The 53,824-nt window shown below is 66.6% G+C and carries 42 protein-coding genes and 3 pseudogenes; 31 read left to right on the top strand and 14 right to left on the bottom strand.

Annotation, left to right across the window (positions count from 1 at the left end; all coding sequences use genetic code 11):
• Positions 1 to 312: 312 nt before the first annotated feature.
• Positions 313 to 2,487, top strand: coding sequence for a tail fiber domain-containing protein (locus tag Q5H91_RS16395; protein ID WP_305174527.1), 2,175 nt, complete (start codon positions 313 to 315; stop codon positions 2,485 to 2,487).
• Between the two features lie 721 nt (positions 2,488 to 3,208).
• Here the strand turns inward: Q5H91_RS16395 and Q5H91_RS16390 are convergent.
• On the bottom strand, positions 3,209 to 4,228 hold the full coding sequence (locus tag Q5H91_RS16390; protein ID WP_305174524.1) for an NAD-dependent epimerase: 1,020 nt from the start codon (positions 4,226 to 4,228) through the stop codon (positions 3,209 to 3,211).
• 270 nt (positions 4,229 to 4,498) lie between these two features.
• Between Q5H91_RS16390 and Q5H91_RS16385 the strand changes: the two are divergent.
• A pseudogene (locus Q5H91_RS16385) lies at positions 4,499 to 4,814 on the top strand (transposase); the annotation flags it as partial.
• Here Q5H91_RS16385 and Q5H91_RS16380 read toward each other — a convergent pair.
• Positions 4,796 to 4,936, bottom strand: a pseudogene (locus tag Q5H91_RS16380) (IS481 family transposase); the annotation flags it as partial. The pseudogenes Q5H91_RS16385 and Q5H91_RS16380 overlap by 19 nt on opposite strands.
• Before the next feature lie 476 nt (positions 4,937 to 5,412).
• Here Q5H91_RS16380 and rfbF point away from each other — a divergent pair.
• The 7 genes from rfbF to Q5H91_RS16345 are packed head-to-tail and all read left to right on the top strand — an operon-like array spanning position 5,413 to position 12,093.
• Positions 5,413 to 6,183, top strand: coding sequence for a glucose-1-phosphate cytidylyltransferase (gene rfbF / locus Q5H91_RS16375; protein WP_305174521.1), 771 nt, complete (start codon positions 5,413 to 5,415; stop codon positions 6,181 to 6,183).
• Positions 6,184 to 6,191: 8 nt separating this feature from the next.
• Complete coding sequence (gene rfbG, locus Q5H91_RS16370; protein WP_305174518.1) at positions 6,192 to 7,268, top strand: CDP-glucose 4,6-dehydratase; 1,077 nt, start codon at positions 6,192 to 6,194, stop codon at positions 7,266 to 7,268.
• Positions 7,261 to 7,827: a dTDP-4-dehydrorhamnose 3,5-epimerase family protein gene (locus Q5H91_RS16365; RefSeq protein ID WP_305174516.1), complete on the top strand. Its 567-nt coding sequence runs from the start codon at positions 7,261 to 7,263 to the stop codon at positions 7,825 to 7,827. The genes rfbG and Q5H91_RS16365 overlap by 8 nt, the downstream gene beginning before the upstream one ends.
• A complete protein-coding gene (locus Q5H91_RS16360; RefSeq protein WP_305174514.1) occupies positions 7,824 to 9,050 on the top strand; it encodes a class I SAM-dependent methyltransferase in 1,227 nt (408 codons plus the stop codon). Before Q5H91_RS16365 ends, Q5H91_RS16360 begins: the two co-directional genes overlap by 4 nt.
• Complete coding sequence (locus tag Q5H91_RS16355; RefSeq protein ID WP_305174511.1) at positions 9,047 to 9,892, top strand: NAD-dependent epimerase/dehydratase family protein; 846 nt, start codon at positions 9,047 to 9,049, stop codon at positions 9,890 to 9,892. The genes Q5H91_RS16360 and Q5H91_RS16355 overlap by 4 nt, the downstream gene beginning before the upstream one ends.
• Before the next feature lie 2 nt (positions 9,893 to 9,894).
• Complete coding sequence (locus tag Q5H91_RS16350) at positions 9,895 to 11,415, top strand: lipopolysaccharide biosynthesis protein (RefSeq protein WP_305174508.1); 1,521 nt, start codon at positions 9,895 to 9,897, stop codon at positions 11,413 to 11,415.
• A 15-nt stretch (positions 11,416 to 11,430) separates the two neighbouring features.
• Complete coding sequence (locus tag Q5H91_RS16345) at positions 11,431 to 12,093, top strand: DapH/DapD/GlmU-related protein (RefSeq protein WP_305174505.1); 663 nt, start codon at positions 11,431 to 11,433, stop codon at positions 12,091 to 12,093.
• On the opposite strand, the gene Q5H91_RS16340 is transcribed toward Q5H91_RS16345, so the two are convergent.
• The 4 genes from Q5H91_RS16340 to Q5H91_RS16325 are packed head-to-tail and all read right to left on the bottom strand — an operon-like array spanning position 12,081 to position 15,994.
• Positions 12,081 to 12,974, bottom strand: a complete 894-nt coding sequence (locus tag Q5H91_RS16340; RefSeq protein WP_305174504.1) for a hypothetical protein — start codon at positions 12,972 to 12,974, stop codon at positions 12,081 to 12,083. The genes Q5H91_RS16345 and Q5H91_RS16340 overlap by 13 nt on opposite strands.
• Positions 12,971 to 13,942: a rhamnan synthesis F family protein gene (locus Q5H91_RS16335; RefSeq protein WP_305174502.1), complete on the bottom strand. Its 972-nt coding sequence runs from the start codon at positions 13,940 to 13,942 to the stop codon at positions 12,971 to 12,973. Before Q5H91_RS16335 ends, Q5H91_RS16340 begins: the two co-directional genes overlap by 4 nt.
• A 3-nt stretch (positions 13,943 to 13,945) precedes the next feature.
• A complete protein-coding gene (locus Q5H91_RS16330) occupies positions 13,946 to 14,941 on the bottom strand; it encodes a glycosyltransferase family 2 protein (RefSeq protein ID WP_305174501.1) in 996 nt (331 codons plus the stop codon).
• 36 nt (positions 14,942 to 14,977) lie between these two features.
• The gene (locus tag Q5H91_RS16325) at positions 14,978 to 15,994 is read right to left on the bottom strand and encodes a glycosyltransferase family 2 protein (RefSeq protein ID WP_305174500.1); all 1,017 of its coding nucleotides are present in this window, start codon (positions 15,992 to 15,994) and stop codon (positions 14,978 to 14,980) included.
• A gap of 56 nt (positions 15,995 to 16,050) precedes the next feature.
• On the opposite strand from Q5H91_RS16325, the gene Q5H91_RS16320 reads away from it, so the two are divergent.
• On the top strand, positions 16,051 to 17,256 hold the full coding sequence (locus Q5H91_RS16320) for a glycosyltransferase (protein ID WP_305174498.1): 1,206 nt from the start codon (positions 16,051 to 16,053) through the stop codon (positions 17,254 to 17,256).
• Positions 17,253 to 18,332, top strand: a complete 1,080-nt coding sequence (locus Q5H91_RS16315; RefSeq protein ID WP_305174496.1) for a glycosyltransferase family 4 protein — start codon at positions 17,253 to 17,255, stop codon at positions 18,330 to 18,332. Before Q5H91_RS16320 ends, Q5H91_RS16315 begins: the two co-directional genes overlap by 4 nt.
• Before the next feature lie 4 nt (positions 18,333 to 18,336).
• Here Q5H91_RS16315 and Q5H91_RS16310 read toward each other — a convergent pair whose 3' ends face one another.
• A complete protein-coding gene (locus Q5H91_RS16310; protein WP_305174494.1) occupies positions 18,337 to 19,743 on the bottom strand; it encodes an exopolysaccharide biosynthesis polyprenyl glycosylphosphotransferase in 1,407 nt (468 codons plus the stop codon).
• Positions 19,744 to 20,042: 299 nt separating this feature from the next.
• Here Q5H91_RS16310 and Q5H91_RS16305 point away from each other — a divergent pair, with 299 nt between their 5' ends.
• Positions 20,043 to 20,366: a hypothetical protein gene (locus tag Q5H91_RS16305; RefSeq protein WP_305174493.1), complete on the top strand. Its 324-nt coding sequence runs from the start codon at positions 20,043 to 20,045 to the stop codon at positions 20,364 to 20,366.
• 96 nt (positions 20,367 to 20,462) lie between these two features.
• A complete protein-coding gene (locus Q5H91_RS16300) occupies positions 20,463 to 21,425 on the top strand; it encodes a tyrosine-type recombinase/integrase (protein WP_305174492.1) in 963 nt (320 codons plus the stop codon).
• Positions 21,426 to 21,501: 76 nt separating this feature from the next.
• Here Q5H91_RS16300 and Q5H91_RS16295 read toward each other — a convergent pair whose 3' ends face one another.
• On the bottom strand, positions 21,502 to 24,519 hold the full coding sequence (locus Q5H91_RS16295; RefSeq protein ID WP_305174490.1) for a TonB-dependent receptor plug domain-containing protein: 3,018 nt from the start codon (positions 24,517 to 24,519) through the stop codon (positions 21,502 to 21,504).
• Between the two features lie 349 nt (positions 24,520 to 24,868).
• Between Q5H91_RS16295 and Q5H91_RS16570 the strand changes: the two are divergent.
• The 8 genes and pseudogenes from Q5H91_RS16570 to Q5H91_RS16255 all read left to right on the top strand — a co-directional run.
• Positions 24,869 to 25,291 (top strand): annotated as a pseudogene (locus tag Q5H91_RS16570) (TonB-dependent receptor); the annotation flags it as partial.
• 733 nt (positions 25,292 to 26,024) lie between these two features.
• On the top strand, positions 26,025 to 27,272 hold the full coding sequence (locus tag Q5H91_RS16285) for a TonB-dependent receptor domain-containing protein (RefSeq protein WP_370655282.1): 1,248 nt from the start codon (positions 26,025 to 26,027) through the stop codon (positions 27,270 to 27,272).
• A 433-nt stretch (positions 27,273 to 27,705) separates the two neighbouring features.
• A complete protein-coding gene (locus Q5H91_RS16280) occupies positions 27,706 to 29,037 on the top strand; it encodes an alkaline phosphatase family protein (protein ID WP_305174487.1) in 1,332 nt (443 codons plus the stop codon).
• 175 nt (positions 29,038 to 29,212) lie between these two features.
• Positions 29,213 to 29,392, top strand: coding sequence for a BrnT family toxin (locus Q5H91_RS16275; protein ID WP_305174486.1), 180 nt, complete (start codon positions 29,213 to 29,215; stop codon positions 29,390 to 29,392).
• Positions 29,379 to 29,609 (top strand): BrnA antitoxin family protein, encoded by a 231-nt coding sequence (locus Q5H91_RS16270; protein ID WP_305174485.1) that lies wholly within the window; start codon positions 29,379 to 29,381, stop codon positions 29,607 to 29,609. The genes Q5H91_RS16275 and Q5H91_RS16270 overlap by 14 nt, the downstream gene beginning before the upstream one ends.
• 294 nt (positions 29,610 to 29,903) lie before the next feature.
• Positions 29,904 to 31,721 (top strand): DUF6055 domain-containing protein, encoded by a 1,818-nt coding sequence (locus Q5H91_RS16265; protein WP_305174484.1) that lies wholly within the window; start codon positions 29,904 to 29,906, stop codon positions 31,719 to 31,721.
• Positions 31,722 to 31,861: 140 nt separating this feature from the next.
• Positions 31,862 to 34,072: an alpha-galactosidase gene (locus tag Q5H91_RS16260; protein ID WP_305174483.1), complete on the top strand. Its 2,211-nt coding sequence runs from the start codon at positions 31,862 to 31,864 to the stop codon at positions 34,070 to 34,072.
• A gap of 75 nt (positions 34,073 to 34,147) precedes the next feature.
• Positions 34,148 to 35,185: an aldose epimerase family protein gene (locus Q5H91_RS16255; protein ID WP_305174482.1), complete on the top strand. Its 1,038-nt coding sequence runs from the start codon at positions 34,148 to 34,150 to the stop codon at positions 35,183 to 35,185.
• Here Q5H91_RS16255 and Q5H91_RS16250 read toward each other — a convergent pair whose 3' ends face one another.
• Entirely contained in the window at positions 35,186 to 38,842 is a 3,657-nt protein-coding gene (locus Q5H91_RS16250; protein WP_305174481.1) for a tetratricopeptide repeat protein, read from the bottom strand.
• Between the two features lie 151 nt (positions 38,843 to 38,993).
• Between Q5H91_RS16250 and Q5H91_RS16245 the strand changes: the two genes are divergently transcribed.
• The gene (locus Q5H91_RS16245; protein ID WP_305174480.1) at positions 38,994 to 39,755 is read left to right on the top strand and encodes a FadR/GntR family transcriptional regulator; all 762 of its coding nucleotides are present in this window, start codon (positions 38,994 to 38,996) and stop codon (positions 39,753 to 39,755) included.
• A gap of 41 nt (positions 39,756 to 39,796) precedes the next feature.
• Here the strand turns inward: Q5H91_RS16245 and Q5H91_RS16240 are convergent, their stop codons facing one another.
• From Q5H91_RS16240 to Q5H91_RS16230, 3 genes are all read right to left on the bottom strand, one after another.
• Positions 39,797 to 40,093, bottom strand: coding sequence for a type II toxin-antitoxin system RelE/ParE family toxin (locus Q5H91_RS16240; protein WP_305174479.1), 297 nt, complete (start codon positions 40,091 to 40,093; stop codon positions 39,797 to 39,799).
• Positions 40,090 to 40,368 carry a type II toxin-antitoxin system ParD family antitoxin gene (locus tag Q5H91_RS16235; protein ID WP_305174478.1) on the bottom strand — a complete coding sequence of 93 codons (279 nt, stop codon included), beginning with the start codon at positions 40,366 to 40,368 and terminating at the stop codon, positions 40,090 to 40,092. Before Q5H91_RS16235 ends, Q5H91_RS16240 begins: the two co-directional genes overlap by 4 nt.
• Positions 40,369 to 40,515: 147 nt before the next feature.
• The gene (locus tag Q5H91_RS16230; RefSeq protein ID WP_305174477.1) at positions 40,516 to 42,819 is read right to left on the bottom strand and encodes a penicillin acylase family protein; all 2,304 of its coding nucleotides are present in this window, start codon (positions 42,817 to 42,819) and stop codon (positions 40,516 to 40,518) included.
• A gap of 81 nt (positions 42,820 to 42,900) precedes the next feature.
• Between Q5H91_RS16230 and Q5H91_RS16225 the strand changes: the two genes are divergently transcribed.
• The 8 genes from Q5H91_RS16225 (at position 42,901) to Q5H91_RS16190 (ending at position 49,796) form a co-directional block, all read left to right on the top strand.
• Complete coding sequence (locus tag Q5H91_RS16225) at positions 42,901 to 44,277, top strand: M24 family metallopeptidase (protein WP_305174476.1); 1,377 nt, start codon at positions 42,901 to 42,903, stop codon at positions 44,275 to 44,277.
• Between the two features lie 145 nt (positions 44,278 to 44,422).
• Positions 44,423 to 44,803, top strand: coding sequence for an antitoxin Xre/MbcA/ParS toxin-binding domain-containing protein (locus Q5H91_RS16220; RefSeq protein WP_305174475.1), 381 nt, complete (start codon positions 44,423 to 44,425; stop codon positions 44,801 to 44,803).
• Positions 44,804 to 44,960: 157 nt separating this feature from the next.
• Positions 44,961 to 45,623 (top strand): RES family NAD+ phosphorylase, encoded by a 663-nt coding sequence (locus Q5H91_RS16215; protein ID WP_305174474.1) that lies wholly within the window; start codon positions 44,961 to 44,963, stop codon positions 45,621 to 45,623.
• A 116-nt stretch (positions 45,624 to 45,739) separates the two neighbouring features.
• The gene (locus tag Q5H91_RS16210) at positions 45,740 to 46,810 is read left to right on the top strand and encodes a replication initiator protein A (RefSeq protein ID WP_370655281.1); all 1,071 of its coding nucleotides are present in this window, start codon (positions 45,740 to 45,742) and stop codon (positions 46,808 to 46,810) included.
• Between the two features lie 436 nt (positions 46,811 to 47,246).
• The gene (locus Q5H91_RS16205; RefSeq protein ID WP_305174473.1) at positions 47,247 to 48,107 is read left to right on the top strand and encodes a helix-turn-helix domain-containing protein; all 861 of its coding nucleotides are present in this window, start codon (positions 47,247 to 47,249) and stop codon (positions 48,105 to 48,107) included.
• 184 nt (positions 48,108 to 48,291) lie between these two features.
• Entirely contained in the window at positions 48,292 to 48,945 is a 654-nt protein-coding gene (parA, locus tag Q5H91_RS16200) for a ParA family partition ATPase (protein WP_305174472.1), read from the top strand.
• Complete coding sequence (locus tag Q5H91_RS16195) at positions 48,942 to 49,217, top strand: ribbon-helix-helix domain-containing protein (protein WP_305174471.1); 276 nt, start codon at positions 48,942 to 48,944, stop codon at positions 49,215 to 49,217. The genes parA and Q5H91_RS16195 overlap by 4 nt, the downstream gene beginning before the upstream one ends.
• A gap of 372 nt (positions 49,218 to 49,589) precedes the next feature.
• Positions 49,590 to 49,796 carry a hypothetical protein gene (locus tag Q5H91_RS16190; protein ID WP_305174470.1) on the top strand — a complete coding sequence of 69 codons (207 nt, stop codon included), beginning with the start codon at positions 49,590 to 49,592 and terminating at the stop codon, positions 49,794 to 49,796.
• 208 nt (positions 49,797 to 50,004) lie between these two features.
• On the opposite strand, the gene Q5H91_RS16185 is transcribed toward Q5H91_RS16190, so the two are convergent.
• Positions 50,005 to 50,325: a hypothetical protein gene (locus Q5H91_RS16185; protein ID WP_305174469.1), complete on the bottom strand. Its 321-nt coding sequence runs from the start codon at positions 50,323 to 50,325 to the stop codon at positions 50,005 to 50,007.
• 531 nt (positions 50,326 to 50,856) lie between these two features.
• Positions 50,857 to 52,173: a sugar transferase gene (locus Q5H91_RS16180; RefSeq protein ID WP_305174468.1), complete on the bottom strand. Its 1,317-nt coding sequence runs from the start codon at positions 52,171 to 52,173 to the stop codon at positions 50,857 to 50,859.
• A 209-nt stretch (positions 52,174 to 52,382) separates the two neighbouring features.
• On the opposite strand from Q5H91_RS16180, the gene Q5H91_RS16175 reads away from it, so the two are divergent.
• The gene (locus Q5H91_RS16175; protein ID WP_305174467.1) at positions 52,383 to 53,759 is read left to right on the top strand and encodes an O-antigen ligase family protein; all 1,377 of its coding nucleotides are present in this window, start codon (positions 52,383 to 52,385) and stop codon (positions 53,757 to 53,759) included.
• The last annotated feature ends 65 nt before the right edge of the window (positions 53,760 to 53,824 follow it).

The following is a 53,824-nucleotide window of genomic DNA, read 5'->3' as shown; positions in this document are numbered from 1 at the left end:
GAGGGATACCGACATGACTGCAATAAAGAAGCGGCGCATGCGCAGCAATACTCACGATGGAAAGTGGCGCCTATAGGTGACACTCGTGTGAAGGTAAAGTTGATGCCTCTCTTCCCCGGCCAACCGGCGAAAAGGAGGCGGGGCGCATTGATTCCTGCCCTTCGCAACGGACGCCAATCCGACGACGGCCCAGCCATCTGGCCGCACGTGGATCGCCCTCACGATCGACTATCGCCACGATTTCTGCGACGTGAAGCGGTGCCCGGCAAGCCGTGGCGTATCGATGCGAATGAACGTGACAGGAGAAGATACGTGTCTGATGAATTGCCTGTGTCGCGCCGCACAATCCTAGCCACGGCATCCGGCGCGTCGCTGTCGGCGTTAAGCCAAGCTCTACCCGCCACCCCCATGAATACCCGCCGCGTCTTGCCTTCCGCTTCTCAAACCAGCGGTGATGGTCCGACCGCATCGGCTTCCGATGAGTTCGTTCAATCCGGCGAGGGCGCCACGCGCCGGACAATAGCAGCCAAGATGAGCGATTTTGTCTCAGTCGCCGATTATGGCGCGAGCGCAGATGGACAGGCGCAGGAACAGTTCGCTTTTACGGGGGCAGCCGCAAGCCTTTCTGCCGGCGGTCCTCTGGATGTGACGGCGGGTATGCATCTGGTTGGACCCCAAACCTTCGGGCCTGCGCGCGGCAACGTACATGCTTACGACACTGCAGTCATCGGAAACCGAAACCTCGTTGCTGACGGGACTTTCGCAACCCGTCTGGCATCAGCGTGGCACCTTGTTGGTTTTGTAAGGGTATCAGGTGGGGTGAAGCATGAAGGCGGTCGGCCGGCATCGCTCCTGCAGACGATCGTGGTCGAGCCCTACGCCAGTTATGTTGCCGTCATTGATGTTGAAAGTTCGATAGCTGGCGGAATGGCAATTTTTCTTGGTGGACGCCCGATATTTACCGAGGGCGATTTCTCGATACTGGCGCTAGGAAAGGATACCTACAAATTCGTTATATTTTCATACGATGTAGATGGTTTCGTTGATCTGGAGCTTCGTTTCGATAATGATTGGTCCGGCGTGGTCTCAAGAATTAATCTAAGTAAAGTAGAGCGTGAAGCTCCGTATGATTTCTTTAGTATTTCTCACGACAAGCGTGATTTTTCTAATATATTTGGCATTAAGTTTGGCCGATTCCTATCGGGAAATATCGCTATCGGTGATCGATTGACGAGCGGTTTGATGTCGGAAAAGGCGGGCTGGAATATTGCGATCGGGCCGCGCGCATTGTCTACTAATGTAGATGAATTTGAGAATACCGCAATTGGCGCTTTTGTGCTTGAATACAATCAGGCAAGCCGAAATGTTGCGGGAGGATATTCTGCCTTCAGATACAATACTAAAGGAGAACGTAATACTGGGTGGGGGTACAAGGTGTTTGGAAGGAACTCGACCGGTTCCAACAACACGGGAGTGGGATTTTGGGCGGGTCTCTATAATCAATTAGGTAATGATAATTCATATTTTGGGTCGCGGGCTGGATATTATAACAGCAATGGCAACTATAATTCATTTTTCGGATCGCAGGCTGGCCTACAAAATGATGGAGGGCTCGCTAATACATATATAGGAGCGATATCCGGTCCTTACGCAACCGGGACTCAGACGTTCCATTACAGTCATTCAACATGCGTTGGAGCAGAAAGCAAAGGATATGGCAGCCGAACAACTGCGATCGGAAGCGAAGCGCGATGTGGGTCGAATCCATATGACCTTGGGCGGGCGATTGCCACTACAGCCACAGCCCTCGGTCATCGCGCAGTTGCGAACGACGATGGGACGGCTGCAATCGGAGGGGGTGCTAGCGCATCGGGGGCTCACAGCACATGTCTCGGTGAAGTGTCGGCCACCAATGGGGCGAGCGCCACGGCGCTCGGGGCCTCTGCTTATGCATCGGAAACCTCAACAGCCATCGGTGCTGGGGCGGGGAGGGGCTTGTCGGGCAAGAGCAATATTAGCATCGGCGTGGGAGCAAACAGTGATGGCGTAACACGGTCCTACGAAAATGCCATCGCCATCGGCAACGGTGCGATGTGCACCACAAGTAACCAGTTGGTTCTCGGCAATCATGCAACGCGCCAAATCCGCGCGGCGACCGCAGTAATAACTACGTTGTCCGACAAGAGAGACAAAGCAAACATCGAGTATCTTGATACAAATCACGCATCATGCTTGCTGCGCTCCCTTAAACCTGCTCGCTGGATATGGAAGCATCGTGATCGGTCAGGTATTGAAGGAAGCGATGTGGGATTTATTGCCCAAGACCTGCTCTTGTCGCAGACGGAAGCTGGTGCCGACTGGTTAAACCTGGTTGATGACAGCAATGCCAATCAATTGCACGCTGCTCCTTCACGATTAATTCCTATCTTAGTGTCTGCATTACAAGATGCTTTAAAAAGAATTGAAAAACTTGAAAAGAACGTTTAATCTATCTCGTTGTCTTTAAAAAATCTACTAGATTAGGTCTGGCGCAAGGCTAGAAAAGCTAACATAGATTGTGCGGTGTTACTGTAGGCGATAGCAACATGTCGTTTATTTTTGAGCTTGTTGAACAACCAGATCGATCTGGTTGCGTCAGAAATATTTGACGCGACCATATGGTGCCGGCTTTGATGGTTGCGCCGAGCAGGGATTGCGCCTTCGACGTTAATGCTGGTCAGGGTGTTGCGAACCGCATCACTGTCATAGCCCTTGTCGCAAGCAAAACGTCGATGCGATGAGCGATCATATACATCAGTCGTCCCAGCCTTGCGTGTCAGAGCTTGATCATATCAACGTACTGCATGGCGATGAGGTTGCGCATGACCGGCGCCCGACGAGTGGCATCGGTGGATCTGATCGAGTCATTAAAGCGGTTTCGATCAGTCTGCATCATATCCGCAGTTTGCGAAGTAATTAACGCATTTCAGTGAGGCCGCCACAATCCGACAATCGCTCCATTTGCTCCGACAGCCCGAACAATCCCGCCTGACGTATCTGCCGCCCTCGGTCACACGCAGTGAGTCATCTTCAACAGGATCACGCCAGGTTATTAGGTGTGCCCGGGTAATGTTTGGTGCGGCGTAGGGGATGGGATCACGGGGGCGGTCGTAGCCGATCATGGAGTTTGATGAAGCCGCCACGCGATCGGCAAAGCGCCTCGGCTGCATCAGTTAAGTTGGTTCACCGTATAATAGTCCATATACCAATCGACGAAGCGACCAATCCCGGTCTCGATCGTCGTGTCGGGTTTGAAACCAATCCAGGCTTCAAGCGCGGCAGTATCCGCGGCTGTGGCGAGCACGTCGCCCGGCTGCATGGGCAGCATATTGATCTGCGCTTTCGCTCCAAGCGATCGCTCAAGCGCAGCAATGTACGACATTAGGGGCGTCGGTCGGCTGTTCCCGATATTGAACACGCGATAGGGAACATTACTAGTTGCAGGATCCGGATTAGATGGATCAAAAGACGGATCAGGCGTCGCTGGCTTGTCTACCAGCTTCACTACCGCTTCAACGATGTCATCAACGTAGGTGAAGTCTCGGGTCATCTGGCCGTTGTTGAACACGTCTATCGGCTCACCGTTCAAGATCGCCTTGGCGAACAGAAACAGTGCCATGTCGGGTCGTCCCCAAGGACCATATACGGTGAAGAAGCGCAAGCCGGTCGTCGGCAGACTAAACAGGTGACTGTAGGTGTGCGCCATCAATTCATTAGTTTTCTTAGTAGTAGCATAAAGGCTTACAGGATGATCTACATTCTGGCGCTCCCTGAAAGGGAGGCCTGTGTTGCCGCCATATACGCTTGAGCTACTGGCGTAGACCAGATGTTCAATCTGATGGCGACGACATGCCTCGAGGATGTTCAGGAAACCTTTGATATTTGCCTCGATATACGCGTGGGGCTGAGTTAGCGAGAACCGTACTCCTGCCTGGGCGGCGAGATGTACGATACGTTTCGGTCGCTCGTGCGCAAAGATGGCCTCAAGTGCTGCCCCATCAGCAACATCCTGCTCGTAGAAGGTAAAATTGGGGTATGCCTTCAGCCGCGCCAATCGTGCGCGCTTCAGCGATACATCATAATAATTATTGAGATTGTCGATACCAACCACCTCTTCTCCGCGGCCTAGCAGGAGCAGGCTGGCATGCATGCCGATGAAGCCAGCAGCTCCAGTGACGACGATCTTCATAATTTCAGGTGCCCCTCTGCTTGCCCTACAGCAGGATCAATTTCACTTCGCAACCGATTGTATCAGGCGTCCCCACGCACGGTGGCGGACATGCCCATCTCGACGAACTGTTGATGTCCCACAGCTACGACGATGGCATCGTAGCGCTAATCGTCTGGTAACGTATTGGGCAGCGACCGCAACAGAGAGGTGGCTCGGGGAATCTGGATAGTGGGGATAAGGGGATTGCCGATCCGACAGCGGCCATGATGGCCGCGAGCAGGAGGCAAGATGAGCAAGCGACCGCGCCGGAACCACGGCCCGGCGTTCAAGGCGAAGGCAGCGTTGGTTGCCACGAAAGGCGAGAAGACGCTGGCCGAACTGGCACAGGAGTATGACGTGCATCCAAGCCTCATTAATGGCGGGCGCGGCGGATGTATTCGGCGCGAAGCCGGCAGCGGCCGAGCCGGCGGTCGCTGTGACGGTGCTGCACACCAAGATTGGCGAGTTGACGCTGGCGAATGATTTTGATCGGTGCGCTCAGGAAGGCCGGTCTGTTGCCGAACGCAAAGCGATGATCGACCGTGGTCATGCGTTGCTGATCAGTCTCGGGATCGGGTTGACGATGAACCGGTCCGGTTCTGACGTCCAGATCTTTGCGATGTACTCGTAGGGTTTGAGACCGTTGAGCGTCTTGAGCCGGCGGGCAAAGGTATAGGCAGCCATGAAGGGGTCATTGCAGAATCTCTTACTGAGCGTACGCTATGCGCACGCATTCGATCGTCTGCCGCTCGAACACTTGGGGGGGGGGGGGCTGGGCAGCGATTCGGAACGTGTCGTCGCCCAGTGGCAGCGCGACCTTGCCATCGGCAAGCATGAGGCCGGCGTCACATGCCGAGGCCAGCGTGCTGAGGTCGTGGAGGGCCGTGATGAGCGCCAAGCCGGCATCGACTATATCGCGCAGAACCTCGCGCAGATCGAAGGTCGAAGAGCGAGACGGGATCGAGCAGGCTGGTCTTGCCCGATCCGTTCGTTGGTAGTTCGGCTTTTTGCAACAAACGTACGATAATGTCCTTTATCGTTCAAAAACTGGCTGATCGACACATGATTGTCGCGACATGAGGATGGCACCTGCGCCCCCATGATAGACCCCGCCCCCGCCACTCCCTAAGCTCGCCGCCGATCGGTATCGCGAGGGAGTTTCCGTGAAAGCAGTCATCCTGGCCGGCGGGCTCGGCACGCGGTTCAGTGAGGAGACGTCGGTCCGGCCCAAGCCGATGATCGAGATCGGCGGGCGGCCGATCCTGTGGCACATCATGAAGATCTACGCCGCGCACGGCGTCGACGACTTCATCGTCTGCTGCGGCTATCGCGGCTATGTCATCAAGGAATATTTCGCCAATTATTTCCTGCACATGTCCGACGTGACGATCGACATGAAGCAGAACAGCATGACTGTCCACGAGCGCCGGGCAGAGCCCTGGACGGTGACATTGGTCGATACCGGCGACGACACCATGACCGGCGGGCGGCTGCGGCGCGTCGCCCATCATGTCCGGGACGAGGATGCGTTCTTCTTTACCTATGGCGACGGCGTCGGCGACATCGACGTCACCGCCAGCCTGGCGTTCCACCGCGCCCACGGCCGGCGCGCGACGCTGACCGCGACCTATCCGCCCGGCCGCTTCGGCGCGGTCGACATCGCCGACGGGCGGGTGCGTGCCTTTCAGGAGAAGCCGCAGGGCGATGGCGGGCGGATCAACGGCGGGTTCTTCGTCCTGTCGCCGGCGGTGCTCGACTATATCGCCGGCGACGCCACCACCTGGGAGCAGGAGCCGCTCAACAGGCTGGCGGCCGAGGGCCAGCTGATGGCGCACGAGCATGACGGCTTCTGGCAGCCGATGGACACGCTGCGCGACAAGCAATATCTGACCGGCCTCTGGGAAAGCGGTCAGGCACCCTGGAAGATCTGGTAGGGGCAGGAATGGATCGCGGGTTCTGGCGGGGCAGGCGCGTCTTCCTGACCGGGCATACCGGGTTCAAGGGCGGCTGGCTGGCGCTGTGGCTGGCCGATGCGGGGGCCGAGGTCCATGGCTTCGCGCTGCCCGCCCCGACCGAGCCCAGCCTGTTCGAGGCGGCCGGCGTCGTGCAGTGCCTGGCCGGCCACACCCTCGGCGACATCCGCGACGCCGATGCGGTCGCGCGCGCGCTGGCGGCCGCGCGGCCGGAGATCGTGTTCCACCTCGCCGCCCAGCCGCTGGTCCGCCTGTCCTATGCCCAGCCGCTGGAAACCTTCGCCACCAACGTCATGGGCACCGCGCATGTGCTGGAGGCGGCGCGGGCGGCGGGATCGGTGCGCGCGCTGGTCAGCGTGACAACCGACAAATGTTACGAGAACCACGAATGGCCCTGGCCCTATCGCGAGAGCGATGCGCTGGGCGGGCACGACCCTTACTCGGCTAGCAAGGCCTGTGCGGAACTGGTCACCGCCGCCTGGCGCACCGCCTATCCGGGGGCGGACGCGCCGCGGATCGCCAGCGCGCGCGCCGGCAACGTCATCGGCGGGGGCGACTGGGCGCTCGACCGGCTGGTGCCCGACGCGTTGCGCGCGTGCGACGCCGGTACGGTGCTGGCGGTCCGCCGCCCCGCCGCGGTCCGGCCGTGGCAGCATGTGCTGGAGCCGCTGGCCGGCTATATCCGGCTCGCCGAACGGCTGGCCGAGGGCGACGACGTGGCGCAGGCGTGGAATTTCGGCCCGGTCGACGCCGATGCCCGGCCGGTCGCCTGGATCCTCGACACGCTCGCCCGCACCTTGCCCGATCTGCGCTGGCAGGCGACCGGCGCGGACGAGGGCGTGCACGAGGCGGGCCTGCTGAAGCTCGACAGCTCGCGCGCCCGTGCCCGGCTCGGCTGGGCGCCGCGCTGGCGGCTGGACGAGGCGCTGGCGCACACCGCTGCCTGGCACCGGGCGTGGTGCGCGGGCGCCGACATGGCCGGCGTCACCCGCGACCAGATCCACACCTATGAAGCCGCACCGCGCGATGGCGGGGCCGATGGCTGAGGCACGCTTCGCCGTCCACGACACTCCGCTCGCCGGGCTGAAGCGGGTGGTGCGTACCCGCATCGGCGACACGCGCGGCTTCCTCTCGCGGCTCTACTGCGCCGGTGAACTGGCAGCGGCCGGCTTCACCGCGCCGGTCGCGCAGATCAACCACACGCTGACCCGCGCCACGGGCTCGATCCGCGGCCTGCATTTCCAGCATCCCCCGTACGCCGAAGACAAGTTCGTCAGCGTGCTGGCCGGCGCGGTGTTCGACGTCGCGATCGATCTGCGTGCCGGCTCGCCCACCTTCCTCCATTGGCACGGCGAGCATCTGTCGGCGGACAATGCGACCAGTCTGTTCATCCCCAAGGGGTTCGCGCACGGTTTCCAGACGCTGACCGCCGATTGCGAACTCCTCTACCTCCACACCGCGCCCTATGCGGCAGGGGCGGAGGGCGGGCTGAACCCGCTCGACCCGCGCCTCGCCATCGCCTGGCCGCTCGCGATCACGGAGATTTCCGCCCGCGACCGCGGCCATCCCCTGCTGACGCCTGACTTCACGGGAATTCCATCATGAACTGCCGGCACTGCGGCGCCGCGGTACGCCTGCCGCTGATCGACCTGGGCGCCTCGCCCCCCTCCAACGCCTATCTGAGCGGGACGGCGCTGTCGGCGCCGGAGACCTGGTACCCCTTGCGCGTCGCGGTGTGCGAGGCGTGCTGGCTGGTCCAGACCGAGGATTTCGCCGGCCGCGACGCCTTCTTCTCCGAGGATTACGCCTATTTCTCGTCCTTCTCGACCAGCTGGCTGCGCCATTCGGAGGCCTATGTCGCGGCCATGGCGCAGCGGCTGGGGCTGGACGGGACGTCGCTGGTGGTCGAGGTCGCGGCGAATGACGGCTATCTGCTGCAATATGTCGCCGCGCGCGGCATCGGCGCGCTGGGCATCGAGCCGACCGCCAGCACCGCGCAGGCCGCCCGGGCCAAGGGGCTGGAGATCGTCGAGGATTTCTTCGGCACCGACCTCGCCCGCCGGCTGGTGGCGGAAGGGCGCAGCGCCGACCTGACCGCGGCCAACAACGTGCTGGCGCATGTGCCGGACATCAACGACTTCGTCGCCGGCTTTGCGCTTCTGCTGAAGCCGGACGGGGTTTCGACCTTCGAATTTCCCCATCTTCTCAACCTGATCGAACAGCGCCAGTTCGATACCATCTATCACGAACATTATTCCTATCTGTCGCTGACCGCGGTCGCGACGATCTTCGCCGCCAACGGACTGGCGGTGTTCGACGTCGAGGAGCTGCCGACCCATGGCGGCTCGCTGCGTGTCCATGCCCAGCGCGCCGACACCGGCGCCCGCCCGGTCGGGCTGGCCGTCGCCGCCATGCTGGCGCGCGAGGCGGAGGCGGGCATCGCGACCCCCGGCTACTACGCCGCGCTGCAGGGCCAGGCAGAGGAGATCGCCGATGCGCTGAACACCTTCCTGATCCAGGCCAGGGCAGAGGGGCTGAAGGTCGCCGGCTACGGCGCCGCGGCGAAGGGCAACACGCTCCTCAACTTCGCCGGCATCCGCCCGCACCTCCTGCCCTTCGTGGTTGATCGCAACCCGGCCAAGGCAGGACGCTTCCTGCCCGGCAGCCGCGTGCCCGTCGTCGACGAGGCGCGACTGCGCGCCGAGCGGCCCGACCATGTCCTGATCCTGCCCTGGAACATCGCCGACGAGGTGATGGAGCAGCTGTCCTATATTCGCGACTGGGGCGGCCGCTTCGTCACCGCCGTGCCCGAGTTACGTATCGCATGACGATCGCCGTCACCGGAGCCGCGGGTTTCATCGGCCGCCACCTCGTGCGTGCGCTGGTCGACCGCGGCGCCGACGTGACCGCGGTGGTGCGGCGGATGCCCGACACGCCGGTGCCGGGCGCACGCTACGTCACGCTCGATCTGGCCGACGCCGATGCCGGCACTTGGGCGGCGCTCGGCGCGCCCGACCGGCTGGTCCATCTCGCCTGGGGCGGCCTGCCCGACTATCGCTCGCGCCATCATTTCGAGCGCGAGCTGCCGCTCCACTACGGCTTTCTGCGGACGCTGGTAGAGGCGGGGCTGCCGGCGATGCTGGTGGCGGGCACCTGCTACGAATATGGCATGATCGACGGCGCGCTGGCCGAGGATGCCGTGCCGCAGCCCGCCAACCCTTATGCCTTCGCCAAGGCGGCGCTGCTCCGGCAGCTGCAGTTCCTGCAGGACGAGCGGGGCTTCGCGCTCACCTGGGCGCGGCTCTTCTACATGTGGGGGTCGGGGCAGGCGCCGCGCGCGCTCTACCCCCTGCTCGGCGCCGCGATCGCGCGCGGCGACGCGACCTTCCCGATGTCGGCGGGCGAGCAGCTGCGCGACTATCTGCCGGTCGACCGGGTCGCGGCACTGCTGGCGGCGCTGGCGCTGCGCGGTGCCGATGACGGCGTCGTCAACATCAGCTCCGGCCAGCCGGTGTCGGTGCGCGCCCTGGTCGAGCGCTGGATCGCAGAGGCCGGCGCCACGATCGTCCCCGAACTCGGCCGCTACCCCTATCCGGACCACGAACCCCTCGCCTTCTGGGGCGCGACCGTGAAGCGGCGTGCGCTGCTGGGCGACGATCCCGTGCCCTGACCATGCCGATCCGCCACAACGTCCTCGCCAATCTCGTCGGTCGCCTGTGGGCCGCGCTGATGAGCTTCGCCTTCGTGCCGCTCTACATCCGCCTGCTCGGGATCGAGGCCTACGGCCTGATCGGCCTGTTCGCGTCGATGATGGCGATGTTCGCGCTTCTCGACCTGGGTCTCAGCCTGACTGCCAACCGCGAACTGGCGCGCGCGGCCGATCGGCCGGACGGCATCGCCGCGGCGCGCGACCTGCTCCGGACGCTGGAGGTGGCCTATTGGCTGATCGCCGCGGCGATCGGCATAGCCATATTCCTGGCCGCCCCCCTGATCGTCGATCACTGGCTCCACATCCGCACTCTCGACCGGCAGACCGTGGTGGGCGGGGTCAGGGCGATGGCGGTCACCGCGCTGATGCGCTGGCCCGTCTCGCTCTATTTCGGCGCGCTGACCGGCCTCCAGCGTCAGGTTTCGCTGAACGTCGTCCTGTCGGTCGGCGCCACGCTGGCCAGTGCCGGCGTCGTCGCCGTGCTGGCGCTGGTGTCGCGCACCGTCACCGCCTTTTTCCTGTGGCAGGCGCTCGTCGCCGGGGTGCAGGTCCTGCTGCTGCACCGGCTGGTCTGGCATCATCTCCGTCTGCCGGATCACCGGCCGCGCGTCGGCGTCGCGGCGGTCCGCGCCAGTGCCGGCTTCTCTGCCGCGATCACGGCGTTGACCCTGTTGTCGATCGTCCTGACCCAGCTCGACAAGGTGATCCTGTCGCGGATGCTGCCGCTCGACGTCTTTGGCCGGTACGCGCTGTGCAGTGCGATCGCGGCGGTCCTCACGACGATGGGCACGGCGGTCGAGAGTGCCGTCTTTCCCGCCCTGTCACGCCTAGTGGCGAGGGGTGACGGCGAGGCGGAGCGCCGCCTGTACCATCAGGCGAGCCAAGGTCTCGCCCTGCTGATCGTGCCGGCGACGACGGGGCTGGTGGTCTTTGCGCAGGAATTGCTGCGCGCCTATGTTCACGATGCTGCGATCGTCGCGTCGACGTACCGCCTGCTCAGCCTGCTGGCGGCGGGGAGCGGGGTGCTGGCGCTGATGTACATGCCGCTCTCGCTTCAGCTCGCTCATGGCTGGACCAGCCTGTCGCTGGTGAAGAACCTCGTGGCGGTGATCCTGTTCGCGCCCCTGCTCTACGTCCTGATCCTCTATTTCGGTGCGCTGGGTGCGGGGGGCGCGTGGCTGATCCTGACCACCGGCTATTTCCTTGTCGAGGTGCCGGTGATGCACCATCGTCTGCTGCCCGGGGAGCAGTGGCGCTGGTATGCAGTCGATATCGGCATCCCGACGGCGGTTGCGGTCGCCGCGTTCGGGGCGCTGCGCCTCGCCATGCCCGCCGCATGGCCGCTGTCCCTGCAGGTGCCGGCGATCGGGCTGGCCTATCTGGTCGCGGTCGGCGGATCGGCCATGCTGATGCCGGAATGCCGGCGGATCATCGCCGCCTGGCGGAATGGAGCGTTCGCCGGCAGACAGCTCGAACGATCATAGGTCCGGATCACCCAGATGCTTCGCGAAAAGATCCAGCAATATCGCGCCCGGACCCGGGCGCTGGCGACCCATCCCGGATTGTGGCTGGGAAAAGCAGCCACGGTGTCCGACAGCCGGTTCGAGGCGCAAAACCGGATCGGCGACCATGCCCATGTCGCGCACAGCAGCCTGGGTCGCTACAGCTATGTAGGCCCGCGCTGCATCGTGAGCCATGCCGACATCGGCCGGTTCTGCGCGGTGGCACCGGATGCCATCATCGGGACGGGCGGGCATCCGATTGGCGCCAACGCCTCGATCCATCCGCTCTTCTATCTTCACCGTCCCGCCATCGGCTGGGACTTCGTGGAGCGCGACCAGGCGAGCGAATATGCGCGGACCCGGATCGGCCATGACGTCTGGATCGGCGCGAAGGCGGTGGTGCGCGACGGCGTCACTATCGGCAACGGCGCTGTCGTCGGCGCCGGCGCTGTCGTCGTCCACGACCTGGCGCCCTATGGCATCTATGTCGGCGTTCCGGCGCGGCTGCTGCGCTTCCGCTATGCCGAGGATATCGTCGCGCAGCTCGAGGCGCATGGCTGGTGGGACCGCGATCCGGCCTGGCTACTGGCGAATGCCGCTGCCTTCGCCGATGTCGGGTCCTTGCTGGCGCGCTTGGCGACCGACCCTCACCAATCCTGAGCCGACAGCGCCGCCTTCAGCGCGACCGGCGCGTGCAGCCCAGCGAACTTGGTGAACAGCGAGCGCTTGAGGTACGGAAAGCCCGCGTCCAGCAGCGCGACCGGACAGGCGAGCGTCGCATCGCCTGCGGTATCGATCTGTGCCGCCCGTCCACCCGCTCGCGCCAGCACGCGCCGCACGATCGGCTCGCGAAGCGGTGCGGTCGGGACGTACCAATAGGCACCGACGCTCATGCGGCGCGCGGCAACGCGTGCGAGCCGGGTCTCCTGCAACAGGATCACCGCAGTCGGATCGTCGCAGCTCCACCGCGACGACAGGATCGGCGTCAGCGCCGCCAGGCGGGCGGGGGTGACGTCGCGAAGGACGAAGGCGAAGGAGGACAGGTGATTTTCCACCGCGCGCGTGGCGATGAAGCCGGTCAGATCCCAGGGTGCGTCACGGACCAGGCGGTCGACGTCGCCGAACGGCCCCAGCACGGAGTCGTTCTGGACATAGGCCACCGCGCCCGGCGACGCACCGGCGATCGCGTCGAGCGCCAGGCGATAGGCGGAGAAATCGAACCCCGACAGCTCCTTGACGATGATCGCATCCGCCCCGTCGGGCACGACGGGATGGGCGATGTCGGGGCAGGCGAGCACGACCAGCAGCGATCCGTCCAGTCGCCGCACCCGCGCCAGGATACGCCGCTGGTCTGCGTCCAGCGCGCCCTGCGGCGCATAGAGGAACAGGACGTTCCAGCGCGCGGCCGGCGTCACCGGGCGGATCGTCCGCCAGCGTGGCGGTGCCCGGCGCCGGGTCAACCGACAGGCCAGACGCTTGATGCGGATGCGGAAGGCCGGCGGACTTGGCCGAAAGGCCCATGGCGTCGCCGGACCGGTCACCACCGATCCTGCGGCAACAGGGGGAACCGGCTGTCCAGGATGAACCGGTCGAGGGCGGTGCGGTCGGGAATGGGCCTGACCGTGCGATCGTCGTCGCCGGGAAGCGGGGCAGCCACCTTCAGCCAGCGATAGCCCGCGTGCTCGGCCGCCAGCAGGAACAGGCGTTCGATCGCATGCTGGACGGTGCCGCGGACCTGGTCCTCCTCCAGCGGGAAATCGTCGAGGGTCAGGCCCAGGTCGAGCAACGGTCGCAGGGCGGCCGGCCGCGCCCAGAACATCGAGCCGGCGGGGAAATCCAGCGCATGGTGACGCCTGATTCCGAACCCCATTCGTCTGGCGAGCGATCGGGCCGTGCTGAAATTGCCGTCCCAGTGGAGCAGGCCGCGGATCGCCGGCAGATGGCGGGGCAGGACGATGCCGATATCGGGATGCTGCCGAAAAACCTGCAGGATGCTCGCCACGATCGTGGGTGATCCGCACAGGCTGGCGAACAGCAGCGACCGCCAGCGGTCGCCGATCGCGGCGGTCAGGCTCTTCTTGGTGTGCAGGAACAGGATCAGGTCGTGATCGGCATAGACGTCCGCGAAGCCGACCAGCTTGGGTGCGATGTCCCGCCCGCGATTGGGTAGCACCCGGATCTCGATCCGCTCGGCGGGCCAGCCGGCAAAGGCGCGTGCGATCGCCGGCACCTTCGCGGCACTGTCGGTGGACAGGAAAAGGGTGGCGGGCACCGGCAGATTGTCGATCGCGGCGCGGCACGCACCGGCCAGGTCGGCATGGAACAGGTGGCAGACCACGGCCACCCGCGGCACCGGTGCGTCGACCGCGTTGGCGAAGCCGAACGGCACCTGGGCGGCGAGGTCGCGCTCCTCGGCGCGGATGCGGCCGCGGATCGGCGCCAGCGCTGTCCGCCAGCCGCTGCGCAGCCGGTTATAGAGCCAGCGGGGAAGCAGATCGACCACCGCCATCGGTCAGCGCCGCATCCGCGCCCGTGCATAGGCCAGTGCCCGTCGGGTCCGGCCCCAAAGGCGCTCGCTGCGAGATGCCTGATAGGCCCAGTGCCTGACGTCGCGCGATCCGCCCAGCGCCTTGATGCGCCCGGCAATGGCATCGAGCCGGGCGCGACCGCGCGCGTCGAAGCTCGTCCGTACCATCGGCCCGTCAAAGACGAACATCTCGCGCGACAGCAGCGTCAGCATCGCCTGGCGGCCGCGATCGTCGTCGGTCAGGGCGGCGAATTCGCTGTCCAGGATCGCCGCGAACGCCGCGAATGCTTCCAGTCGCTGGTTGATCCGCGCGATGCTGACGGTGTTGGACATGCTGCTGTCGTGCAGGCGATAGGCGCAGTCGACCGATGGTGTCGCACGCTTGTGGCCGCGCCGCGTCAGCCGCAGGAACAGGAGGTGGTCGGCATAGAGGATGCCGGGCAGCGGCGGGATGCCGCCGACCGCCAGATAGTCCGCGGCACGAAAGACATATCCGGTGCCGAACGCGTCGCGCAGCCCCCAGGCGATCATCGCGGCCAGATCGCGCCAGGATTCCTGTTCCGCGATCGGACGGCACGGCCGGATCAGGGTGCCGGCCGCGTCGATCAGGTCGAAATGGCATTGCAGCAGCGTCGCTTCCGGATCGGACTGCGCCAATGCGCGCATCCGGGCAATGAAATCGGGGTACAGATAGTCGTCATGGCCCAGGAAGGTGACGAGCGTGTCCCCGGCCACCTGCGCCACCACGTCCTTCGCGCGGGCCCAGTTCTCGTCGATCGACAACGGCCGCGGCGCCGGCACGACCTCGATCCGCGGATCGGCGAACGACCGAACGATGGCGACGGTATCGTCCTCGCTGGCATTCTCCAGCACCACCAGCCGGAAATCGGGATCGCTCTGCCCGACGATGCTCGCGATCGCCTGGCGCACATAGGCGCCGCCGTTGCGAACGGGCAGGATCACCAGAAAGGGTGTCGTCATTTCGAGGACCTTCGCATGACCGCCGACACCTAATGGTTAACGCCGGAACCGCCCCCACCAGTGATAGCGCAGATATTCCTGCGCCGCGTTGAACCGCCGGATGGTGACGAAGACGCGCGCCGGGCGATAGGGCTGGCCGACCAGCGTGCTCGCCGGCACCCCGTCCGCCGCCTCGTCATAGATGGCGAGCAGTTCGTCCAGCTTCACGCGGTTCTCGGCCGAGAAGTTGCGCCGGATGATCGGCACGGTCAGCAGCGACAGCTCGCGCGCCAGCAGCGCGGCGATGCCGGCGCGGCCCGCATCGGTGGTCGCGAATTCGGCGAACTCGGTCCGCACCAGCCGGATGAAGTGCCACATGCCGACCAGGTGCGCGGCATGCTTCTCGCGGCTGGGCGTGCCCGAGGTACTGGCCAGGTGGCGGCGATAGGAGAAGCGGTTCGACAGCGTCGACACCTTGTACGACAGTCGTGCCAGCCGCACGAACACCAGCCAGTCGGAGAACAACAGCATCGGCAGGTCGGGAATGCCGCCCACCCGGCGGTAATCGCCTGCCCGGAACACATAGCCGGTGCCGAAGCTGTCGCGAAGATACCACAGCATGCTGCCCAGCATCGACATCCAGCTCTCGCGCTCGGGCACCGGCCGGCATGGGCGGATGCGGCCGTCATTCTCGTCGATCATGTCGAACAGCGTGTGATAGAGCGAGGCGTCCGGATGGTCGCGCACCAGCCCGGCGATGTCGGTGAGGAAATCGGGGTGGAAGACGTCGTCATGCCCCAGGATGGTGACCAGCGTCGCCGGATCCTCCTGTCCCATCAGGTCATGGGCGCGGTGCCAGTTCTCGTACATCGACAGCGGGCGATCGGCGGGGACGATGCTGATGCGCGGGTCGTCCCACCGCGCCAGCCGCTCGGGCGTGCCGTCGGTGCTGGCATTCTCCAGGATCACCAGCCGCCAGCGGGCATGCGACTGGGCCAGCACGCTGCCGATCGCCAGGTCGACATGGTGGCCGCCGTTGCGGACCGGCAGATAGACGACGAACTCGGGTGGCATCGAGGTTCCGATCGACGGGACAGACCCGCTTCTTGCCATCGTTCCGGGCAGTTGCAATGACCCGCATGATGCCGCCCGCCGATCCTGTCCCCGAAGCCCCATCCGATCGGGTGGAGCTGGCGATCCCACCCCGCGTCGCGATCGTCCACTACTGGCTGGTCGGCATGCGCGGCGGGGAGCGGGTGCTGGAGGCGCTGTGCGACCTCTTCCCCGACGCCGATATCTACACCCACGCGCTCGCGGCCGAGCGGCTGTCGGAGAAGCTGCGTCGGCACAATATCCGCACCAGTTTCGTCGGCCGCCTCCCGTTCGCCGCACGCTGGTACAAACGCTATCTGCCGCTGATGCCGCTGGCGATCGAGGCGCTCGACCTGACCGGCTACGACCTTGTCCTCTGCTCGGAATCGGGGCCGGCCAAGGGCGCGATCCTGCGCCCCGGCGCGGTCCAGATCGTCTATTGCCACTCGCCGATGCGCTATATCTGGGACGGCTACCACGCCTATCGCGCCCGCGCCGGCCGATTGACCCGCGCGCTGATGCCGGTCTTCGCGCATTATCTGCGGATCTGGGACGCCGCCTCGGCCCAGCGTGCCGACGCGATCGTCGCCAATTCCGCCTTCGTCGCCGGCCGCGTGCGCCGGTTCTGGCGCCGCGAGGCCGTCATCGTCCATCCGCCTGTCGACGCGTCGACATTCCGACCTGTCGACCAGGAGGCGCGGGGCGACCATTATCTCTGGTGCGGCGAGCTGGTCGGCTACAAGCGCGCCGACCTGGCGATCGCTGCCTGCACCGCGCTCGGCCGCAAGCTGGTGGTGATCGGCGACGGCGAGGAGATGGCCCGGCTGAAGCGCCATGCCGGCGCGCACGTCACCTTTCTCGGCCGCGCCCCGGCCGCGGTGCTGCGCGACCACATGGCCCGCGCCCGTGCGCTGCTCTTCCCCGGCGAGGAGGATTTCGGCCTGGTGCCGGTCGAGATGCAGGCATCGGGCCGCCCGGTCGTCGCGCTCGCCCGCGGCGGGGCGCTGGAGACGGTGGTCGATGGCGAAACCGGCCTTCTCTATACCGACGACAGTGCGGCCGGCCTCGCCGACGCGATCCTGGCCTTCGAGGCTTCCGGGCTGGAGGCACGCTGCACCCCCGCCTGCCTCGCCAATGCCGCCCGCTTCACCCCCCAGGCGTTCCGCGCCGGCATGGCCCGGGTACTCGCCGAGCACGGCATCGCGCTTCCCGCACCCGTCGCTACCCCCGCCCTGCCCGCGTGAGCGACCGCCGCATCCTGGTCGATGCCCGCCTGCCATGGGGCTCGGGGATCGGCCGCTACGTCCGCAACATCCTGCCGCCCGTCGCCGCGCGGATGCCGGATGCGGCATTCACCCTGCTGGTGGCGCCCGCCGACGCGGTACGCGCGGGAGAGGTCATGGCCCCCCACGCGAACGTCACGGTCCGCGCCAGCCCGATCCGCCCCTTCTCCCTCGCCGAGCAGCTGCGCCTGCCGCTGTTGGCGCGGCGGTACGACCTGACCTGGTTCACCAATTACTGGGTGCCGCTCGGCTGGCGCGGCCGCTTCGTCGCGACCGTCCACGACCTGATCCACCTCGATCCCGCCTTTCCGACCTCGCGTCTCCGGCGCGTTCTGGCGGCGCGCACCTTTGCCAAGATTCGCCGCGACGCCGCGCACGTCGTCTTTGTCAGCCGCTTCACACACGGTGCGTTCACCGCCCGCCTCGGCCCGCCCCGCGCGGCCAGCGTCGTCCATCACGGCATCGATCATCTCGGCGCAGGCTCGGGCGATCCCGTTGCTCCGCGCGAGCGGTTCGCGCTCGTCGTCGCCGCGGCCAAGGCGCACAAGAACCTGCCGCTGCTACTCGATGCCTGGGCCCGCGCCGCGCTGCCTGACTGGCGGCTGGTGCTGGTGACGCCGGCCGACGACCTGCGCTCCTCGATCGACCTTGCTCCTGTACCCGGCCTGACGATCCGCCGCGGTATCGCCGATGCCGAGCTTGCCGGGCTCTACGCCAGCGCCGGCTTCGTCATCGTCCCCTCGCGCCACGAAGGCTTCGGCCTGCCGCTGCTGGAGGCGATGCGCGCCGGCGCCCCGGTCCTCGCCTCCACCGCCCCGGCGCTGGTCGAGGTGGCAGGCGATGTGCCGCTGACCTTTGTGTCGCCGGACGACCGTGACGGGTGGGTCGTCGCGATCCGCGCGATGGCGGCCGGGTGCGTGCCGCTTTCCCCCCGCCAGGCGGCGATCGCCGCACAGGGGCATGCGCACGCACGCGGTTTCACCTGGGCCCGTGCGGCCGACGCGACGGCGCGGGTGCTCGAGGCGGCGCTACCCTGACCCCTCAATAGGCATTCGGGTGCAGCATCACCTTCAGCGTGCCGAGCATGATCGCCACGTCGCGACGCAGCGACCAGTCGCCGACATAGTCCAGGTCGGCCTGCAGCCGGTCAGTCAAATCGGCCAGCGCGACCGTATTCCCCCGAAATCCGCGGATCTGTGCCAGCCCGGTCATCCCCGGCTTGATGACGTGACGCTCGCGATAGCGGGCGTCGGCGTCCCAGTAGAGCAGGTCCGCCGCCCTGGCCGCCAGCGCGTGCGGGCGCGGGCCGACGATGCTCATGTCGCCCTTCAGCACGTTCCACAGCTGCGGCAGCTCGTCGATCGAGGTGCGGCGGATCAGGGCGCCGACCCGCGTCACCCGCGTGTCGCCGCGCCCGGTCAGCCGCGTGCCCTCGGCATCGGCGTCGCCCACATACATGCTGCGGAACTTCCACATCGAAAAGATACGGTTGCCGCGGCCGATCCGCTCCTGTCGGAACAGCACCGGCCCGGGGCTGTCCACCCGGATCGCCAGCGCCGCCATCGCCAGCACCGGTGCCAGCAGCGCCAGTGCGACGAGCGATACCGTGATGTCGAACGCCCGCTTGGCCATCCGCGCCGACAGCGTCATCGAGCCGTAATTGACGATCAGCGTGCGCCGCTCGCCCAGCCGCCCCATGCCGACCGCGCCCAGCGCGTCGCGCACGTCGGTCAGGATCTCGCCGTCGACCGCCAGCGATCGCAGCACCGGCGCCCAGGCGGCCGCGCGCTCGGGCTCGCAGGCCACCACCATCCGGTCGGCATGGGCGATGCCGTGCGCCAGCCGGTGCCAGGCGCGCGGGTCGGCGGTCTCGGGGTCGAAGCCCAGTGCCTCGGCGGTCACCACGATCTCGGCCCCTTGCGGTACATAGCCGGCGCCGTCGCGGATCACGACGGTGGTGTGCGCCGCGCCGCCCAGCATCCGCGTCAGCTGCGGGCGGAGCAGCCGGCGCGCGACGATCATCAGCACGAACGCCGCGGCGAAGCCGATGCCGAACACTCCGCGCGAAAACTCGCCGCTGGCCTTCAGCATATAGCCGACCAGCAGCATCCCCGCGCCGGCGGTCGCCAGCGCCCGTCCCGCGCGCACCGTCCCCAGCCGCGCGTCGTCGAGCGTCGCGGCGCCGTAGGTGCCGTTGGCGCAGGCCTGGATCGCGAACAGCGGCAGGATCGCGCCGAGCATCACATAGCCGTGCCCGATCGGCACCGGCGCGTGCATGCTGACCAGATAGTTGGCGACGACGAAGGCGGCCGCGATCATCAGGAGGTCGCTCAGCGCCAGCTGCAGGTAGCAGTGCAGCCGCACCACCCGCTTGTCGCGCGCCGGACCCGCCCCGGCGACCGGACGGTCGGGAATGGCGGTGTCCGCTCTGCGAGAGGCGCTCGTCATGACGCTGCCGGGCTAGTCGAAAGAGGTTAATGCGGTGCTACCTCGGGCGTCTGCGCGTCTTCACGTAAAGCCTTTCTTCCTCACGTCATGGTCCCTTCGCGAGACCATCGGTCCGCGCTTTCCGTCATGCCGGGCTCGTCCCGGCATCCACCCGCCCATGCACGCAGAGGCCTGATCGTACGCGGACCGGTGGATGCCGGGACGAACCCGGCATGACAAAGGGAGCTCACCGCCTCCCTCTGCCCCGTCCATCCCGCCCGCGCTTGCTTTCCGCGCCATGATCCGCCTTGGCGGTCGGCATGGACATTCCTGCCCTCTACCATCAGTTCATCCTGTGGATCGGCGACGGCACCGGCTTGCCCGATGCGATCCTCCACATTCATGCCGGGCTCGCGATCCTGCTCGCGGTGCGGGTCGTCACCGGGCGGTCGCTCGGCACCTTCATCCCCTTCGCGGTGGTCGTCGTCGCGGAGCTGGGCAACGAGACGATGGACTATCTCGCCTATGGCATGCGCTGGAGCGACACGCTGTCGGACATGGCCAATACCTGGTTCTGGCCGTTCGTCATCAGCCTGGCGGTGCGGATCCGGCCGATGGTCCTGCGTGACCGGCCGCGGGGATAGCGGTCATCATCAACACGCCTACATGTCGACACATAGATAAGTCGACATGTAGGATTGCCATCGCCGCACCGATGCGTCATCCTGCTGCCTGCCCCCATGACCGCGCTCGCCCCCCTCGCCTCCCCTACCCTCGCCCTGCCCGCGATCGTCGCCGCGGCGGACCCGCATGCGCAGCGCCATTTCCTCGAATTCTTCGCCGCCACGATCCGCAACCCGCACACGCGGCGCGCCTATGCGCGCGGGGTCGGCGATTTCCTCGACTGGTGTGCCGCGCGCGGGGTGACCGCCCTCGCCCAGATCCAGCCGCTCCACGTCGCCGCCTGGATCGAGGAGCTGGGCCGCACCGTCTCGGTCCCCACCGTCAAGCAGCGGCTGGCGGCGGTGCGCCACCTGTTCGACTGGCTGGTCCGCTGCCAGGTCGTGCCCCAGAACCCCGCCGTCTCGGTGCGCGGCCCCGCCTATAGCCAGCGGCGTGGCAAGACGCCGGTGCTCGACCCGCACGAGGCGCGCGCATTGCTCGACCATATCGACACGTCGACATGTATAGGATTGCGCGACCGCGCGCTGATCGCGCTGATGGTCTACAGCTTCGCGCGGGTCGGCGCGGCGCTGGCGATGCGGGTCGAGGACGTGTTCGTTCAGAACCGCCGGCTATGGGTGCGTCTGCACGAGAAGGGCGGCAAGCGGCACGAGATGCCCTGCCACCACAATCTCGACGAGTATCTCCACGCCTATATCGACGGCTGCGGCCTGGCCGAGGACCGCAAGGGTCCGCTGTTCCGCACCGTCGCGCGCGGCACCGGCCGGCTCAGCCGCACCCCCCTGCCCCAGGCCAATGCGTACCAGATGGTCCGGCGCCGTGCCGACGCGGCCGGGATCGGCACCCGCATCGGCAACCACAGCTTCCGCGCGACCGGGATCACCGCCTATCTGAAGAATGGCGGCACGCTGGAACGCGCCGCGACCATGGCCAACCATGCGTCGACACGCACGACCCAGCTCTACGACCGCCGCTCGGACCAAGTGACGCTCGACGAGGTGGAGCGGGTGATGATCTGACATGTCTGCGTGTCGACATGCCGACACAAAAATCCCGTTCGCCCGGCCACCGACCGGAGCGAACGGAATAGACCGGTCAGAGCGTCGGCAGCTTCACTCGCGCGCCGACGAAGATATAGCGGCCGAGCGCCGACACCGGATAGGTGCTGGTGGCGATCTCCGGCTTCTGTCCGAACACGTTGTTGACGCCGCCGAAGAACTGGAAACGGTCGGTGGCATCCACGCTCAGATAGATGTCGTGCTGCCACAGCTCCTTCAGGTACAGATACTGCGGCGCGACGATGTCCGGATTACCCTGCGTCACCTGGTTGCTGTAGCGCAGCGTCTTGTCGAACCAAGACAGGCCGTAATTCACCGTGACGTTGCCCAGCTGCCAGGTCAGGTCGGTGTTGACGGTGTATTTCGGTGCGAACGCCTCACCCCGGCTGTTGGTCACGTCGGCGCCTGGCGTGCCGAAGAACTCCAGCTTGTTCAGGTAGTTGCCGATCACGCGTAGGTTGAACCGGCCGATCGATCCGGCGTCGAGCCGATAGTTCAGGTTGACGTCGAGGCCCGATGTCGCAAACCGGGCGACATTCTGCGGCGCGACGCTGAAGCTGGTGATGTTGCCGATATCCGCCGTGTTGGTGGCGGTGTTGGTCCGGGTCACCAGTCCGCAGAACGGGTTGTCCAGTGTCGGCTGGTCGACGCACAGCTGTGCGACCTGCTCGGCCGTCACCGTGTTGATCGCGTTCTTCAGACGGATGTCGTACCAGTCCGCACGCAGCGTGAAGCCCGGCAGGAAGCGCGGCTGCAGCATCGCGCCCGCCGTCCAGGTCGTCGCCTCCTCCTCGCGCAGCCCCAGATTGCCGCCGCTGAAGCCGGGTATATTGGCGGTGCGCGCATCGACATAGGTTGCCGGATTTGTCACGCCCAGCCCGCTCAGCAGCGCCTGGCAGTTGGCCGCACGGTACTGGGTGCCGTTCTGGATCTCGGTGCGGTCGCACGGGTCGGTGATGAACTGGAAGGTCTGCGATCGGGCGCCGAACAGCTCGCCGATATTGGGCGCGCGCACCGCCTTGGAATAAGTGCCGTTGAAGGTCAGGTCACGCACCGGCGCCCAGGTGCCGTCGACCTTCCAGGTCGTGGTGGTGCCAATCGTCGAATAGTCGGACACCCGCGCGGCCGCACCCAGCTCCAGCCGGTGCGCGAACGGCACGTTGCGGAACAGCGGCACGTTCAACTCGCCGAACGCCTCCTTGACGTCGAACGATCCTTCGTCCCGGCCCAGCGCGTTGGTGAAGGTCAGCCCTTGCGCGGCGATGGGATCGGGGACGAAGCGGCTCTCTTCCTTGCGATATTCTCCGCCGACCGCAAAGCCGACCGGACCGCCCGGCAGCTCGAAGAATTGGCCGAAATCGCCTGACAGCGATGCGTTCACCACCTGCTGGCGGATGCGCGAGCGATCCTGGGTGTTGGCGCGCACGAAATCGAACGCCGCGGCGCTGGCGACATTGTCGCCGAACAGGTTGAATGGCACGCACTCGCCCGGCCGGAACGTCACCGGCGCGCCGGTGTAGCGGTCGGTATAGGGCTGGTCGGGGATCGCGGTCGAGTCCAGATTCACCCGACAGGTGATCTGGCCGTTGGCGGGGTTCCGCACTGCATCGATCGCAGCGAGGAAGCGGTCGTCATAGACGTCGTTGATATAGTTGCTGACGACGTTGGTCTGGCCGAACTCATAATAGACGTCGTAGTTCGCATGCTCCGACACGGCGCCGCGCGCGCCGACCACGCTGCGGAACGTCTCGCGCTCGATGCGCTCGCCGCGCTGGCCGATATCGAAATTGTCGCGGGTCACCAGCACGCCGCCATTCCCCACCAACGCGGCTGGCAGATAGGGGTTGTCGTCGGCAATCTGCAGGTAATAGTCGAAAGAGGGCTGGCCGAGCGTGAACGACTTGACGTTGGCGTACTTGCCCTCGGCGTACAGCGTCAGCGCCGGCGAGACGTCGTAATGGCCGATCAGGTTGACGACGTGGCGTTTGATGTCGGGCAGCAGGTCGTTCTGGTAATCGGCGACGCGGGTGGCGTTGCCGCCGGTCGAGGTACCGGGCTGGATCACCGTGCCGATGTCGAACGGGACCAGCTGGCCGGCAGCGTTGACGATATAGTCGGGCTGGCCGTCGAAATCGACGTCGATGCCGCCCTCGCGCGCGGTATCGTTGTAGCGCGGGTCGCGGGTCGGGATGCGATCGGGAATGCCGTTGCTCGCGCCACCGGTATAGTCGGACTGGAACTCGGGATCGGCCGGGTTGCGGTAGAAGCCGGTCAGGCCCTCGCGGGTGAACTGGCGGCGGTTGCGCGCCTGTAGCCGGCTGTCCTCGCCATATTCATACGCCAGGGCGACATTGCCGCGACCGCTCGCGAAATTCTTGCCCAAGGTCACGCCGATCAGGCGCTTGCCGGCATCGCCATATTCGGTGATGCCTGCCTGCGCTCGCGCCGACAGGCCCTCGAAATCCTTCTTCAGCACGAAGTTGACGACGCCGGTCACCGCGTCGGCGCCGTAGATCGCCGACGCACCGCCGGTCAGCACGTCAACCCGCTCGACCAGGTCGATGGGCAGGGTGTTGATGTCAACCGACTGGCTGCCCGGCACCGCGGCGACGTGACGGCGTCCGTCAACTAGCACCAGCGTCCGCTCAGTACCCAGGTTGCGCAGGTTGAGCAGGTTGAGGCCGGTGCCGCCGATCCCGGCGCGGCTGCCCGAATTGTCGGCGGAGGTCGATGATCCCTGCAGCGCGGGGAAGCCGGTCAGGAAGTCGGTCAGGTTGGTGGTGCCGGACTGCTGGATGGTCGCGGCGCCGAGCGAGATGACCGGGCTGGGCGTGTCGAAATCGGGGCGACGGATGCGCGATCCGGTGACCACGATCTCGCCGTCGGTGCTGCCGTCGGCGGGCGCCGCGTCGGTCTGGGCGGAGGGCTCGGACGGAAGCGGCAGATTGTCGCCGGTGCCTGGGGGCGTCTGCTGCTGGGCCATCGCTGGCGTAACCGCCAGCGCCGTCGCCATCGCCACCATGGCGCAGCCGAGGCGCCAATTCAGATCACACATGCGGCATAACCCTTTTAACAATACTGTAATGTGGGCAAAGGACACCAATGCTGACCGACTATCAACCCTGCGTGGCGGAAATCCTCGATCCGTTGCAAAGCCGCAACACACTGTAAAAACCTACAAATCGAGAGTCATGGACATCTGTTCTAGGGACGACCCCTGACTTTACGATGTCTACATTTCGACGTGTCAAGGCGTAGACATGTATATGCCTGGTGTCGTGCTCCTTGGGTATCATCCGGTTCCGTCACCGAACCGTCGCGGCATCGTCGCGGGCGTGTAACCGTCGGCGATCAGGGGCGCCCCCGAAGGTGCGGCGAAACACGCCGCCAAGGGGGAAGTCACGATGATCGCACGCAATTGGCTGATGCTCGGCGTCGCCGCCACGGCCCTGTCCGTATCGGGGCTCGCCGCACCCGCGGTCGCGCAGGAGATGCGCGACATGGCCGCGCCCGAGGCGTCAGTCGAGGCTCCGGCAGATGCCCCCGCCCCCGCCGACGGCGAGATCGTCGTCCTGGGCTTTGGCCAGACCCGCCAGGTGCAGACCGTCACCGCGGCCGACATGGAGCGCCTGACTCCCGGCACCTCGCCGCTGAAGGCGGTCGCCAAGCTGCCCGGCGTCAATTTCCAGTCGGCCGACGCGTTCGGCGCGTACGAGTGGTCGACCCGCATTTCCTTGCGCGGCTTCAACCAGAACCAGCTCGGCTTCACGCTCGACGGCGTGCCGCTCGGCGACATGAGCTATGGCAACGTCAACGGCCTCCATATCAGCCGCGCCGCCATCTCGGAGAATCTCGCCGCGACCACCGTCGCGCAAGGGGCGGGCGCGCTCGGCACCGCCTCGACCAGCAATCTGGGCGGCACGCTGCAGTTCACCAGCCGCGCGCCGTCGGACACTGCCGACCTGGTCGCGTCGGGCACCTATGGCAGCAACGACACGATCCGCGCCTTCGTCCGCGCCGAGAGCGGCGATATCGGCGGGGGGCTGAAGGGCTATCTCAGCTACGGGTTCCTGACGACCGACAAGTGGAAGGGCTACGGCGTCCAGCGCCAGCACCAGGTCAATGCCAAGCTGGTCCAGGATTTCGGTGAGCGTGGCAGCATCACCGGCTTCGTCAACTTCTCCGACCGGCGCGAGAACGACTATCAGGACCTGAGCCTCGACATCATCGCGCGCCGCGGCCTGCGGGCGGACAATATCTCGAACGACTATGCGCTCGCCGCGCGGATCGGCAAGATCTACCAGAACAACGCCGCGATCGCCGCGTACCAGGCCGCCAATGGTGGCGCGACGACCGGCTTCACCCCGCCCTGGGCCGGGGTCGGCTATACCTATCCGGCCGGGTTCGGCAGCGTCGACGATGCCTATTACGACGCGGCCGGGGTGCGCCGCGACTGGCTGGGCGGCGTGACGTTCGACGCGAAGCTGACCGACGCGCTGGCGCTGGTCTCGACCAGCTACTACCACCACAACAAGGGCCAGGGGTCGTGGGTCACCCCCTATGTCGGCACGCCGGCCGGCGTCCCAGACGGCAGCGGGGGCACGATCGGCGCCGCCTCCCCCCCTCTCCTTCCGCACCACCGAGTACGGCATCGACCGCGCCGGCAACCTGACGCGCCTGACGCTGGAGACCGGCGCCAACCGGCTGGAGCTGGGCGGCTGGTACGAGAGCAACGGCTTCACCCAAGCGCGCCGCTTCTACGGCATGGTCGATGGCACCACGCCCAATCGCAACGTCCGTGATTTCCAGTCGGGCTCGTTCTTCACCCAGTGGAACGGCAAATACGATACCGAGACGCTCCAATATCATGTCGCCGACACGCTCGACCTCGGCCGCCTGACCCTGAGCGGCGGGTGGAAGGGGATGCAGGTGAAGAACAGCGCCAACCTGCTGACGGGCTCGCTGGTGGCGGGCCGGATCCAGGCGCGCGACTGGTTCCTGCCCCAGGTCGGCGCGCTGTTCCGGCTGGGCGGCGGGGCGGAGGTCTTTGCCAGCTATACCGAGAATATGCGCGCCTTCGTCTCCTCGGCGACGACCGGCCCGTTCGCGACGACCCAGGCCGGGTTCAACGCCATCCGCTCGACCCTGAAGCCCGAGACGTCGAAGACGGTCGAGGGCGGCGTGCGGCTGCGTGTCAGCGGGCTCCAGCTGTCGGCGGTCGGATATTATGTCGACTTCGCCAACCGCCTGCTCACCTTCGCCAACGGCTCGGGCATCCAGGGCAATCCGCCGACGCTGAACAATGCCGGCAATGTCGAGAGCTACGGCGCCGAACTCGCCGCCAGCTACCGCATGTTCCGCCCGCTGACCGTCTTCGCCAGCTATTCGTACAACAAGGCGACCTATCAGGACGATGTGGTGAACTCGGCGGGCACCGTGCTCCAGCCGACCGCCGGCAAGACCGTGGTCGACACGCCCGAGCACATGGCCAAGGGCGAGATCGTCTATGACGACGACCGGTTCTTCGCCCGCGTGGGCGGCGACTATATGTCGAAGCGGTTCTTCAACTACCTCAACGACCGTTCGGTCGGCGACCGGCTGCTGGTCGATGCCAGCATCGGCTATCGCCTGACCGGCATGGGCGGCGTGCTGGAGGGGCTGGCGATCGAGGGCAGCGTCACCAACCTGACCGACGCCAAGTACATCTCGACGATCGGCACCAACGGCTACACCGCCTCGGGCGACAACCAGACGCTGCTGGCGGGCGCCCCGCGCCAGTGGTTCGTGACGCTGCGTCGCGGGTTCTGAACGTTCGTTCGCGCGGAAGAAGGGGTGTTCGCGCGAAGACGCGGAGACGCGAAGGGAAGAAGAGGGGTGTTCACGCGGAGACGCGGAGGCGCGGAGACTGTCTCGTGCGCGGCAGCGCACCCTCTTCCATCGCCGGCCGGTGATGGAGGGCCGCTGGCGCGGCGAGGCGCGACACCCTCCGCGTCTCCGCGTCTCCGCGTGAACACCCCTTCTTCCCTGCGCCATCAGCGCCTCTGCGCGAACCCCTTAGCGTCTTCGCGTCTTCGCGCGACCATCATCCCAGCCCCCAGCCAGGACGACAGCAGTGACCCACCCGCACCCCGCCCCCGCCCCCGCCCCCCGTGTCCCCGCGCAGGCGGGGACCCAGTATCTTCGGCACCCGCGCGGACGTGCCGCGGCGCAGGCACTGGGCTCCCGCCTGCGCGGGAGCACGATGAAAGCCATTGCCCTCACCCTCGCCGCCTTCCTGACCGCCACCGCCTCCCCCACCACGGCGCACGCCTCCCCCGTCCTCCTCATTTCGCTCGACGGCCTCCGACCCGGCGACGTCACGCAGGCGCGGACACGCGGCCTCGCCCTCCCCCACCTCACCGCGCTGGCGGCCGAGGGCGCGCATGCCGAGGGGGTGGTCGGCGTGCTGCCCACCCTCACCTATCCCAGCCACACCACGCTCATCACCGGCGTGTCACCGGCCAAACACGGCATCTCGAACAACCTGACCTTCGATCCCGAGCAGAAGAACCAGACCGGCTGGTACTGGTACGCGGCCGATATCCGCGTGCCGACGCTGTGGCAGGCCGCGCACGCCGCGGGGCTCAGGACCGCGAACATCCACTGGCCGGTCTCGGTCGGTGCGACCGGCATCGATGAAAACCTGCCGCAGATCTGGCGCACCGGCACCGCCGACGACGCCAAGCTGCTGACCGCGCTCGCCACCCCGGGCCTTGTCGCCCGGCTGGAGAAACAGGTCGGCGCCCCCTATCCGCAGGGGATCGACGAGAGCGTCGCGGGCGACGCGCAGCGCGTCCGCTTTGCCAGCGCGCTGCTGGCGGAAAAGCCGCAGCTGACCACCGTCTATCTCGCCGGGATCGACCATGCCGAGCACGCCGATGGCCCTGGCTCGCCGGGCGCGAACGCCGCGATCCAGGCGACCGACGCGCTGGTCGGCCAGCTGGTGAAGGCCGCGCGTGCGGCGATGCCCGACGTCACCGTGGTGCTGGTGTCCGACCACGGCTTCTCGGCCGTCTCGACCGACATCAACCTGTTCCGCCCCTTTATCGAGGCCGGGCTCATCACCCTCGATGCCAAGGGCAAGGTCGCGTCGTGGCAGGCAATGCCCTGGCTGGCGGGCGGCACCGCCGCGATCCGCCTCGCCCGCCCCGACGACGCAGCCCTGCTCGCCCGGACGCGCGCCCTGCTGGCGACGATGGCGGCCGATCCCCGCTACCACATCGCCCGCATCCTCGACCGCGCCGAACTCGCAAAGGCAGGCGGCGCCAGCGAGGCGAGCTTCTTCGTCGCGTTCCGGCCCGGCGCCCAGACCGGCCGCGATCCCGCCGCGGCCATAGAGGCTCCCGCGGTCTACAAGGGCATGCACGGCTATCTCCCGTCGGACCCGGCGATGCGCTCGACCCTGATCGTCGCCGGCCCCGGCATCGCGCCCGGTCGCGACCTCGGCGTCGTCGACATGCGCGCCATCGCCCCTGCAATCGCCCGCCGCCTCGGCGCGAAGCTGCCCGACGCGGAGGTGGCACCGGCCTTCTGACCTGTAGACATGTCTACAGGTCGAGGATCAGGGCGTACGACAGTCATTGCCAACCCCATTAAATGGGTGTACGAAAACTCATGGAGATCGAGTTTGACCCGGCCAAGGACCGCGTCAACGCCGCCAAGCACGGCATATCGCTGCGGGTGCGGAAGGTTTCGATTGGGACACGGCGTTGGAGCGAGAGGATGACCGTTTCGATTACGGAGAGGTCCGGTTCGTTGCGCTGGGTTTGATCGGCGATCGCCTGCACGTGCTGGTGTTCGCCGAAGGCTCTCACGAGAATGCGGTGCTTGCCATCAGCCTGCGTCCTGCCGCCAAGCACGAGGTGAGGTTCTACCATGGCCAAATTTGATCCCGAGATCCATGACGACAACCCGTCTCTGGATGCGGCGTTCATGGCCGGCATGACGCCGTCACGGCGCGGCCGTCCGAAACTGGAAACTCCCAAGGTGGAGGTCAAGATTCGCCTGGATGCGGCGACGGTCGAGCATCTGCGCGGCAGCGGGCCCGGCTGGCAGACCCGCGTGAACGCCGTGCTGGGCCGACTGGTAGCGGCTGGGCAGATCTAGAGCGCGACCGGCAAGCCGCCAGAACGCCCTTCGTCGCCTCGGTGCGAACTGCCGGACGCGGATGGGGCATCGGCATTCTGACGTGTCTACAAGTCTACGTGTCGAGCATCCGGATCGGTTGTCGCCCGGATCGCAGCCCTCCCGGTCAAGGGTACAGACGGGGCAGGCATATCGCCATACAGGCCGCTGCCGTCTGTAAGCGGTTCCGATCAATGCTGAAAACCTGTCCCGCCGTTCATCGATCGGCCGGTCCTCCTGCCTATGATGCCCGCCGGGCGGGGACAGGAGGACAGCGTGCGCAAGGCTTTGGTTTCGGGGACGGCACTGCTGGCGCTCCTGGCAGGATGCGGGGGCGGCGGGGACGGCGCGGCACCGCCGACCGGGGCCGTCCCCACCCCGACGCCCGCTCCCACGCCCACGCCGACGCCCGCCGCGACGACGCTCGGTTGCCAGAGCCGGTCGCAGCGCGAACCCTGGGGCCGTGCCGACCTGCGCAGCTGGACCCCGCTCGCCACCACCGAGCGTAATTATCCGCTCGAGACGCCGGGCACCGCCGTCGGTGCGCCCTTCCAGGCGCGGCTCGTCCAGGCTTATGGCGAGGATTATGGCGACGCGCGGCGGACCGTGATCCTCGAGCTGGAGGATGGCTGTCGCCGCCAGTTCCGCGCCGAGAGCTTCGCCGATGCCGACCGCGCGCTGATCGATGCGCAGGTCGCGGCGCATGCGTCGGTGCCGGATACCGCCAGCTACCGGCTGGTCGAGCGTAGCGGCCAGTCCACCGCCGCGCTGGTCCAGCAGGGCCGGATCAGCGTCTATCAGACCCAGCATTTCGCGATCTGGTATGGCGGCGACACCCGGGGCAGCTTCTATACCGCGATCGCCGGGCAGGGGCGCGGCATGGATCAGGTGCTGCGCGAGACGGGCGCGTGGCTGGAGGCGGCGTGGCTCATCAACCGCGACGTGCTGGGCGCGCCGATGCCGTTCGCCGACGCGGCCGACCGGCAGAAGCTCGACATCTATCTGTGCGGCACCGGCCGCCCGGTGACGAGCGGCGACGACCTGTCGGACTGCGGCGCCAGCGCGGCCGAGACGATGGCGATATCGGCCTGGGCCGTCACCAAGGGGGCGAGCGCCGTGGTCCATGAACTCGGCCACATGATCCAGTTCTATTCGGGCGGCTTCCGCGACAAGGGCGATGCCGGCATGATCTGGGAGACGGGGGCGGAATGGAACGCCGTCGCGCTCAGCCCCAGCTTCGACGGCTTCGGCGCGGCCTATCTGAACCAGCTGGAAAACGGCTTCCTGTTCTCGCCGGCGCGCTACGGCGCCTGGCCGATCTTCACCTATCTGTTCGAGAAGGACGACACCCGGCCGTTCGTGTTCGGCACCTGGCTGCGCAACCGGCGCGACGCCAACGGGGCGACGCAGGAGGATTACCTGCCCGCCTTTGTCCGGCTGGCACAGGCGGCGGGGGTCTATCCCAACGGCTTCGCCTCGTTCGCCGACGATGCCGGCTGGTACGGCGCGCGGCTGGCGGCGATGGACTTCCAGAACCAGCGCGCCATGCTCGACCAGCTGCGTGCGACCCGCACCACCACCTGGCTGGCGCACTTCTACACGCCCCTGGCGGCGAGCGGCAGCGACGGCCAGACCTGGGCTCCGCCGGCGCAGCGCCCGCTGCTGCAATGGGGCACGCACCTGGTGCCGCTGACACCCTCGGCCGCGCAGGTGAAGGTGACGCTGACCGGGGGCACGACCGCCAACCAGGCGGCGTGGCGCTTCACCCTGGTGGCGGTGGATGCCAGCGGCCGGCCGACCTATGCGCCGCTCGCCGCGGTCGTCGGGCAGGGGAGCGCCACCGCGACGCTGGCGCCGTCCGCCGGCACCAGCCTCTACCTCGCCGTCACCGCGACCCCTTATGTCTACGAGACGCTGGGCTGGCAGGTGAACGGCCGGCCGGTGACCGGCACCCGCTTCCCCTATAGCGTCCGGATCGAGGGCGCGACGCCGCGGACCGGATCGGCCACGGCCTGCGACCCGACCAGCCAGGCGGGCGCGCGGACCTATAACTACACGCTGTCGGGCAACCAGGATGGCGGGTCGCCCTGCTGATCCGGCCTTCCCGGATCGGGGCACAGATCCGCCCGACATGTCGACACGTCGACGCGTAGCAGCTATATATATTACATAACACTTCCGCTCCTCCCGTCGTCCGGCTACACGATCACCAACGACACAGAAGGTTGAGGACGATGCGGAAACTGTTGCGGGCGATGCTGCTGGCCGGGGTGGGGATGGTGCCGGGGATGGCGGCCGCACAGGCCAGCTACGATGCCGCCAACAAGATGTTCCGGCTCGACGGCGGAGAGGTCACCTACGCGTTCAAGATCAACGCGTCCGGCATCCTCCAGTCGGTCTATTGGGGCAAGCGCCTGCCCGACAAGGCGCCGCTCGCCGCGCCCGAGCTGTCGGGCCTGTCGGGGTTCGACGTGGCGGCGAACGTCGTGCCGCAGGAATATGCGGGGCAGGGCGGGGGCCTCTATGCCGAGCCGGCGCTGAAGGTCACCTATGCCGACGGCAACCGCGACCTGGTCCTCTATTATCGCAGCCACCAGATCGCCAAGGACGAGGTGCGGGTGACGCTGAGCGACCTCGACCGGCCGCTCTGGGTCACGCTGATCTATCGCATCGATCCCGAAACCGGGGTGATCGCGCGCACCGCGACGATCGAGAACCGTGGGCAGACCGACGTTCGCGTCGACCAGGCGGCGGGCGCCGGCTACACGCTGCCGGTCGCCTATGACTATCGCCTCCATTACTCGACCGGGCGCTGGGCGGCGGAGTGGACGCTGCAGGACCGCGCGCTGACCGCCGGCTCGACCGTGCTCGAAAGCCGGCGCGGCTCGACCGGCAGCCAGAACAATCCCTGGTTCACCATCACCCGCGGCGACACCACCGAAGAGAACGGCCCCGCCTGGATCGGCGCTTTGGCGTGGAGCGGGTCGTGGCGGATGACCTTCGACCAGGACGTCACCGGCCGCATCCGGGTGACGGGCGGCTACAACCCGTTCGACTTCGCCTATCGCCTGCGGCCCGGCGCGACGATGGCGACGCCGATCTTCTACACCGGCTTCTCGAACGAGGGGCGGGGCGGCGCCTCGCGCCTGTTCCACCGCTTCCAGCGCGAGCAGATCCTGCCGCACCGCGAGGGGCAGAAGCTGCCCCCCTTGCGCAAGGTCCTCTACAACAGCTGGGAGGCGACCGAGTTCAAGGTCGACGAGGCCGGGCAGCTGGCGCTCGCCGAGCGGGCCGCGAAACTGGGCGTCGAGCGCTTCGTGATGGACGATGGCTGGTTCGGCGCGCGCAACAGCGACAAGGCGGGCCTGGGCGACTGGACGGTCAACCCGACCAAGTTCCCCAACGGCCTGAAGCCCCTGATCGACCGGGTCAAATCGCTCGGCATGGATTTCGGCCTGTGGGTCGAGCCCGAGATGATAAACCCCGACAGCGACCTCTATCGCGCGCATCCCGACTGGGCGATGCAGTTCAAGGCGCGGCCACAGACCGAGGGGCGCAACCAGCTGGTCCTGAACCTCGCGCGGACCGACGTGCGCGACCATGTCCTCCAGGTCCTCGACGACCTCGTCACCAAGAACGACATCGCCTTTCTGAAATGGGACTATAACCGCAACTGGTCCGAACCCGGCTGGCCCGATGCCGACGTGAACGACCAGCAGACCATCTACGTCGCCTATGTCCGCAATCTCTACTGGATCATCGACGAGCTGCGGAAACGCCATCCGGGGCTGGAGATCGAGAGCTGTTCCGGGGGCGGGGGCCGCGTCGACCTCGGCATCATGTCGCGCACCGACCAGGTCTGGCCGTCGGACAATACCGACCCGTTCGACCGGCTGATGATCCAGGACGGCTTCACCCAGGCCTATGCGCCGGCCGCGATGATGGCGTGGGTGACCGACAGCCCCAACTGGGTCAACAACCGCCAGACGACCCTGTCCTTCCGCTTCCTGTCGGCGATGCAGGGGGGGCTGGGCATCGGCACCAACCTGAACAAATGGGGCGAGGCGGAGATGGCGACCGCGCGCTACTATGTCGCCTCGTACAAGCGGATCCGCGAGACGGTGCAGCGCGGCGACCTCTATCGCCTCAACCGCGCGGACGAGGCGGACGCGCGCTGGACCAACCTCTATGTCGCGGCCGACAAGAGCCAGGCGGCGCTGTTCACCCTGATCGGATCGACCCACAAGTTCGACGTGATGCCGACGATCACGCTGCGCGGCCTCGACCCCGACGCCCGCTACCGGATCGAGGCGATGGACGCGACCCCGCTCCCCGCCACCATCCCGCCCCAGGCGTCGGGCGCCTACTGGATGAACCACGGCGTCGACCTGACGCTGCGCGGCGACTTCCAGGGCGTGGGGATGATCCTGACGCGGGTGCGGTGAGGGGAGGGGGGAGCCATCACCCCTGCCGTCATCCCCGCCTGCGCGGGAATGACGAGGAAGGATAGAGGAGCACAGGTGCCCACCCCCCGCCTCTTCACCCTGACCGGTGCCAGCGGCGTCACGGTCCGCCTCACCGACTATGGCGCGCGCCTGACCCGGATCGACGCGCCCGATCGCGACGGCCGCCCCGCCCGCGTCCTGCTCGGCTTCGACGATCCGGCGGATTACCTGGTCGAGGCGGGGCAGGGGGGTGGCGCCTATCTCGGCGCCACCTGCGGCCGGGTCGCCAACCGCATCGCCGGCGCCGCCTTCACCCTCGACGGCATCCGCTACCCGCTCGCCGCCAACGAGGGCGCCAACCAGCGCCATGGCGGCCCCCTCGGCTTCGACCGCGCGCTGTGGGAGCTGGTAGAAGCGGACGCGACGCACGTCATCCTCAGCCACCACAGCCCCGACGGCGACCAGGGCTATCCCGGCGCGCTGACCGCCACCGCCGCCTTCACCCTGACCGGCACCGAGCTGGCGATCGTCTACACCGCGACGACGACCCGCCCGACCCATGTGAACCTCGTCTCGCACGGCTATTTCAACCTGTCCGGCCGCGCCGACGGCCCCGACAGTATCGCCGACCATCACCTGCGCATCGCCGCCGACGCCTATCTGCCGGTCGACCCCGCCCAGCTGCCCGGCACGCCGCAGCCGGTCGCCGGCACCCCCTTCGACTTCACGCGGAGCCGCCCGATCGGCGAGGCGCTGGCGGTGGATGATGAGCAACTGCGCCTGGGCCGCGGCTATAACCACAATTACGGCCTGCCCGGCCGGGGAATGCGCGAGGCGGCGTGGCTCCACCATCCCGCCAGCGGCCGCACCCTGACCGTCACCACCGACCAGCCCGGCCTGCAGCTCTACACGGGCGGCTGGCTGCCCCAGCCCCACACCGGCCTCTGCCTGGAAGCGCAAGCCTGGCCCGACGCCTGCAACCGCCCCGACTTCCCCACCACCCGCCTCGACCCCGGCGCCCTCTATCGCGCGGAGACGCGGCTGCGGTTCGGGGTCATGCGCTGTACGGGACTGGTTCCAACCGAGGACGGAATGCTAGCTCGACCAGCATGATTACAGTTTGATGCCATAGCGTTCGAAGTCTGCCCGAACGCCCGGATCGATTTTCGTGGCCGCCGCAGCATCGCTCTCGGACTTTGCCGGATCGCCCTTTCGCGCCCATGCTACCGCCCGGCCGAACAGCGATGAGGACAGGCTGGGGCCCTTTGCCAGCGCTTTGTCATAGTCGGCTATGGCGTCATCGAGCCTACCCAAACGGAGCAGAACCAGGCCCCGGCTATCGAGAAAGCCGGCCATGTCGGGTGCCTTGGCGAGTGCCGCATCACAGTCGGCCAGTGCCGATTGCAGTGCCACGCCGGCGGTCGCCTTTGCCCAGCACATGTTGTTGAACATAAACGGTTCGGATGCCTTGCCTCTTGCCCGTTGAAAGTCGGCTTCGGCATGGACCATGTCACCTGCGCGCGCGTAGGCGATACCGCGTCCCATGAGCATGTAGAGATCGTCTGGCGTCTTCGCGAGAGCGGATGAATAGGTCGAGATCGCTTCCGGCAGGTTACCGCTGTCTGCCTGCAGACTCGCCTCTTCCGCGATGGCCGCTGTGAAACCCGGCTCAAGCTTCAGGGCAGCGTCGAGATCTGCCCGGCGACCTGCGATATCCGTCCTGGGCCGTCGCATGCTGCGATTGAGGTAGACATATGCCTCGGGCTTGAGCGCTATGGCCTTGTCATACGCCCCCATCGCTTCGGTGTTCCTGTTCAGGACACTGTAGATGGTCGCAGCTACCACATAGGCGTAGTTGTTGCCGGGGTTGGCAGCGGTGACGGCCCTCGCCTCGGCGAGCGTCTCGTCCTGCTTGCCCTGGCTCCGCAGGATATTCGCGCGCAGAAGGTAGAGATCGATCCAGTCGGGTTGCTGCTGAATCGCTGCCGCTGCATCGCGTAGGGCAGCCTCGTTATCGCCGGTCGCGCGCGCCACCTCGGCGCGATGACCCAGCGCGAAGCTGCTCGATGGCTCAAGCTGCAGGGCCGATGTATACGCCGCGACAGCATCGCCCCACGCTCCCTTCCGCTGCGCGACGAGACCGCGCCCGCGCAATGCGACCACATTTTTCGGGTCGATGGCGAAGGCGGCGTCCAGGTCGTTCGATGCGGCGTCCAGGTTTCCCTTCCATGCCTGGGCCATTCCCCGGTCCGCCAAGGCCAGGGCATTCTTCGGTTCGAACGACAGGGCTTTGTCGAAATCCCTGATCGCGTCGTCGAAGCGCCCGATGTCGAGCATCAGGTTGCCCCGATCGAGATAGGGAAAGGCGGTGTCGGGATTTGCCGCCATGTCGGCATTTACCTTTGCGGTGCGGTCGGCAATCGCTCTGTCTCGATCGCCGAGTGCAGCATAGGCGGCTGCTCGCTGGACCAGCGCATACCCATTGTCGGGCTCCCGCTGCAGCGCTTTCGTATAGGCGTCTATGGCGTCTTTCGGACGATGTTCTGCATCGGCCAACATGCCCCGGCCGATGAAGATCTGCACATAGGTCGGGTCGAGCGACTCCGCCTTGTCGAGGTCGGCGCGCGCGCCGGCCAGATCGCCTTCCTGAATCCGCGTGATGCCACGATTGGACAAGGCCCAGAAGCTGGTCGGGTCGAGTTCGATGGCCTTGCTGTAATCTGCCAGCGCCTCCTTCCGCATGCCTTGATCGACGAAAAGACTGGCCCGGCTGCCATATTCGAACGCGTTCGATGGCGTGCTCGCGCGGGCGGCTGCGACCTCCGCTTCGGACCGTTCATAGCCAAGCGGCTTGCGCAGATTGGCAGTACGCTCCGCCAGCGTCCGTAGCGCGGCCTGGGCTGCCGGCGCATCCTTCGCCGGAAACTCGGGCGCGACGCTGCGCTCCGTCTTCTCGATCGTGAAAACATCGTCCTTGATGCCCGCGTGCCTGCGATACTGTACGCCTGCGGTCGTTTGGTCGACCTCGAGCCCTGTCCCGAGCTTGAAGTCGCCGCGCCCCTTCGGGAGAATGATGGTCTCTGTCGTACGCGCGAAGGTGGGATAGGGAATGGCGAAGGGGGCGTCCCGGTCCGGGCCTGGATCACGATTGAAATCGGCGCGGTATCCTACGCTCGTGCCGTCGGTCTGATAGGAGCCGCTCGACCAATCCATCTTGGCGACGCCCTCCATCGTCAGGCGCTGCTCGCCGGTCTTCGGGTCGAAGACGGAGCTGGTCGTCTTTACGTCGATGAAGTCGTACTGATCCTTCCAATAGTCCCTGAGCGCCCGATCGCGCGCCTCGCCAGCGAGATTTGCGAGAACTGCGCTCATCCCGATCGCGTCGTCCCCGCGCAGGATCATCACGATCCTCGTCGGCGCGGGGGCAGAGATGCCGGCACTCGCATCGATGCGAATCGAGGTGTCCTGCGTTGGGATCGCCAGCGGCTCGGGGACCATCCGGACGAGCGCCGCATCTTTCTTGACGAGAGGAAGACCCCAGCCGACATTGGGGGTGGTCAGCCTGTCTAGGCCCGTGTCGCCCGTCCTCGTGCCGTCCAGCCAGTACGTCTGTCCGGCAATGGATGCCCGGATCAACACATGATTGAACAGCTCCACCATCGGCAGACGTGCATCCAGGCCGTCGCCGTACGTGGTGCTGACCGCGACCGGTTCCGCCGCGATACCCATGGCGTGGAGAAGCGCCAGGAGAAGCGCCGTCTTGCCCTTGCAGTCGCCATATCGGCGGGACCATGTCGTCTCTGCATCGGCGGGGACATAGCCGCCTGCGCCCATCGCGAGTGCAACATAACGCACTCTGTCCTGAACGAGCGCGAGCGCGGCTGCGGCGCGGACTTCAGGGTCTGCCGAGAGGCTCTGGATACGGTCCAGTTCCGAACGGAGCGGACCTGTCGCCGGGATCTGGGCCGCCTTCTCGTACAAGGGCGCCATGAGCGCTCCGAGATCGGTCCAGGAGGCGTAATCCGTCACCTCGACAAGGCGCCCGGTCCGGTAGCGCAGGGGCGCCCCCTTCGGCGGAACCAAGGGTTCCAGATTGTCGAGCGAGAGCTCGACGGCAGCGGTGTCGCCCGTCTTCACCGGCTTCAATGCGGGCAGGGAAGCGGTCTGGCGAAGGCGCACCGGCAGGCTGGTCGGCCACTGCATGCGCAGATGTGCCCGCCCGATTGGAAAGTCGTTCCAGGACCCTGCAATCTGCTCGACATGCCCCTTCAGCGTCGGATCGCTCGACGATACCGACGCCGCAAGCTCGAGCGTATCGCCGACCTGCAAACCCTCAGGCTGGATATTGGCCGTGAGGACGCCGTCCAGCGTTGCGCTTTCCAGGTTCTGCTCGCGTCTGAGGACCGTGAACGTCTGGCCCGACCTGAGCACGTCGATGGTCTGATCGCCCCGGCGGATCAGGAGCTTGTGGACCGTCAGGACGTCGGTGTCGGGGCGCCAGGGCAGCGAGATGTTGCCGGCCGCCAATCCCTGCGGCGTCTGAATCTTCAGCAATGTTTCAGAGTAGATCGTCTGTCGTCCAGGCTCCAGGGCGATCTGCTGGTCGGACAGCAGGATGCGGACCGGCGCTTCGTCCGGCTTTGCGGGCGGAGGGAGCGGAACAACAGGCTTCACCCAGGCAGGCGCCGGACCGATCGCCGGCTTGTCCGCAGCATATGCCACACTCGTGAGCGCACTCGTGACGACGAGCGCAACAAGAAAGAGCTTCATGACCCCCCCCGGGACTTACCATGGAACACCATAGCAACGACATGGGTGTAGGGGAATGACCGGCCAATCATGCAAGGTGGCCATGCCGATGTCCCGAAAGGGCAGCAGCACGGTAGTGGCGTGGGGCCGGTGTGTCGGATAGGCTAGGGGCATGGAAGCGATGAAGCCAGAGGGGCGGGAGGGCACCGGCCGGCGCGCGCCGGCGGACGAGGGCCGCAACCTGACCGCCACTATCGTCAACGACCTGGGGCTGGCGATCGTCACCCAGACGTTCCTGCCCGGCCAGCCCTTTCCGACCGAGGCGGAGCTGTGCCAGCGCTACGACGTCAGCCGGCCGGTCCTGCGCGAGGCGGTGAAGATGCTGACCGCCAAGGGGCTGCTGCTCGGCCGCAAGCGCGCCGGCACCGTGGTCCAGCCCGAGGACGTCTGGAACCTGCTCGACCCCGACGTGCTGCGCTGGACGCTGCAGCGCGACTTCTCGATCGACCTGCTGATCGACTTCACCGAGATCCGCATGTCGATCGAGCCGCGCGCCGCGACGCTGGCGGCACATTCGGCCAGCGGCCCGCAGCGCCGCGCGATCATGGACGCGGTCGGCCGCATGTTCGCGGCGGACCGCGGCGAGGAGGACGCGCTGGAGGCCGACATCGCCTTTCACATCGCGGTGCTGGAGGCGAGCAACAACCGCTTCATGCGCCAGTTCACCGGGCTGGTCGACACCACGCTGCGCTTCTCGATCCGCCGCACCAACGAATATAAGGGCGTCCCCCGCGCCAGCGCCCGCGACCACAAGAAGGTCGCCGACGCGATCATGGAGGGCCAGCCCGTCCTTGCCGGCGAACGGATGAGCGAGCTGATCCGCGACGCGCTCGACCTGCTGCTGACCGCCGGGAAACATCCGCTGCGGCCGTGAGGAGCCGCGCATCGGCGAGGTTTGCTTCCGCGGCCCGGCCTTCAGCTCAGGCCCAGCGCGCGGTCGTGATCCTGGCCGGGGCCGACGATGCGGTGCACGAAGATGCGGTCGGGGAGGACCGAGTAGAGGATGCCGTACCCTTTCCACGACCGTCGGCGGATGCCGTGTTGCTCGTAGCGCGGCACCAGCGGAAAGGCGTGCGGCCGGTCGCCGAGCCGCTGTGCCGTTTCCCGCAGTTCGGTCACGAAGGATGCGGCCCGACGCGGATTGTCCCGGGCGATGAAGCGGCCGATCCGCGCGACGTCGCTGGCGGCACGCGAGGACAGGACGACCCTCACCGGCGGGACGGGCCGCCCGTCGTTCCGATCTCGGCAAGCGCCGCGTCGCAGGCCCGGTCGAGGTCGATGCCGCCATCGGCGCTCATCTCGGCCAGGCTCTCCGCGATGGAGGCGTCCAGCTCGCCCAGCCAGCGCTTCTCGTCCTCGATCCCGCTCTGGTCCTGGCGGATCAGGGCGCGGACGTAATCGCTGACGCTGGCATAATGGCCGTCGTCGATGCGACCCTGCACATAGTCCCGCATCGGATCGGGCAGCGATATGTTCATGGATGCCATGGCCGGTCTCCTGTCCGGCCATAATGGCAAAAAATGCCATTTTCTGCAATGGGGGACGAGGCGTCTAGAGTGTGATCCGCCCGCATTGAACCAGCCCCTTCGCCGGGGAGGTGCTTCAGTTTCGGTGGATCCCGCTCCAGCTGACCCTCACGGCTCGCCGCACACGCTTCCCCCCGCCGCCACCCGTGTCGGCTCCGCCGGGCGCGGGTCGCCCGGGCGGTAGGTGGTGAGGCCGCGGGCATCGAGCAGGATCGGGCGCAGGTCGCCGGTCGTGTAGCGGCGGGCCTGGTCGTCGAAGTGCGGCGATGCCGGGTCGCCGCTCTCGCCGCCCGCCGATACCGCCCAGGCGCGGGGGCCGGCGGGGTCGAACTCGACCACCGCGACGAAGCTGTTGCCGCTGGTCCCGTAGAAGCAGCGCTGCCCCGCCTGCCGCTCGACCCCGAACGCCGCCAGCGAGCCGAAATTGCCCGAGGTGAAGCCGACCGGCAGGCTGGGTGCCCTGTCATCGAACTGCGGCGCGATCGCCCCCGACAGCCGCTGGAAGCGGTTGATCCGGCCCCAGGCGATCCGCCAGGTGCCATGGTCGCGGCGCATCTGCGCGACCGCGCTGGCCAGGGCGTCGACCCGCGCGGCGTCGGTGGTGCGGGTCGCCATGTAGGTGAACAGCGGCACGTTCGCCGCCTGCGCGCGCGGCCCCTCGCTCGCCCACAGCGCCTCGCCCCAATAGACCGCGAGCGAGGTCGCCTCGGACCCGGTTGCCCAGCGCCGGTCCCAGCCGGTCAGCAGCCTGAGCGGCTCGGCCAGCGCCGCCTGCCGCGGATCGGCCGCCACGCCGCGGGCGAGGCCGGGCAGCTGCTCGGCGAACAGCGGCAGGAAGCTGTCGAACGCCGCGCGGGTCAGCGTCTGCGGCGTGAAGCGCGTCGCATTGGCGAACAGCATCAGCGCGTGCTGCCCGCGCGGATTCTCGCCGAACTGGTCCATGTAGCGCGGGAAGTCGCCCGGCTTCAGCGTCCCCGCGCCCGCCGCGGCCCAGGGCGCGTTGTTGGTGTTCATCACCCAGCCGCTCGCCGGGTTCACCACCTGCGGCAGGTCGGCCAGGCGGTGGAGCCCGTGCCAGTCGGTCGCCGGGTCGCTGCCATCGACCGGCTTCGTATAGTCGAACCGGTCGTCGCGCACCGGCACGAACTGCGGGTGGAGATAGGCGATCGTCCCGTCGGCTGCCGCCAGGATCGTGTTGTTCGAGGAATTGGCCTTGCGCTCGCCGACCTTCAGATACGCGGCCAGCGTGGTGGCGCGGGTGCGCAGCCAGCTCTGCTCCAGTGCCGCCAGCGGGGCGTTGAGCATCGCCACCGCGATCCAGCGGCCATTCTCCGCGCGGATGATCGGTCCGTGGTGCGTCGCCAGCGTGGTGAAGCGGCGCAGGGCCTGCGACCCGTCCGCCTGCCGCACCGACAGCGTCACCGCCTGCGTGCGGACCGGCCGCCACGCGCGGCCGTAGCGATAGCGCAGCTGCCCGTTCCGCTTCGCCACCTCGACCGCGAACTCGTCGATATTGTCGACCCCGCTCGACGTGTGCATCCAGCCGAGCCGGCGGTTGAACCCCTGATAGACGAAGAACTGCCCCCAGGTCGCCGCGCCATAGACGTCGAGCCCCTGGTCGCTTTGCACCTGCTGCTCGGCACGGAAGAAGAAGGAGGTGTGCGGGTTGATCCACAGGAGCGGATGGCCGCTCGCGCTGCGTGTCGGGCCAAAGGCAAGGCCGTTCGAGCCCTTGGGCTCGACCAGCCGCCCGGCGTCTGCCAGCTTCGGCGCGAGGGCAGGGGCAGCGGGCGCCGCCCCGCCATAGAAGGCGGCGAGCGCGCCCAGATCGACCCCGCGCTCGATATCCCCGCCGATGCTGCCTTCGGAGAAGGCGAGCGCCATCCACGGCTCGAACCGCGTGATGCTGCGCGGATGCACCGCCGGGTGGGTGGCGAGATAGCGGTTCAGCCCCGCCGCCCAGGCGTTCATCAGCGCGCGCAGCCAGGGCGGGCTCTGCGCATAGCTGCGCTGCAAGGCGGCCGGATCGACGAACAGCCGCTGGCGCAGGTCGGTCCAGACCGCCGCCTCGCCCTCCACCTCGGCAAGCCGACCGAGCGCGGCCAGATAGTTGCGCTCGATCCGCGGGAAATCGTCCTCGGCCTGGGCATAGATCATCCCGAACACCGCGTCGGCGTCGGTCCGGCCGTGGATGTGCGCGATGCCGAAAGCGTCGCGGGCGATGGTGACGTCCCTCCCGTCTCCGTCATGCCGGGCTCGTCCCGGCATCCACGGCTCGGCAGGCGCCGCGGCTGTGACATGCGCGGCACGGTGGATGCCGGGACAGGCCCGGCATGACGGAGTGGGGGACGGCACCGGTATCGCACCTGCCGGCGCCGCCATCACCGCCACCAACGCCACCACGCCCCGCATCGCCCTTGCCCCTTCACTGCTCACGCGTAACAAGTCATATATATTTTGCTCCTGCAAGCCCCTCGAAAGGTCACGCCGCGCATGACGTTTGCCCTGAAATCCATCGCCATCCCCGATTTCGGCCCCATCGCCGAACCGCCCGCGCTGCCTGCCCATCGCTACGCCGCGCGCTGCGACGCGGCGCTGGCCGCGGCGGGAACCGACTGGCTGGTGGTCTATGCCGATCGCGAGCACCTCGCCAACGTCATGTTCCTGTCGGGGTTCGAGCCGCGCTTCGAGGAGGCGCTGCTGCTGCTCGGTCCCGGTGGACGGCGGGTACTGGTGACCGGCAACGAGTGCGTCCCCTATGCCGTCGTCTCGCCGCTGCCGGGGCTGGAGGTGCGCCTGTCCCAGACGATGAGCCTGCCCGGCCAGGACCGGACCCAGGCACCGCGGCTGACCGACGTGCTGCGCGACATCGGCATCGGCGCGGGCGACCGGGTCGGCATGGTCGGCTGGAAATATCTCGAGCCCGAGGAGTGGGAAGGGCCAGAAGACGACAGGGGCGGGGAGGCCCCCGGCTTCGTCCCCGCCCCCTATCTCGCGGCGGTCCAGCGCGTCGCCGGCAGCGTCGTCGACCGCACCCCCGTCCTGCTCCATCCCGAGCATGGCCAGCGCTCGATCATCGACGCCGACCAGATCGCGATCTTCGAGGCCGCGGCCGCCAGGGGTTCGGAAATGGTCTGGTCGATCCTCAGCCAGCTGCGCCCCGGCGACAGCGAGGCGGAAGGCGCCGCGCGGATGCGCTATCGCGGCGAGCCGTTCAACGTCCACGCCATGCTCGCCTCGGGCAATGCCGCGACCGGGCCGGTGATCGGCCTCGCCAGCCCCGGCGCCCGCCGGATCGAGAAAGGCGACGGCGTCTCGACCGCGGTCGGCCTCTGGGGTGGACTGACCGCGCGCGCCGGGCTGGTCGACGATGCCAACGACGATTTCGTCGCGGTCGCCGCCAGCTATTTCAAGGCCCTGGTCCGCTGGTACGCGGTCGCCGATATCGGCGTGACGGGGGGCGACCTGTTCGACGCGGTGACCGGGACGCTGGCCGAAGGGGGCCTGCGCTCGCTGCTCAACCCCGGCCATCTGACGGGGCATGAGGAATGGTCGACCAGCCCGGTCCGCCCCGGCTCGGCCGAGCGGCTGCGCTCGGGCATGCACATGCAGGTCGACGTGATCCCGACCCCGGTGCGCGACGGCTGGGCGCTCAACTGCGAGGACAGCGTCGTCTTCGCCGACGAGACCTTGCGCGCCGAAATCGCCGAGAGCCACCCGCAGATCTGGGCGCGGATGCAGGCGCGCCGCGCCTTCATGCAGGACGTGCTGGGGGTGAAGGTGGCCGAGGCGGTGCTGCCGCTGTCCTCGACGCCGCTGTGCCTGGCGCCGCTATGGCTGCGCAGCGATCTGCTGTTCTGCCGGGAGTAAGAGGCCAACCGTCACCCCAGCGCAGGCTGGGGTCTTCATGGGGAACGCGTCACGCCTGCCAAGCGGAAGATCCCGGCCTGCGCCGGGATGACGAGGTTGTTCCACAGAACCGAAATGCTATATTCCGTTCCATAAGGAATCCCGCATGGCCACCGCCCTCGCCACCACCGACCATCCCGACGCCCCCCGTGTCCTCGGCGAGGCGGTCGCGCGGATCGCGCAGTTCTGGCAGCTGTCGAACGCGCGGCTCGGCCGGATCGTCGGCCTGTCCGCGCCCACCGTCTCGCGGCTGCGCGCCGGCAGCTACCGGCTGGAGCCCGCCACCAAGCCGTTCGAGCTGGCCCAGCATCTCGTCCGCCTGTTCCGCTCGCTCGACAGCTGGCTGGGGCAGGACGACGAGGCGGCGCGGTCGTGGCTGGCGACCCCCAATCTGGATCTCGGCGCCGCGCCGATCGACCTGATCGCCAGCGTGCGCGGGCTGCTCGCCACCAGCGACTATGTCGACGCGCTCCGTGCGCGGACCTGAGGGTTCAGGCGGTACCGGCCCGCTCCCCCACCCGGCCGCCCACACGGTATCCCCGATGGGCGGCCGGGTGGGGGAGCGGGCCGGCACCGCAGACCGTGTTTCGGCACGTTTTCAAACAGATCCTGACGACCTCCGGGCCACGCCCTACCAGGGCCGCGTGATCCGCATCGTCGAGGCGCAGCACCGCATCGCCACCAACCGCCTCACCGGCAGCGCGGCCGACCAGGCGCTGCTCGAGGCGCTGGCCGACGATGTGAAGCCCAACCTGCCGCCCGCCGCGCGCGACCTGCCCTGGCTGCTCGCCTCGCCGTTTCGCTACGGGCGCGGCCGACCGTCGCGCTTCCGCGCGGCCGACACGCTGCCCGGCATCCTCTACGCGTCGGAGGCGATCGAGACCGCGGTGACCGAGGCGGCGTACTGGCGCCTCGTCGGCTTCGCCCGCTCCCCCGGCTTCCGCCGCCCGCGCACGCCGACGCCGATGTCGGCCTTTTCGGTGACGGTCGACACGCCCGTCGCGGTCGACCTGACCGGGGATGCCCCCGGCCGCTGGACCCATCCGAGCGACTATGCCGCGACCCAGGCGCTGGCCATCGCGGCGCGCGCGGCCGGGCTCGCCGCGATCCGTGCGCCCTCGGCGCGGCACGCGGGCGGCATCAACCTGGCGGTGCTCGATGCGTCCGCGCTGGTCCCGCCGCCCCGCCCGCATTCCAGCTGGGCGTTCCTGGCCGATGGCGACGGACTGATCGCCACGCGCGAGATGAGCGTGGCAGCGCTGCGCTTCGCCGCTGCCGATTTCGCCTTGGGCGGAGAACCGGCGTGACCGGCATTCGCCAATTCATACTCGAAAGCACGAATGCGAACCGCCATAGGTCGGTCATCCACCTGCCCCGACCCGTCCGATCGCGCAAAGTTCGTGCTTTCGAGTAGGAAATGCCGATGACCCGCCAGACCCCGAATGCCCCGAAGGCCACCCGGTCGAAGTCGCCCGCCAAGGCCGCGCCGCGCACCAACCCCCGCACCAACCAGGGCGACCTGTTCCGCCTCGACAGCCCCTTGATGGGCGAGATCCGCGGCGAGCGGTCGCTGATGGCCTTTCCCTTCTTCGCGCTGGCCAAGACCGCGTGGATGAAGCCGCTGACCTATCGCACCGACACCGTCTCGATCGAGGTGCGCCCGTCTGCCAGCGGCGTCGCGACGATCTATGACAAGGAGATCGTGCTCTACATCGCCAGCCTGATGGCGGCGAAGCTGGAGGCGGGGGAGCAGGTCGAGCAGGACTTCGTCTTCACCGCGCACGACCTGTTCCAGGTCACCGGCGCCAACCATTCCGCGCGCTCGTACAACCGGCTGTCGGAGGCGCTGGAGCGGCTGCAGGGCACCCAGATCAAGACCAATATCGAGGCGGGCGGCGAGGGCGAGGAGGGCTTCTTCTCGTGGCTGTCGGAGGCCAAGCTCCATTACTCGCGCAACCGGGCGGGCGAGCGCCGGCTGAAGGCGGTCAAGGTGCGCTTATGCGACTGGCTGTTCCGCGCGATCCTGCTCGACCGGCATGTGCTTGATTATGCGCATGCTTATTTCCAGCTCGGGCCGATCGAGCGGCGCATCTACGAGGTCGCGCGCTCGACGGTGAATGCGGGCGAGGCGCTGGAGGTGGACCTGGCGACCTTCCGCCTCCAGATCGGCTACCAGAACCCGCTCGCCAATTTCCGCCAGGCGGTGAAGGCGATCGCCGGCACCGACGCCATCCCCGACTATGACGTGGCGCTGGTCGAGACGGTTGCGGGGGAGGGCGCCGGCGAGAGCGCCGAGCGGGCCGGGGCGACCGACGGCGAGCCCCCGCAGGCGACCGGGCGGCGCGGGCGCCGCGCCAATCCGGCGCGCGTCGTCGTCACCCGCCGCCCGGCCGCGATCGCCTCCGACGAGGCGGCGGAGGAGGGGGTGGCGGAGGAGGGGGCGGGCGCGACGTCCGAATCACCTTCCGAATCACCGGGCCCCGCGAGCGCCTGAACCGGCGCAATTCCTACTCGAAAGCACGAGTCTGCGCGCGAATTCCTATCCGAAAGCACGAATCGTGAGGGGGATTTCCTACTCGAAAGCACGAATCGCTTCGTCGCACATCGCTCGGTTCGTCGCGATTTCGCCATTTCATACTCGAAAGCACGAACCGTGAACACTTTCCTACTCGCAGGTTAATTGCAACAAAGATGGCGAAGAGCCGGCACAGGGTCGGCGTGCAGCAGCGGAATGGCCGTGACCACATAAAGGAAAGCCCGGCGCGAAGGCCGGGCATCCCAGGGTTTTGATGGAGCGACGTCGCCAAACGTCGATCCGAGGTCCACTAGACCTTCTCCAGATACCCCGGATCGTTTGCCGGTTCAAGGATGCGCGTTTCGCGCCACGCCCTCTTTTTATCTCTGGTCCCGGCCCCGGAAAGGGACGGAAGATGACGTCGTTTACCCTGGGGGAGGCGGCCGTGCTGGCGCTCGGCCATGTACGGCCCGGCGTACGGCCCGGCAGACCCGCGCGCAGCGGCACCCCCCATCGCGTGCCCCACCGGACGGGCGCACCGGTGCGCCGCGACAGCATCGAGGCGGGGACGTTCGAGGCGCATTTCTTCGCGGTGCCGGGCAAGGGCGAGACCGACCGGCTGCTGCGCGCCGCGCGCGCCGCGCTCGACGCCGGGCGCCGGCTGAAGCGTGCCGCCCGTGGCGAGGGGCGGGGGCTCACCGCGTCGGAACGGCTGCTCGCGGGGCTCAGCGCGGGCGCGATCCGCGTTTACGAGGAGATCTGCACGCTCGCCCGGCTCAACGCGGGCCGCGTCTATCCGAGCTACGACCGGCTCGCCGCAGCGACCGCGCTCGGCCGCGCCACGGTCGCGCGCGCGCTGCACGCGCTCGAGGCGGCGGGCTTCCTCGTCCGCCAGCGCCGTTTCAAGCGGGTCGAGGGGGCCGGGCCGGGGCCGCGCTACGAGCAGACCTCCAATGCCTATCGCGTGGTGCTGCCGCAGCGGCTGATGGGCTTCCTGCCGCGCTGGCTGCGCCCGGCGCCGGTGCCCGACGACGCGCTTCAGCATGAAGCGGACACGGCCGACGAGCTGGCGGCGATGCATGCCACCCTGTCGTGCCGCGAACTGGCACAGGTCAGCGTGGGCGGCGCGCTCGGCCGGGTGCTGGCGCGGCTGGGCGCTGCGCTCGACAGCCAACAGCGCGAGTCTCACGACGATCCTCAACCCCTACTGGATTCATCTGTTCAGCGAAGAGCAGCATTGGCCTTGTCGGCCAACATGTCCGGCCTGACGGCCTGAACGCGGACCGGCCAATGAATCCCATAACGACCGTCGCCAATGGCACATGCGGAAGCACCGGCTACGCCGGCGCAATGCTCCCTAGAGGGATCAAGCGGTTTCCGGAGTGGCCTTCACGGGTCGGCACGACGTTCCCGGCCATCATGTGTCGACAGGTCCGATGTCGACATGTAGAGCTGTTGCCATGAAGACGATCGCGGTCATCAGCCAGAAGGGCGGGGCGGGGAAGACGACGCTCGCCATCCATCTCGCCGCGGTCGCGCAGGAGGCCGGCAGGCTCGCGCTCATCATCGACACGGATCCCCAGGCGACCGCCAGCCAATGGGCCGCCTGGCGCCAGGATGCGCCGCCCGAGGTGATCGACAGCCCGCCCCCGCGCCTCGCCGCCAAGGTCGCCGCGGCGGGCGAGCAGGGCGCCGGCCTGATCGTCATCGACACGCCCCCCCATGCCGACAGCGCCGCACGCGCCGCGGTCGAGGTCGCCGACCTGGTGCTGATCCCGTGTCGCCCTTCCGCCTTTGATCTCGCCGCAATCCAGACCACGGCAAAGCTCGTCCAGCTGCTACGCAAGCCGGCCTATGTCGTCTTCACCGCCGGCAGCCCCAACGCCCCGCGCGTCTATGCCGAGGCGGGCGAACTGGTCGACAGCTACGGCACTCCGCCCTGTCCCGTGCTAATCCCCGACCGCGCCGCCTATCGCCACGCGTCGGCCGAGGGGCGCACGGTGATGGAGCTGGAACCGGCGGGCAAGGCGGCCGAGGATATCCGCGACCTCTACAGGTGGACGTGTCGACAGCTCGACATGGCCGCACCCCGTTTTAGAAAGACCGCCGCATGAGCCGGAAACCGAGCTTCGCCAACCTGCGCACACAGGCCGCGCCGGCTGTGGCGCCCCCGACGCCGGTGATAGCAGGCGACGGCGCAGCGCCAGTTGCCCCCCGTCCGCAGAGCCGCGAGGGTAGAAAGCAGATCGCCGGCTTTTTTACGCCGGAAATGTCGCTTTCGATGCACATGCTGGCGCGGCGCCAGGGCAGGAGCCTCCAGGCGCTGATGGCCGAGGCGTTCAACGACGTGCTAAGGAAGCACGGCGAGAGCCCGGTGGGGGATTGAGGGAGAGCGTTCAGTCGCGGTCGGTCAGCCGCACTGCATGATCGAGAAGATGTCGCGACCTCGCCTTCACGGGCGACGGCGGGGTTTCCGGCGTAAATCGTCCAGGCAGGCAGGATACCGGAAACGACCGATAGCGTATGGACCGCCGCGCCTTCGCCAATGTCGGTGCCGGGCAACAGCAAGGCGCCGGTTCCGATCGGAACATGCTGGCCGACGCGGTCGGCGCCGTCGTAACGCCAAGGAGGTATCGCGCAGTGTCGAGTTGGTCATCCGGTCGCCACTATAATCGACCGCCGGGCTGGAACGTGCCCTGTACCGATTGCGTGCAAGCACGCCGGCAATCAAAAGGGTGGGTGGATATGCCGGGTCGAGGTGCTGCGCGACAAGACTGGCAGCAATAGTAAACCCAAAGAGTTCAATCGGATGCTCCGCCAGGTGGCGGAGCCGTCCAGCTCCCTGACTATGCGATGGAGATGGCGACGACAGCCGATGGTAGTCCCGCCGTGCGGCCGAGGTGGAGAGAGGCGTCCAGAAGAAGGGCCACAACACGAAAGTGAGTTTTGCGCACGCCAGACGTGAAGGATAGACGAATAGAAGGCGGTATCATGCGGCGAGTAACGATGCAGGTGCGCGTAGCGGCCTGAGGTGACCAATTGGCGGGCGACTTCAGGCGGCACGGCCAGGCCGGCGATCGCCTGTTCGAGATAGCAGGTGTTCCACGGGATCATGGCGGCGATGAGCAGGCTCATGCGCGACTTGGCGGACAGAGGGGCGAGCCGCAAAATCGTCAGCTCGGTGTCGGCGCTGTGGCGCACCTGTCCTTCTGCGCCGCCTTGGCAGGTTCGTCCGGCCAAATCTCCGCCGCACTGTTACGCTGTTTGGGAGTGGTCACCAGCGTGGCGTCGACGATCTGTCTGTCCATCGGCAGATAGCCACGCTCGTACAGCGACCGGTCGAAGGCGGTGAACAGCGCGTCGATTGCCTCGCCTCGGCGCGGGTCAGCTTTTCGCGGAACAGCCGGATCGTGTTCTCGTCCGGCGTCCGGCCGCCCAAAGTCGAAGCCTAGGAACCGCAGCCAGCTCAGCCGATCGCGGATCAGGAATGCCATCCGTGCATCGCTCACCGTGTTCTACGCCGCTAGGATCAGGATCTTGAACATTGCCACCTGATTGTAGGCGGGCGGCCGCCCTTTGCACCATCGCTATAGGCCAACACTCTCTCCAATGCCGGGCGGCACACCTCTTCAGATCGACATGTCTACATCACAGTGCTTCGCAACAGCGAATAGGCGGCGATCAGCGAGGTATCGAGGACAATGATCTGCGCCGCGGCCAGTGCGAAGACGATGGCAGTAAAGACCCGCGACCGTGCGACATGGGCCAGCAGGAACAGCAGCGGTGGGATAAGCGCGATCAGCAGGAGCGGCGCATAGACCGGCTACTGCGAGCAGCAGATCGCTGCTACCGCATTGGCGAACCGCGCCATATAGAGCAGCTCGACCGACCCGAGCCCCACCGCCCGCGCGGGTGGGAATAGGAGTCCGCGCCGGTGAAGGCGGTGAACTACACGCCGTCGAGCACCAGCGGGCGGGATAGGCCCGTCAGGCTCTACGACATCGCCGTGTCGACGATGGTGATCACTACCGGGCACCATGACCGGTGAGGATGACACGAATAGTTTGAAGAACGATCAATAGATCAATCCACGGAGAATATTGCTTAATATAGTAGAAGTCGTAATGAAGCTTGCTGCGAACGTCATCGACCTCAGATACATGTCCTTGGCATACCTGCGCCCAGCCAGCGATGCCCGGTCGAACCACGTGCCGGTATCGGTAAAAGGGGATTTGCTTCTCATACCACCGGGACAGTACCATTGCCTCCGGTCGCGGCCCAATCCAGCTCATTTCGCCCTTCAAGACGTTGGCGATCTGCGGTAATTCGTCGAGGCGACTGGTTCGCAAAAAGCGGCCAACAGATGTGATGCGGCAATCACTGTCTTTCGTCATCGCGGCGCAGCGCTCGTCGCTTTCGTCGTTCACGATATGCATCGTACGAAATTTATAGATTGTAAAGGGACGCCCCTCGTATCCCATCCGCTGTTGCCGAAATAGTGCCGGCCCGCGCGAGTTGATTCGAATGATCACCGCAACGATGATCATCACTGGCGAAGTCAGCACGCCAACAATCAAGGCAAGCACCCAGTCTAATACCGCCTTGAGCATCATGTAATCGTGCCGTGGTGCTAGCGAGCCGAAGCTGTTTTCGGAAAGATGCTCCAACTCGACACGTCCGGTAAGCGACTCAACGAGATGCTTGGTATGATAGACTGGCATCCGCGCGAGCGCAAAGTCGGCAAGCCGACGATCCCATTCGTCACTCAGATCTATACGCAGATCGACCGCCACCGCGTCGAGCTCGTCGATTGATGTATCGGGCGCATGCAGCAAGGTGATGGAAACATTCGGCAGATTCAAGATCGCGGCATAATCACCTTGTGGCACCAGTCCAATCCGCAATATACGTCGCCGTAATGCAGCAGCCGACATCACAAAAAACCAGAACACCGAAAAGGCAAAGCCTAAAAAAAGTATCGTTCTATTATAAGGTATTCGCGCAAAAATAAATATCAGCAGTAATATTGCAAATGAAACAGAAAATGCGGGAAGCGTGGAAGCTATAGCCTCAGCTCCCGGATAACCCGAAATGTTGCGCATCAGCCAAGCGCCTAGCATTGTAGCAAGAATAACGCCAATCAGGGTATTATTGCTAACATACAAGTCATATGTTGAATAGTTAAATTGATAGCGTATCAAATAGGGGAATAGAGCAGCGAGCAAGATCGCAATTGGTAGCTGAAAACGAAGACGCATCCAAAAATTTGGACGCAGCTGTTGAATACGAGCCACAAATTCCAGCCTTGCAATGACGCCGCACAGTGTTCCCACGTCGATCACGGTTCCATAGGTCGCATCGCAGAATCGCGCAATCGAGAGGCGTATGTCGCCCCCCCCGGTCACGACGGTCGATGACGGCGGGCGGTTCGACCGGGATTACGACGACGAACTGGACGGCAATTTGCTATTCCAGCCCAAGTGCAGGCATGGGGCGCTGCCTCTATCGGCATCGATCCCACTACGGCCAAACCGAATGCGAGAGTTTTTCCGTGCACAAGACGAACCCACCGCGCCGCTCCATTTCCCTGCTGACGATCGCAACCGCAGGCTTCGTTGCGTGTCTCTGGCTGTTTGGTGGCGCGTCTCGCGGCAATGTCAGCGGGCAGATCATGATCCGTGGGATCGCCTGGGCGTACCTGCTGTTTATGGTGCTGCTGGCAAACCGGGAGCGGCCGTTGCGCGGAAAGCCCGTCCTCTATTTGTTAATCGGTGCGGCCGCGATCGTTCTCGTCCAGCTAGTTCCGCTGCCTCCCGTGATATGGGCACAGCTTCCTGGTCGGGCGCTGTTCACGGCGGCAAACGACGTGACGCAGGGCGCTCCGTGGCGGCCGCTCGCCATCGTCCCGTCGGCAGCCGTGAACGCGGCCTGCTCTCTGATCGTGCCGCTGGTGATGTATCTTCTGGTGGCCTCCACTTCTGAAGCAGGTGACTGGCGCCTGATCGACATGCTATTGATCGCGATCGTAGCGAACGTTGTCGTTGGGCTGGTCCAGCTTGCCGGTATTCGCCTTGCCAATCCGTTCGTGAACGCCGGCGGTGCAGGCGCTGGAATGTTTGCGAACCGTAATCATTTCGCCCTGCTGCTCGCCCTGGGTTGTCTGATCGCACCCGTCTGGGCATTCGGGTATCGAAGCCGCTTCAGCTGGCGTGCGGCGTGTGTGTGTGGGCTGATCCCTTTGATCCTTTTGACAATTCTTGCCAGCGGATCCCGCGCCGGGCTGGCCCTTGGTATCGCTGGTGCAGTTGGCGGCATCTTGCTGGTCTGGAACAATCTTAGCCTCGCGTTGGTCAAGTATCCGCGCTGGGTGATGCCCGCCGTCGTGGGCCTGTGTGTTCTGGGCATCGGCGTGGCCGGGGCGCTCAGCTTCCAGCAGGATCGAGCGTCTTCCATCAATCGCGTGATGGCAGGCGATGTCGAAGGCGACATGCGCAGTCGCGCCTTTCCAACCGTCAAGACGATGGCCGCAACCTATTTCCCGGTCGGCGAAGGATTTGGCGGCTTCGACACCATCTTTCGTGTCCACGAACCGGACGCTTTGCTGAAGCCGACCTATTTCAACAGAGTTCACAATGACTTTGTGGAAATCGTCCTCGACGGCGGTGCGGCAGGCGGGCTGCTGCTGATGGTCGGACTGTCATGGTGGCTTTACTGCAGTGCGCGGGCGTGGCTTTCGGAATCACCGCTCCTTGCCCGATTGGGCTCTTTGATGGTGCTGCTAATCGCTGCGGCGAGCATCATCGATTATCCGGCGCGCACGCCGATCATCATGGCATTGACCGTCATTTCCGGAGTATGGCTGAGCAGCGCTTTGAAAAGAGGCAGCATCCCTTTACCAGATACAGAAGAATATCTATCACGCCAGTGATCGTAGGATCGGAAGACCCATTTTCCATGCATCGTTATCTGTACGTTTTTGCCGCCACCTTGGCG

This window comes from Sphingomonas aurea (genome assembly GCF_030678875.1).
Taxonomy (GTDB): Bacteria; Pseudomonadota; Alphaproteobacteria; order Sphingomonadales; family Sphingomonadaceae; genus Sphingomonas; species Sphingomonas aurea.
This window is presented reverse-complemented; position numbering and strand designations above follow the sequence as displayed.

Bases quoted from the DNA above. Each gene is read 5' to 3' on its own strand.
- Q5H91_RS16390 (WP_305174524.1), bottom strand. From the start codon at position 4,228: ATGAAGATCGTCGTCACTGGAGCTGCTGGCTTCATCGGCATGCATGCC.
- rfbG (WP_305174518.1), top strand. From the start codon at position 6,192: ATGGATCGCGGGTTCTGGCGGGGCAGGCGCGTCTTCCTGACCGGGCAT.
- Q5H91_RS16365 (WP_305174516.1), top strand. From the start codon at position 7,261: ATGGCTGAGGCACGCTTCGCCGTCCACGACACTCCGCTCGCCGGGCTG.
- Q5H91_RS16360 (WP_305174514.1), top strand. From the start codon at position 7,824: ATGAACTGCCGGCACTGCGGCGCCGCGGTACGCCTGCCGCTGATCGAC.
- Q5H91_RS16355 (WP_305174511.1), top strand. From the start codon at position 9,047: ATGACGATCGCCGTCACCGGAGCCGCGGGTTTCATCGGCCGCCACCTC.
- Q5H91_RS16350 (WP_305174508.1), top strand. From the start codon at position 9,895: ATGCCGATCCGCCACAACGTCCTCGCCAATCTCGTCGGTCGCCTGTGG.
- Q5H91_RS16345 (WP_305174505.1), top strand. From the start codon at position 11,431: ATGCTTCGCGAAAAGATCCAGCAATATCGCGCCCGGACCCGGGCGCTG.
- Q5H91_RS16335 (WP_305174502.1), bottom strand. From the start codon at position 13,942: ATGGCGGTGGTCGATCTGCTTCCCCGCTGGCTCTATAACCGGCTGCGC.
- Q5H91_RS16330 (WP_305174501.1), bottom strand. From the start codon at position 14,941: ATGACGACACCCTTTCTGGTGATCCTGCCCGTTCGCAACGGCGGCGCC.
- Q5H91_RS16325 (WP_305174500.1), bottom strand. From the start codon at position 15,994: ATGCCACCCGAGTTCGTCGTCTATCTGCCGGTCCGCAACGGCGGCCAC.
- Q5H91_RS16320 (WP_305174498.1), top strand. From the start codon at position 16,051: ATGACCCGCATGATGCCGCCCGCCGATCCTGTCCCCGAAGCCCCATCC.
- Q5H91_RS16310 (WP_305174494.1), bottom strand. From the start codon at position 19,743: ATGACGAGCGCCTCTCGCAGAGCGGACACCGCCATTCCCGACCGTCCG.
- Q5H91_RS16305 (WP_305174493.1), top strand. From the start codon at position 20,043: ATGGACATTCCTGCCCTCTACCATCAGTTCATCCTGTGGATCGGCGAC.
- Q5H91_RS16300 (WP_305174492.1), top strand. From the start codon at position 20,463: ATGACCGCGCTCGCCCCCCTCGCCTCCCCTACCCTCGCCCTGCCCGCG.
- Q5H91_RS16295 (WP_305174490.1), bottom strand. From the start codon at position 24,519: ATGTGTGATCTGAATTGGCGCCTCGGCTGCGCCATGGTGGCGATGGCG.
- Q5H91_RS16285 (WP_370655282.1), top strand. From the start codon at position 26,025: ATGTCGGCACGCCGGCCGGCGTCCCAGACGGCAGCGGGGGCACGATCG.
- Q5H91_RS16280 (WP_305174487.1), top strand. From the start codon at position 27,706: ATGAAAGCCATTGCCCTCACCCTCGCCGCCTTCCTGACCGCCACCGCC.
- Q5H91_RS16270 (WP_305174485.1), top strand. From the start codon at position 29,379: ATGGCCAAATTTGATCCCGAGATCCATGACGACAACCCGTCTCTGGAT.
- Q5H91_RS16260 (WP_305174483.1), top strand. From the start codon at position 31,862: ATGCGGAAACTGTTGCGGGCGATGCTGCTGGCCGGGGTGGGGATGGTG.
- Q5H91_RS16250 (WP_305174481.1), bottom strand. From the start codon at position 38,842: ATGAAGCTCTTTCTTGTTGCGCTCGTCGTCACGAGTGCGCTCACGAGT.
- Q5H91_RS16245 (WP_305174480.1), top strand. From the start codon at position 38,994: ATGGAAGCGATGAAGCCAGAGGGGCGGGAGGGCACCGGCCGGCGCGCG.
- Q5H91_RS16235 (WP_305174478.1), bottom strand. From the start codon at position 40,368: ATGGCATCCATGAACATATCGCTGCCCGATCCGATGCGGGACTATGTG.
- Q5H91_RS16230 (WP_305174477.1), bottom strand. From the start codon at position 42,819: ATGCGGGGCGTGGTGGCGTTGGTGGCGGTGATGGCGGCGCCGGCAGGT.
- Q5H91_RS16225 (WP_305174476.1), top strand. From the start codon at position 42,901: ATGACGTTTGCCCTGAAATCCATCGCCATCCCCGATTTCGGCCCCATC.
- Q5H91_RS16220 (WP_305174475.1), top strand. From the start codon at position 44,423: ATGGCCACCGCCCTCGCCACCACCGACCATCCCGACGCCCCCCGTGTC.
- Q5H91_RS16210 (WP_370655281.1), top strand. From the start codon at position 45,740: ATGACCCGCCAGACCCCGAATGCCCCGAAGGCCACCCGGTCGAAGTCG.
- Q5H91_RS16205 (WP_305174473.1), top strand. From the start codon at position 47,247: ATGACGTCGTTTACCCTGGGGGAGGCGGCCGTGCTGGCGCTCGGCCAT.
- parA (WP_305174472.1), top strand. From the start codon at position 48,292: ATGAAGACGATCGCGGTCATCAGCCAGAAGGGCGGGGCGGGGAAGACG.
- Q5H91_RS16195 (WP_305174471.1), top strand. From the start codon at position 48,942: ATGAGCCGGAAACCGAGCTTCGCCAACCTGCGCACACAGGCCGCGCCG.
- Q5H91_RS16185 (WP_305174469.1), bottom strand. From the start codon at position 50,325: ATGGCATTCCTGATCCGCGATCGGCTGAGCTGGCTGCGGTTCCTAGGC.